The sequence below is a fragment of the Streptomyces sp. NPDC001927 genome, from assembly GCF_053594455.1.
Map to the genome: position 1 here is coordinate 110,798 of NZ_JBSFEN010000014.1, position 55,421 is coordinate 166,218.

Here is a 55,421-nt window from a genome sequence, read left to right on the forward strand (position 1 = left end):
AGCTGGCGGTCGCGACGTACAACGTCGAGAACCTCGACCCGTCCGACCCGCAGGAGAAGTTCGACGCGCTGGCCGCGGCCGTCGTCGACAACCTGGCCTCGCCCGACATCCTGGCCCTGGAGGAGATCCAGGACAACAACGGCGCGAAGAACGACGGCACGGTCGCCGCCGACCAGACGGTGAAGAAGTTCACCGACGCGATCGTGGCAGCGGGCGGCCCGGCGTACGAGTGGCGCTCGATCGACCCGGAGAACAACAAGGACGGCGGCGAGCCCGGCGGCAACATCCGCCAGGTCTTCCTCTTCAACCCCGAGCGGGTCTCCTTCACCGACCGCGCGGGCGCGAACGCCGCCGCCGCGACGGACGTGGTGCGCGGCAAGGGCGGGCGCCCCGAGCTGACGCTCTCCCCCGGCCGCATCGACCCGGCGAACACGGCCTGGGAGAACAGCCGCAAGCCGCTGGCCGGCGAGTTCACCTTCCGCGGCCGGACGGTCTTCGTGATCGCCAACCACTTCGGTTCCAAGGGCGGCGACGAGTCCCTCGTCTCGCACCACCAGCCGCCGGTCCGCTCCTCCGAGGCGAAGCGCCTGCTCCAGGCGCAGTCCGTGAACGCCTTCGTCAAGGACGTCCTCGCGATCCGCAAGGACGCCGACGTCCTCGTCGTCGGTGACATCAACGACTTCGAGTTCTCCGGGACGACGAAGGCGCTGACGGACGGCGGGGCGCTCTACCCGGCGGTGAAGTCACTGCCGCGCAGCGAGCGGTACTCGTACGTCTACCAGGGCAACAGCCAGGTCCTCGACCAGATCCTGACCAGCCCGGGCGTCGGCCGCTTCGAGTACGACAGCGTCCACATCAACGCGGAGTTCGCGGACCAGAACAGCGACCACGACCCGCAGGTCCTGCGCTTCCGCCCGTAGGCGCCCGCAGGACGGCGTCACGCGCCCGCGTGCAGACTCAGCGCGGGCGCGTAGCGCCGCACACCGCCGCCGACCACTCCCGGGTACGCCTGCACCCTCGCCCACTGCGGGGTCGCCGAGCCGATGCCGTCTCCGGGCCGGGCGAGCGCCTCGACGTGGGCCCGCTCGCTCTCCCACTCCGCGTAGTTGAGGATCCGGGTCCCGTCGGTCGAGAGGTGGAAGTGGCCCGAGATCCCGCCGGACGCGGCGCCCGCCGGGTCGGTCTCCATCGCCTCGAAGACCCCGTCCACCCAGTCCCGCTGGCGGGCGGCGTCCGGGGCGTCGAACTCCACGTCCACGATCACGACGCAGCCGGGGACGCGGGCGTCGGCCGCCGCGAGGGAGCGGTACGGCGGCGCGTACCGGTGGAGGGCGACGCGCTCGATGCCGGGCACGGCCGCATCGATCTCGGCGTTCCGGTCGTCGCGGAAGGTACGGACGAACCGCTGGTACGCCTCCTCCTCCGTCCACTGCGAGTAGTGGAGCAGCGTGTCGCCGTCGGCGCCGGTGTACACCGAGTACGAGAGCAGATCGTGGTCCGGCCACTCCCGGCTCTGCCAGGTCTTGGCGATGGCGTCGACGGCGGCCCGCTGCCGCTCGGGCGTACCGACCCGCCACGTGGTGACGAGGACGAACCCGACACCGGGACGGTGCAGGTCGGGGCGGGCGTCGGGGCGGGCAACGGCGTTCATGGGGTGGCCTCCTGTCGTCGATGACCCGAGCCTCCTCCCTCAACCTTGGTTGAGGTCAAGTCCGGTCCCCGTGCGAGACTCGGCCCATGCTCCTGCGCCCCGCCATCCGTGCCGACCTGCCCGCCGTCCTCGCCCTCCTCGCCGACGAGGAGCGGGTCGTGGACCCCGCGTCGATCGTCGTCACGGAGGCGTACGAGCGGGCCTTCGCGGCCATCGAGAGCGATCCGCGCAACGAGATCCTGCTGCTCGTGGACGACGACCAGGTCGTCGGCTGCCTCCAGGCGACGTACATCCCCGGCCTCGGCAAGGGCGGCGCCGAGCGGGCGCTGATCGAGGCGGTCCGGGTCAGGGCCGACCGGCGGGGCGGCGGACTCGGCCGGGAGCTGATGCGCCGCGCGGTCGAGCGGGCGCGCGGGCGTGGCTGCGGGCTCGTCCAGTTGACCAGCGACAAGCGGCGGACGGAGGCCCACCGCTTCTACGCCTCCCTGGGCTTCGCCCGCAGCCACGACGGCTTCAAACTGACGCTGTGAAGGACCGCTAACCCAGCAGGTGCCCGCCGCCGTCGACGAGAAGCACCTCGCCGGTGATGTACGAGGCGTTGGCGAGGTCGAAGACGGCGCCGGCGATGTCCTCGGGCCGCCCGACCCTGCGCATCGGAACCGCCCCCGCCACATGGGCCTTCGCCTCGTCGGCGCCCGCCACGCCGTCGAACCAGGGGGTGTCGATGAACCCCGGCGCGACCGCGTTGACCCGGACGTCCGGGCCGAGGGTCTTCGCGAGCAGCTTCGTCATGTGGTTGACGGCCGCCTTGGAGACGGCGTACGGGATGGAGCTGCCGCCGGGGCGGACTCCGGCCTGCGAGGAGATGTTCACGACGCAGCCCGCGCCATGGGCCTTCAGATGCGGGACGGCCGCGGTGATGGTCTGCCAGACCCCGATGACGTTGACGTCGTACAGATGGCGCCAGACCTCCGGCGAGGCCGCCGCCAGGTCGTCGTGCGGAATGAACCGGGTGGTGCCGGCGCAGTTGACGAGGATGTCGAGACGGCCGTACGCCTCGACCGCCGCGGCGACGAGGGCCGCGGCCTGCGCCTCGTCGGAGACGTCGGCCTGGACGTAGACGGCGTCCGGCAGTTCGGCGGCGAGGGCCTTGCCCGCCTCCACCGAACGCGCCGAGTTGACGACGACCCGGATCCCGGCGTCGGCCAGGCGGCGGGCGACGGCGGCCCCTATGCCCGAGGACGAACCGGTGACGAGTGCGACGCGCTGTTCGCTCATGATGTGTGCTCCTGGTCCCCCTGTCGCGTCCCGCCCCGATCATGCCAGACCCCACACTTCAGCCCTGCTTACCCCTCACCCCAAGCAGAACTAAGTGGACCTTCACCGTCAAGGCCCGCAGACTTCTCGAATGAGTACTGAACGCCCCTTCGGCCGGGCCCTCTGCGCGATGATCACGCCCTTCACCGCCTCGGGGGAGCTAGATCTCGACGCCGCCCGCGTGCACGCCGCGCACCTGGTCGCCGAGGGCTGCGACGGCCTGGTCCTCAACGGCACCACCGGCGAGTCCCCGACCACCACGGACACCGAGAAGGCCGCCCTCATCGAGGCGGTCCGCGAGGCCGTAGGCCCCGGCGCCTCGGTCCTCGCGGGCGTCGGCACCTCCGACACCCGCCACACCGCCGAGCTGGCGCGCCAGGCCGAGAAGGCGGGCGCGGACGGTCTCCTGGTCGTCACCCCGTATTACAGCCGGCCCCCGCAGGCCGCCGTCGAGGCGCACTTCCTCAAGGTCGCGGAGACGACGGACCTGCCGGTGATGCTGTACGACATCCCCGGCCGCACGGGCACCCGGATCGAGCCCGCGACGATGCTGCGGCTGGCCGCGCACCCGAACATCGTGGCGGTCAAGGACTGCGCCTACGACCTGCTCGGCTCGTCGAAGGTGATCGCCCGCACCTCGCTCGCGTACTACTCGGGCTGCGAGGAGCTGAACCTGCCGCTGTACGCGGTGGGCGGCGCCGGATACGTCAGTACGGTGGCCAATGTGGCGCCGCGTCAGCTGCGGGCCGTGCTCGACGCGTTCGACCGGGGCGACACGGCGGAGGCGACCCGGCTGAACGCGCTCACGCTGCCGCTGGCCGAGCTGATGATGGCCGCCGGCCTTCCGGGCACGGTGACGGCGAAGGCGCTCCTCGGCGACTACGTCCGGGAACCGCTGCAGCCCGCCGACCGGGAGGCGGTCGACGGGCTGCGGGCGGCGTACGAGGATCTGGTTCAGTCGAACACGTAGGTGGTGCCGAAGAGCGCCGCGTGTTCGAGGACGTCCTCCAGCGGGTCGTCGATCTGACCGGTGTGGAGGGTGAGGCTCGGGCCGTTCTGGATCGTCGGCCCGTTGTGCGTGCGGGTGTGCGTCTCGTCCGCCGACGCCGCCCCTACGGGCAGCAGTACGGCGGCCGCCACCGCCAGGGCCCCGACAACGGTGGGCCTCGTCCTCATGTCGACTCCTCGCCTTGTCTGTTCGTGTGACTCCGCGTCGTTCCGTTAACGCAGAGTCACACGTCCAGGTCACGTGCGGGGCATCGTCAGTTGTGGCTGTGCAGGATCTCGTTGAGCCCGCCCCACACCGCGTTGTTCGGGCGGGCCTCGACGGCGCCGGTCACCGAGTTGCGGCGGAAGAGGATGTTGTCGCCGCCCGAGAGGTCGCGGGCCTTGACGACCTGACCGTCGGGCATCGTGACGCGCGTACCGGCGGTGACGTACAGACCGGCCTCGACGACGCACTCGTCGCCGAGCGCGATGCCGACGCCCGCCTCGGCGCCGATGAGGCAGCGCTCGCCGATGGAGATGACGACGTTGCCGCCGCCGGAGAGCGTGCCCATGGTGGACGCGCCGCCGCCGATGTCGGAGCCGTCGCCGACGACGACACCGGCGGAGATCCGGCCCTCGACCATGGAGGTGCCGAGCGTGCCGGCGTTGAAGTTGACGAAGCCCTCGTGCATGACGGTGGTGCCGGCGGCGAGGTGCGCGCCGAGGCGGACCCGGTCGGCGTCGGCGATCCGGACGCCCGCGGGGGCGACGTAGTCGGTCATCCGCGGGAACTTGTCGACGCTCGTCACGGCGAGGTGCAGGCCCTCGGCGCGGGCGTTGAGGCGGACCTTCGCGATGTCGTCGACGGCGACCGGGCCGAGCGAGGTCCAGGCGACGTTGGCGAGCAGGCCGAAGACGCCGTCCAGGTTCTGGCCGTGCGGCCGGACCAGGCGGTGGCTGAGCAGGTGCAGGCGCAGGTACGCGTCGTGCGCGTCGAGCGGCTTGTCGTCGAGCGAGGAGATGACGGTGCGGACGGCGACCACCTCGACGCCACGGCGGGCGTCCACGCCGAGGGCCTTGGCGGCGCCCTCACCGAGGGCGTTGACGGCAGCGTCGGGCGTGAGCCGCTCGGTTCCGGGGGGCCCGGGGCTGTCGGTCAGCTCGGGGGCGGGGAACCAGGTGTCGAGAACGGTGCCGTCACCGGCGATGGTGGCGAGGCCGGCGGCGACGGCGCCGGTGGTGCGAGGAGCAGTGGTCATGCGGAAAACCTAACGGTCCGGGCGGCGCCCGGGCCAACCGGTCTCAGGTGTCGGTCGACGGCCCCGGCGTTTCCGACGACACCGGCGCCTCCCCGCTCGTGGGATCCCCCGGAGCCCGGGCGGGCCGTCAGGAGCCGGGTGTCAGGAGGCCGGGTTTCAGGAGCCCGGCGTCAGGAGGTCGGTGTCAGGAGCCGGGCGAGCATGGAGCGGGCGTAGGCCTCGTCGTACTCCACGCCGGTCAGCAGCACCTGCAGACAGATGCCGTCCATCAGCGCGACGAGCGCGCGGGCGGTGACGAGGTCGGTGTGGCGGGAGAGGGCCTCGGTGACGGCTTCGGTCCACTCCGCCGCCACCGGTCGCAGGGCGGGCCGGCGCAGGGCGGCGAGATAGAGCTCGTACTCCAGCTCCACCGCGGTCCGCTCGCCGCCGACCCACTCCCCCATCAGCCGGGCGAGGGCGCCGGCGAGGTCGGTCTCCATGTCGGCGCGCGCGGCGCGCCTGCGCAGCTCGCCGCCGAAGCCCTCGTTGGCCTGGCGCAGGGCCGCGACGAGGAGTTCGTCGAGCGAGGCGAAGTGGTACGTCGTGGAGCCGAGCGGCACGTCCGCCTCGGCGGCGACCGTACGGTGGCTCAGGCCGGCGATGCCCCGGGCGCCGACCACGCGCAGCGCGGCGTCGACGATCCGCTGCCGCCGCTCGGGGTCGTGGCGGCGGGCGCGCGCGGCGGCCATCAGTGGGCTCCCCCCAGGTTGAGCACGAGGACGCCCGCGATGATGAGGACCACCCCGGCGATCTTGGCGGCGTTGAGGGTCTCGTTCATGAAGAGGATTCCGATCACGGCGACCGCGGCGGTGCCGACGCCGGACCATATCGCGTACGCGGTCCCCACCTGGAGGGTCTTCAGCGCCTGGGCGAGCAGCGCGAAGGCGATCACGTACCCCAGGCCCGTGACGATCGAGGGCCAGAGCTTGGAGAAGCCCTCGCTGTACTTCATGGAGACCGTCGCGACGATCTCGGCCGTGATGGCGCCTGCCAGCAGTCCGTATCCCATGTGTACCAGCGTACACATGGATGTGTACGACCGTACACAACGCCGCCCGATACGGTAAGGCTCATGACAATCCCCACGGGGCCCTACGGTTACGGCTACCCGCCTCCGCCCCCACCGCCGAAGCCCGGCGTGATACCCCTGGCGCCGCTGGGTCTGAGCCAGATCCTGACCGGCGCCTTCGCCACCCTCGGCCGGTACTGGAAGCAGCTGCTCGGCGTCGCCACGGCCGCCTACGGCGCGGCCCTGCTGCTGGTCGCGGGGGCCGTCGGCATCGCGTACGCCGTGGTCGCCGACCATGTCCCCCGGGTCTTCGACCTGCCGCGCGGGCAGGAGCCCAGCTGGGACGACGGCCGCCCGCTGCTGTTCGCCTTCGGCGCCGTGTGGGTGGTGGCCCTGGTCGGGATGCTGCTCGCGAGCGCCGTGGTGTACGCGGCGTGCCCTGCCGTCCTCCAGGAGGCGGTGGTCGGCCGGCGGACGTCCTTCGGGGCGATCTGGCGCCGTTCCTGGTCGCGGATGCCCTCGGTCCTGGGCACCGCCCTCCTGACGATGCTGCTGACCGTGCCGGTCCCGCTCATCGTCTTCGTGGCGACGTTCGCCGGCCTGTTCGTGGCCCTCGAGGGGTCGGGACCGGTGGCTTGGGTGTTCCTGTCGTTCGGTGGCGCCATGCTGGCCACGCTGCTGACCGCCCCGCTCGCGGCCTGGCTCTGGGTGAAGTTCAGCCTGGCCGCGCCGGCGGCGGTGTTCGAGGGCCAGGGGGCCGTGGCCTCGATGCGCCGCTCCAGCCGACTGGTCCAGGGCTCGTGGTGGCGGGTCTTCGGTGCGCTGCTCGTCGCGGGCCTCATGGCCGCGACGGCGAACTGGATGATCCAGCAGGTCCTCAGCCTGCTGCTCTCGTTCCCCGCCTCGTTCACGGACCCGGCCGGCGCGGACACCGCGGGCGAGGTGCTGATCGCCTTCGTACCGCTCCTGGTGATCGCCGTCATCGGCTCGATGGTGGCGCAGGCCCTCTGCTCGGTCTTCCCACCCCTGGTCGCCGCCCTGCTCTACGTCGACCAGCGCATCCGCAAGGAGAACCTGGCCCCGGCCCTCGCCCAGGCGGCCGGGACGCCGTACCCGATCACCGGGTGAGCGATCCGCTCAGTCCGTGAGCGACCGCTTCGGCCGCAGGACGCAGAACTCGTTCCCCTCGGGGTCGGCGAGGACGACCCAGGTCGCGTCCTCGCCCTGACCGACGTCGATCCGGCGGGCGCCGAGGGCGACGATCCGCTCGACCTCGGCGTCCCGGTCGTCGGGCGTCAGGTCGATGTGGAGCCGGTTCTTGACGGTCTTGGTCTCGGACACCGGCAGGAAGCACATCCCGGGCAGGGCGTGCTCGTCGGCTCCGATGACGACCTCGTGCTCGTCCTCGTAGACGATCTTCCAGTCCAGGACCTGGGCCCAGAAGCGGGCCTGGGCCTGGAGGTCGTGGGAGTCGACGACGATGTGGTACATGCGAACGGCCATGATCGCCAGTATGCCTGGCGATCATGGCCGTTCGGGGGAAAGCCTGTGATCAGACGTTGAAGCCGAGCGCGCGCAGCTGCTCGCGGCCGTCGTCCGTGATCTTGTCCGGGCCCCACGGCGGCATCCAGACCCAGTTGATCTTCAGCTCGCTGGCGATGCCGTCGGTCGCGGCCTTCGCCTGGTCCTCGATCACATCGGTCAGCGGACAGGCCGCCGACGTCAGGGTCATGTCCAGCGTGACGACATTGGAGTCGTCGATGTGGATGCCGTAGATCAGGCCGAGGTTGACGACGTCGATACCCAGCTCGGGGTCGACGACGTCGTACAGCGCCTCGCGGATCTCTTCCTCGGAGGCCGGCTTCATGGTGGCCTCGACGTTCTCGGTCATGCCGACTTCCCTTCCGCGTCGCCCAGCGCCTGGGCCGTCGCGTCTTTCCACGCCATCCAGCTGAGCAGCGCGCACTTCACCCGGGCCGGGTACTTCGAGACACCGGCGAACGCGACCGCGTCCTCCAGGATCTCCTCCATCGCGTCATCGGGCTCGATCTGGCCCTTGGACTGCATGAGCTCCAGGAACGTGCCCTGGATCTTCTGCGCCTCGGCCAGCTCCTTGCCGACGAGCAGCTCGTTCAGGACCGAGGCCGAGGCCTGGCTGATCGAGCAGCCCTGACCCTCGTACGAGACGTCCTCGATCCGCGAGCCGTCGTACTTCACACGGAGCGTGATCTCGTCGCCGCACGTCGGGTTGACGTGGTGCACCTCGGCGTCGCCGTCCCGAAGACCGCGCCCGTGCGGGTGCTTGTAGTGGTCCAGGATGACGTCCTGGTACATCGAATCCAGCTTCACGAGGTTCCCCTAGCCGAAGAAGTTCCGTACGTGCTCCAGACCCTCGACCAGCGCGTCGACCTCGCCGGGGGTGGAGTACAGATAGAACGACGCTCGCGTGGTCGCGGGAATTCCGTACCGCAGGCAGACGGGCCGCGCGCAGTGGTGACCGACGCGGACGGCGATGCCCTGCTCGTCCAGGACCTGGCCCACGTCGTGCGGGTGGATGTCGCCCAGCGTGAAGGAGATCGCCGCGCCGCGGTCCTCGGCCGTGGTCGGGCCGATGATCCGCAGGTCCGGCACCTCCTGGAGGCGGCGGACGGCGTACTCGGTGATCGCGTGCTCGTGGCGCGCGATGTTCTCCATGCCGATCGCCGACAGGTAGTCCACGGCCGCGCCGAGGCCGACGGCCTGGGCGATCGGGGGCGTACCCGCCTCGAACTTGTGCGGGGCCGGCGCGTAGGTGGAGGAGTGCATCGAGACGGTCTCGATCATCTCGCCGCCACCGAGGAACGGAGGCAGGTCCTCCAGGAGCTCCTGCCGTCCCCACAGCACGCCGATGCCGGTCGGGCCGACCATCTTGTGACCGGTGAAGGCCACGAAGTCGGCCTGCAGCGCCTGCACGTCGAGCACCATGTGCGGGGCCGCCTGCGAGGCGTCGATGCAGACCAGCGCACCGACCTCCTGCGCACGCCGGACGATCGTCTCCACCGGGTTGATCGTGCCCAGCAGGTTCGAGACCAGCGTGAACGAGACGATCTTGGTCTTCTCGGTGATGACCTCTTCGATGTTCGAGAGGTCGAGACGGCCGTCGTCGGTGAGGCCGAACCACTTCAGCTTCGCGCCGGTGCGCTGCGAGAGCAGCTGCCACGGCACGATGTTGGAGTGGTGCTCCATCTCCGTGATGGCGATCTCGGTCTCGTGGTCCACGCGGTAGGGCTCGTCGGCCCAGCCCAGCATGTTGGCCACGAGGTTGAGCGACTCCGAGGCGTTCTTGGTGAAGATCACCTCGTCGCGGCTCGGCGCGTTGATGAACGCCGCGACCTTGTCACGGGCGCCCTCGTACAGCGCCGTCGCCTCCTCGGCGACCGTGTAGACGCCGCGGTGGACATTGGCGTTGTGGCGCTCGTAGTAGGTGTTGAGCGCGTCGAGCACCTGGCGCGGCTTCTGCGAGGTCGCCGCGGAGTCCAGGTACACGATCTTCTTGCCGTCGTGGACCACGCGATCCAGGAGCGGGAAGTCCTTGCGGATCGCCTCGGTGTCGAGGAGGCCGGAGAGCCCCTGATGGGCAGATGTCACGCGGATGCGCCACCCTTCACGTACTTGTCGTAGCCCTCGTTCTCGAGCTGGTCGGCGAGCTCGGCGCCGCCGGACTCGGCGATGCGGCCGTTCGCGAAGACGTGCACGAAGTCGGGCTTGATGTAGCGGAGGATCCGCGTGTAGTGCGTGATCAGCAGGGTGCCGACCTCGCCGGTCTCGCGGACGCGGTTGACGCCCTCGGAGACGATGCGCAGGGCGTCGACGTCGAGGCCGGAGTCGGTCTCGTCGAGGATCGCGATCTTCGGCTTGAGCAGCTCGAGCTGGAGGATCTCGTGGCGCTTCTTCTCACCGCCGGAGAAGCCCTCGTTGACGTTGCGCTCGGCGAAGGCCGGGTCCATCTGGAGCTTCTCCATGGCCTCCTTGACCTCCTTCACCCAGGTACGCAGCTTGGGCGCCTCACCGCGGATGGCGGTGGCGGAGGTACGGAGGAAGTTGGAGACCGAGACACCGGGGACCTCGACCGGGTACTGCATGGCCAGGAAGACGCCGGCGCGGGCGCGCTCGTCCACCGACATCTCCAGGACGTCCTCGCCGTCCAGGGTCACGGTGCCACCGGTGATCGTGTACTTCGGGTGGCCCGCGAGGGAGTACGCCAGGGTCGACTTGCCGGAGCCGTTGGGGCCCATGATGGCGTGGGTCTCGCCCTGCTTCACGGTCAGGTCGACGCCCTTGAGGATCTCACGGGGGCCGTTCTCGGCCTCGACGGAGACGTGCAGGTCGCGGATTTCAAGCGTTGCCATGGGTGACTCAGGACTCCTGGGTGACGGAGACGAGCACATCGTCCCCTTCGATCTTTACGGGGTATACGGGGACGGGGCGCGTCGCGGGAAGGCCGGACGGCTTGCCGGTGCGGAGGTCGAACGCGGAGCCGTGCAGCCAGCACTCGATCTGGCAGTCCTCCACCTCGCCCTCGGACAGGGAGACGTTCGCGTGCGAGCAGATGTCGTGGATCGCGAACACCTCGCCGTCCGTGTGGACGAGGGACACCGGCGTGCCGTCGAGTTCCACCCGCTTCGGGGTGTCCTCCTCCAGCTCGCTCAGCGCACAGGCGCGTACGAAGGCCATCAGACGGACGCCTCCAGCTCGGCCTCGATCTTGGCGATGAGGCGGGCCTCGACGTCCGGCAGACCGATCTGCTGGACCAGCTCGGCGAAGAAGCCGCGGACGACGAGGCGGCGGGCCTCGGACTCCGGGATGCCGCGGGCCATCAGGTAGAAGAGCTGCTCGTCGTCGAAGCGACCGGTGGCCGAGGCGTGACCGGCGCCGGCGATCTCGCCGGTCTCGATCTCCAGGTTCGGCACGGAGTCGACCCGGGCGCCGTCCGTCAGGACCAGGTTCCGGTTGAGCTCGTAGGTGTCGGTGCCCTCGGCGGCGGCCTGGATGAGGACGTCACCGATCCAGACGGCGTGCGCGTCCTGGCCCTGCAGCGCGCCCTTGTAGGCCACGTTCGACTTGCAGTGCGGGGTGTTGTGGTCGACCAGGAGGCGGTGCTCCTGGTGCTGACCGGCGTCGGTGAAGTACAGGCCGAAGAGCTCGGCCTCGCCGCCGGTCGCCGCGTACTGGACGCGGGGGTGGATCCGGACGACGTCGCCGCCGAAGGTCACCACGACCGACTTGAAGGAGGCGTCGCGGCCCACGAGCGCGTTGTGCTGCGCGACGTGGACGGCCTTCTCGTCCCAGTCCTGGACGGAGACGACGGTCAGCTTGGCACCGTCGCCGAGCACGTACTCGACGTTGGCCGCGAGCACCGCGTCACCGGTGTGGTCGATGACCACGACGGCCTCGGCGAAGGCGCCGAGCTCGATGACCTGGTGGCCGTAGGCGACACCGCCCTCGCCGTGCACGGCGATCCGGATCGGCTCGTCGAGGACGGCCTCCTTGGCGACGGTCACGACCGAGGCCTTCTCGAAGGAGGAGTACGCCTGGGCGGCGACGCGGTCGACGGGCGTGCCGGCCTTGCCGAGCCGCTCGTCGTCACGGCCGACGGTCTCCACCGTGACGCCCTCGGGCGCCTCGATCACGACCTTCACGCCCTCGCCGGCCGCGACGGCGGTGCCGTCGTGCAGGCCGCGCAGGCGCTCCAGCGGGGTGAACCGCCACTCCTCCTCGCGACCGTGCGGGACCGGGAAGTCCGCGACGTCGAAGGACGGGGGGGCGCTCATGCGCGTGGCGACGGTGGACTCTGCGGCCACCGCGATCGAGCCGGCGGTGGTGGAGCCCGCCGGGATGTTCTGAGCCTCAGCCATGGCTGTCGTGTTGCTCTCTTCCTCGTTACTACGCAAAGACGGTACGGACGGAGGCGGGGTCTTAACCGACCGAGCCTTCCATCTGCAGCTCGATCAGCCGGTTGAGCTCAAGGGCGTACTCCATGGGGAGCTCCTTGGCGATCGGCTCGACGAAGCCGCGCACGATCATCGCCATGGCCTCGAACTCGGTCATGCCGCGGCTCATCAGGTAGAAGAGCTGGTCCTCGGAGACCTTGGAGACCGTGGCCTCGTGACCCATGGAGACGTCGTCCTCGCGGACGTCGACGTACGGGTAGGTGTCCGAGCGGGAGATCGTGTCGACGAGCAGCGCGTCGCAGAGCACGTTCGACTTGGCGCCCGGGGCACCCTCGCCGATCTCGATGAGACCGCGGTAGGAGGTGCGGCCGCCGCCTCGCGCCACCGACTTGGAGACGATGTTGGAGGAGGTGTTCGGGGCCATGTGGACCATCTTGGCGCCGGCGTCCTGGTGCTGGCCCTCGCCCGCGAAGGCGATGGACAGGGTCTCGCCCTTGGCGTGCTCGCCCATCAGGTAGACGGCCGGGTACTTCATGGTGACCTTGGAGCCGATGTTGCCGTCGACCCACTCCATGGTCGCGCCCTCGTAGGCCACGGCGCGCTTGGTGACCAGGTTGTAGACGTTGTTCGACCAGTTCTGGATCGTCGTGTAGCGGCAGCGGCCGCCCTTCTTCACGATGATCTCGACGACCGCGGAGTGCAGCGAGTCGGAGGAGTAGATCGGGGCGGTGCAGCCCTCGACGTAGTGGACGTAGGCGTCCTCGTCGACGATGATCAGCGTCCGCTCGAACTGGCCCATGTTCTCCGTGTTGATACGGAAGTAGGCCTGCAGCGGGATCTCGACGTGCACGCCCTTCGGCACGTAGATGAACGATCCGCCGGACCAGACGGCCGTGTTCAGCGAGGCGAACTTGTTGTCGCCGACCGGGATGACCGTGCCGAAGTACTCGCGGAAGAGCTCCTCGTGCTCCTTCAGCGCGGTGTCGGTGTCGACGAAGATGACGCCCTGCTCCTCCAGGTCCTCACGGATCTGGTGGTAGACGACCTCGGACTCGTACTGGGCGGCGACACCGGCGACGAGGCGCTGCTTCTCCGCCTCCGGGATGCCGAGCTTGTCGTACGTGTTCTTGATGTCCTCGGGCAGGTCCTCCCAGGACTCGGCCTGCTTCTCGGTGGACCGCACGAAGTACTTGATGTTGTCGAAGTCGATGCCCGACAGGTCGGAGCCCCAGCTCGGCATGGGCTTCTTGTCGAAGAGGCGCAGACCCTTGAGCCGCAGCTTCAGCATCCACTCGGGCTCGTTCTTCTTCGAGGAGATGTCGCGGACGACGTCCTCGTTGAGACCGCGCTTCGCGGTGGCACCGGCGGCGTCGGAGTCGGCCCAGCCGTACTCGTACCGACCCAGGCCCTCGAGCTCGGGGTGGCTGATCTCGGTGGTCATGCGGGGTTCCTCCCGGCCGTGCTTGCGGATGCTTCTGATTCGGTGGTCTGTGGGGCGCTGTGCGGGATGAACGTCGTACAGACGCCGTCACCGTGGGCGATGGTGGCGAGACGCTGGACGTGCGTTCCCAGGAGGCGGGAGAAGATCTCCGTCTCCGCCTCGCACAGCTGGGGGTACTGCTCGGCGACATGGGCGACCGGGCAGTGGTGCTGGCAGAGCTGCTCGCCGACCGGCGCGTTCCGCGCAGTGGCAGCGTACCCGTCCTTGCTGAGCGCCCTCGCGAGCGCCTCCGTGCGCCGGTCCGGCTCCGCCGACTCGACGGCTTCCCGGTAGGCCTCGGCCTGGTGCTCGAGCCGGTCGCGGGCGAAGGCCGCGACGGCGGCTTCTCCTCCCGCGTTCCGTTCGATCCAGCGCAGGGCGTCCACGGCGAGCGAGTCGTACGACTGGTCGAAGGCGTCCCGGCCGCAGTCGGTCAGTGCGAAGACCTTGGCGGGGCGTCCGCGCGTACGAGCCCCGTACACGCGCTTCTCGCGGGCTTCGACGACATTGTCGGCGACGAGCGAGTCCAGGTGCCGGCGGACGGCGGCCTGGGTGAGGCCGAGCCGCGTCGCCAGATCGGCGACCGTCGACGGGCCGTGGTCCAGGATGGAGCGCGCGACGCGGTTGCGCGTGGAGCGCTCACCGGTCGCGAGTTCCTCCACGGGAGCCTCGCCAACGTTTTTCACAACGCCATTGTTGCGTAATTCCTCGGGGAGTGACAAGCGACGTCCGAACGAGGGCACGGTGCCGTGCATCACTCAGGTAAGGCTTACCTGACCTGCGAAGATGATCATTCATAGGACGAATTCCAGCGGGATCGGGGCCCCGCGCCGGAGGCCCCCCGAAACCCTCTCTAGACTTCCCGGCATGCGAAAAGAGTCCGGCGACAGTGCCGCCGTCCGGGTACGAGGCCTGGTCAAGCGGTACGGAACCAAGACCGCCGTCGACGGCCTCGACCTCGACGTCCGGGCGGGCACCGTGACCGCCGTGCTCGGTCCTAACGGGGCCGGGAAGACCACCACGATCGAGACCTGCGAGGGGTACCGGAGGGCCGACGCCGGCACCGTCCGCGTCCTCGGCCTCGACCCGGTCGCCGACGCGGCCCGGCTGCGCCCGCGGATCGGCGTGATGCTCCAGTCCGGCGGCGTCTACTCCGGCGCCCGCGCCGACGAGATGCTCCGCCACATGGCGAAGCTCCACGCCCACCCGCTGGACGTGGACGCCCTGATCGAGCGCCTCGGCCTCGGCTCCTGCGGCCGGACCACCTACCGCAGGCTCTCCGGCGGCCAGCAGCAGCGCCTCGCGCTCGCGATGGCCGTCGTCGGCCGCCCCGAGCTGGTCTTCCTCGACGAGCCGACCGCCGGACTCGACCCGCAGGCCCGCCACGCCACCTGGGACCTCGTCCGTGAACTGCGGACCGACGGCGCCACCGTCGTCCTCACCACGCACTTCATGCACGAGGCCGAGGAGCTGGCCGACGACGTCGCCATCGTCGACGCCGGCCGGGTCGCCGCCCAGGGCAGCCCCGAGGCGCTCTGCCGCGGCGGCGCCGAGAACACCCTCCGCTTCACCGGCCGCCCCGGGCTCGACCTCGGCTCGCTGCTCAAGGCGCTGCCCGACGGCACCCAGGCCGCCGAGCCGACCCCGGGGACGTACCGCATCACCGGCGAGGTGGGCCCCCAGCTGCTCGCCACCGTCACCACCTGGTGCGCCCAGCACGGCGTGATGCCGGACGGCATCTCGGTCGAACGGCACACCCTCGAAGACGTTTTTCTGGAGCTGACCGGCAAGGAGCTGCGCTCATGAGCGGCGGTACGACCACCACGGGCACGTACTCCCCGAAGCCCGGGGCGGCGCCCGTCGGGCGCATGATCGCGGCGCAGACGGTCCTGGAGACGAAGATGCTGCTGCGCAACGGCGAGCAGCTGCTCCTCACGGTGATCATCCCGTCCCTGCTGCTCGTGCTCTTCTCGACCGTCGACATCGTCGACACCGGCAGCGACAAGGCCGTCGACTTCCTCGCCCCGGGCGTCCTCGCGCTCGCCGTGATGTCCACCGCCTTCACCGGCCAGGCCATCGCCACCGGCTTCGAGCGCCGTTACGGGGTCCTCAAGCGGCTGGGCGCCTCCCCGCTCCCCCGCTGGGCGCTGATGACCGCCAAGACGCTCTCCGTCCTCGTCACCGAGATCCTCCAGGTGGCGCTCCTGACGGCGATCGCGCTCGGGCTCGGCTGGTCGCCGCAGGGCGACCCGTTCTCGGTCCTGGTCCTGCTCGTCCTCGGCACCGCCGCCTTCTCCGGCCTCGGTCTGCTGATGGCCGGCACGCTGCGCGCCGAGGCGACGCTGGCCGCCGCGAACCTGGTCTTCCTGCTGCTCCTGGTGGGCGGCGGGGTGATCGTGCCGCTGGACAGGTTCCCCGACGCCGCGCGCTCGGTCCTGGAGCTGCTGCCGATCTCGGCGCTCTCGGAAGGCCTGCGGGACGTGCTCCAGGGCGGCGCCGCGCTCCCCTGGGGGCAGGCGCTGATCCTGGCCGTCTGGGCGGTCCTCGGCCTCGGCGCGGCGGCGAGGTTCTTCCGCTGGGAGTAGCGGTGGGGTGACGTTCCGGGGTGACTTCACCCGTAACGCACCCCTCGTGAACGCATGCACAAGCCCCGTCCTACGATAGGGCCCGTGCTGACCCCCCTCGCCTACATCGCCAAGCGCTGGACCCCGTCCCCCACGACGCTCCGGCGCGCCGCGCTCTCCGCCGTCGTGATGAGCGTCCTCATCATCGTCACGGGAGGCGCGGTCCGGCTGACCGGCTCCGGTCTCGGCTGCGACACCTGGCCCAAGTGCACGGACGACAGCCTGATCGTCACGCCCGAGCAGGGCTACCGCGGCATGATCGAGTTCGGCAACCGGATGCTGACGTACGTCCTGTCCGCCGCCGTCGGCTGGACGATCATCGCCGCGCGCTCCACCAAGCCGTGGCGGCGCGGGCTCTCCCGGCTCGGCTGGGCGCAGTTCTGGATCGTCGCGAGCAACGCGGTCCTGGGCGGCATCACGGTCTGGATGGGCCTCAACCCGTGGACCGTCGCCGGTCACTTCCTCGCCGCGAACACGCTCCTGACCGTCGCCGTGATCACCTGGCACCGCACCGGCGAGGGCGACACGACCCCCCGGCGCCGGGTGCCGGGACCGGTCCGCAAGCTCTCCTGGGCGATCGTCGCGGCCTCGGTCCTGCTGATCGTCCTCGGTACCGGCGTCACCGGCTCGGGCAAGCACGCGGGCGACAGCAGCGACGTCCCGCGCATGCCGTGGGACTGGACCGCCGCCGCCCATCTGCACGCCATCGCCGCCTGGGTCGTGTGCGCGCTCGCGCTCGCGATGTGGCTGGTCCTTCGCGTGGTCGACGCCCCGGACGACACCCGGGCGCGCGCCCGTGACCTGCTGATCGTGCTCCTCGCCCAGGGCGGGATCGGGTACGTGCAGTACTTCACCGGCGTCCCCGAGGTCCTGGTCGGCGCCCACATGCTCGGCTCCGCGCTGATGTGGATCGCGGTCGTGCGCCTGGCCCTGAGCATGCGCGAGCGCCCGCTGTCCGCCCCGGAGATCCCGACCCAGCCGGACGCGGTCCTGACCAAGGCGTAGGCCCCAAAAATCCGGGCCCGTCAGCCCAGGCCGTAGATCCTGCGCGCGTTGCCCGAGGCGATCATCGTGGCCACCCGCTGCGCGTCGATGAGGGACCAGGAGCCGTCGGCGACCCATTCGCCGAGGACCCGGCCGAGCGCGCCCCGGAAGACGCTCGCGGCGACCACGTGCAGCTCCGGCAGCGCGTGGGCGCCGCTGGAGAAGAGCAGCTTGCCGAAGGGGGCCAGCTCCAGGAGTTCGGCGAGGACGGCCGCCGCCCGCGCCCCCGTCCGGGCAAGGACGGAGCCCAGGTCCGCGTAGACGTGCGGGAAGAGGGCGGTCAGTTGGGCCGCCTGGCGGTGGTACGGGTAGCCGTGCAGCAGCACGAGGTCCGCGCCCAGGCCACTGGTGGCGGCGGCGAACTGGGCGAGCCCGGCCGGGTCCTCGTTCCCCACGTGCAGTTGGAGCGGCCGCCCGGAGCCGACCGCGACCCAGAGCAGATGGCGCAGCAGCACCGGGTCGTCGATCCGGCCGCCGACCGCGCGTCCGGCCAGCCAGCGCCCCGCGGCCCCTCGTACCTCGCCGGGCCCCGGAGGCTCTGCGGCCTGGGCGAGCCCCCGGCTCACGCCCGCCACGGAGGTGAAGGCGACGGCGGTCGTCGCGGCGCCGTGGACGGCCTCCGCGAGGTTGGCCAGGAGCGACTCGACGGATCCCGAAGTGTCGGCGACCTGTTCGGCGAGGAGTTCGAGCCGGACGATCTCGTGCGCGTCGGCGGCCCCGGCGGAGGCGATCTCGGCGGGCCCGGTCAGATCGCCGGGCAGCCCTGTGTCCACGAGATAGGTGGAGATCCCGGAGGCGCGCAGCAGCCTGCGTCCGGACTCCAGGACGCCCAGCTCGCGGCGGCGGGCGAGATAGCGGGCCGGCGGGCAGTGCGGCTCCAGGCCGAGCAGCGGCGGGCACCAGCGGCGTACGGCGAAACCGGTCTGGGTGTCGAAGAAGGTGGTGCCGGGCGCGGCGGGACCGCCGGTCCTGCCCAGGTGGGTCTCGAAGGTGCCGAGGCCGAGCTCCGTACGGAGCACCCCGTGGCAGTACTGGTCCACCAGGCTCGGGGTCTCGATCATTCGGGGGGCTCCCTGTGTGGACCGTGGGCGTTCTTCCACACGTCCTAACGGGTGAGCCCCACCCGAGGTTGTCGCCTCCCGCGTCGAACGGTTACGCGGGGAGGCGGATCAGGCGGTCGGCGGGTCAGGCGTTCGACGGGCCGCCCAGCTGGATCCCGGCCATCCGGGACCACTCGTACGGGCCGGTGACGACCTTCGCGGCGAACTCGCCGTCGAACTCGTCGTGGAGGGTGAGCCCGGCCTTCTCGGCCGCCTGCTCGGCGATCGCGTACGTCGGGGCCACCAGGTCGCCCCAGCCGCCGTCCTCGCCGACGAGAACGATCCGGGTGCCGGCCTGGCCGATGTGGGCGAGCTGGCCCTCGGCGCCGCCGTGCTCCTTGGAGAACGTCCGGATCTGCTTGGCGAGCCGGGCCGCCCTGCGCTCAGCCTGCTTGGTGTCTGCCATGGCACAGATGCTACCGACGGGTAGATCAATTGGCGACGGCCGGTGCACGTGGTCTTGCCCACGTGCACCGGCCGTTGATGAGGGCCTGAGGCGCTACCTCAGGAAGGGGTCGACCGCGACCGCCACGAAGAGCAGCGAGACATAGGTGATCGACCAGTGGAAGAGGCGCATCTCCTTGAGCTTCGCCCCGGTCGCGCCGTTCTTCGCGCGGTTCAGCAGCGCGTGCGCCTCCCAGAGCCACCAGCCGCCGGTGAGCAGCGCCACGGCCGTGTAGAACCAGCCGGTGTAGCCCAGCGGGGTGAGCAGCAGCGAGACCGCGACCATGACCCAGCTGTACGCGACGATCTGCCGGGCCACGACCTTGTTGGAGGCGAGGACCGGAAGCATCGGCACGCCGGCCCGCGCGTAGTCGTCCTTCACCTTCATCGACAGCGGCCAGTAGTGCGGCGGCGTCCAGAAGAAGATGACGAGGAAGAGGATGATCGCGGCCCACGACATCGAGTTGGTCACGGCCGACCAGCCGATGAGCACCGGCAGACAGCCGGCGATGCCGCCCCAGACGATGTTCTGGGCGGTGCGCCGCTTGAGGATCATCGTGTAGACCACGACGTAGAAGAGGAGCGCGCCGAGCGAGAGGGCGGCGGAGAGCCAGTTGACCAGGAGGCCGAACCAGAGCGTGGAGACCACGGCGAGGGTCAGGCCGAAGACGAGGCCTTCACGCGGGGTGAGGACGCCGGTGACCAGCGGTCGCTGGGAGGTGCGGTCCATCAGCGCGTCGATGTCGCGGTCGATGTACATGTTCAGCGCGTTGGCGCCGCCCGCCGACAGGTAGCCGCCGAAGCAGGTGGCGAGCACCAGCCACAGGTTCGGCACGCCCTGTTCGGCGAGGAACATGACCGGAACGGTCGTGATGAGCAGCAGCTCGATGATCCGCGGCTTGGTCAGCGCCACGAATGCCTTGACGCGGGCCCCGAACGGCCGATGGCCCCCCGGGCTGGGAGTCAAGACGACCCCTGCGGGTCGGGACTCGACGGCCGTCACGCACACCCCTGACAGAGAATTCCCAGCAAGCTCCCCGGATGAAGACGGGGTGAAGACTTGCGCGTACCACGCCACTCTAGACGTTGCCCATACGCCGATCTTCGCGGGGGTGGGGTCGTGTTGAGGGCGCTTGTCCCAAGGCGTGGACAGCGCTCCGTCGGGCGCTCGGGAGGCGAAGTGACGGAGTCGCCCCCAGTCTTGACGTGTCCGCTCATGTGAGGGCCCCTGAGCCGAAATGATGGCCTGATGTCGGGGGTAGGCTCGACAGCGCCGGTACACCCTCAGTCACCGGCTTCCCGTACATGTGGAGAGGAGCCCTGACGCAGGGTGAGCACTCAGCCGACCACCGCAGAGCTCGACTGGACCGAACTGGATCAGCGGGCCGTGGACACCGCCCGCATCCTGGCCGCGGACGCCGTACAGAAGGTCGGCAACGGCCATCCCGGTACGGCCATGAGCCTGGCTCCCGCCGCGTACACCCTCTTCCAGAAGGTGATGCGGCACGACCCGGCCGACCCCGAGTGGGTCGGGCGCGACCGCTTCGTGCTCTCGGCCGGCCACTCGTCCCTGACCCTCTACACCCAGCTGTACCTGGGGGGCTTCGGGCTCGAGCTGGACGACCTGAAGGCGTTCCGCACCTGGGGTTCGAAGACCCCGGGCCACCCGGAGTACGGGCACACCGCGGGCGTCGAGACGACGACGGGCCCGCTGGGCCAGGGTGTCGCCAACGCCGTGGGCATGGCGATGGCCGCCCGCTACGAGCGCGGTCTGTTCGACCCGGAGGCGGCCCCCGGCACCTCCCCGTTCGACCACCGGATCTACGCGATCGCCGGTGACGGCTGCCTCCAGGAGGGCATCTCCGCCGAGGCGTCCTCGATGGCCGGTCACCAGAAGCTCGGCAACCTGATCCTGCTGTGGGACGACAACCACATCTCGATCGAGGGCGACACCGAGACGGCCGTGTCCGAGGACACGATGAAGCGGTACGAGGCGTACGGCTGGCACGTCCAGCGTGTCGAGGCGAAGGCCAACGGCGACCTCGACCCGGCCGCGCTCTTCGCGGCGATCAAGGCCGCCGAGGCCGAGACCGAGCGTCCGTCGTTCATCGCGATGCGCTCGATCATCGCCTGGCCCGCCCCGAACGCCCAGAACACCGAGGCCGCGCACGGCTCGGCGCTCGGCGACGAGGAGATCGCGGCCACCAAGCGGATCCTCGGCTTCGACCCGGAGCAGACCTTCGAGGTCGCCGACGAGGTCATCGGCCACACCCGCTCGCTCGGCGACCGCGGCCGTGAGGCCCGCGCCGCGTGGGAGAAGTCGCTCGCCGAGTGGCGTACGGCCAACCCGGAGCAGGCGGCCCTGTTCGACCGCGTCCAGGCCAACGAGCTGCCCGAGGGCTGGGAGTCCAAGCTGCCCGTGTTCGAGGCGGGCAAGGGCATCGCGACCCGTGCCGCGTCCGGCAAGGTCCTGCAGTCGCTCGGCGCGGTCATCCCGGAGCTGTGGGGCGGCTCGGCCGACCTGGCCGGCTCGAACAACACGACGATCGACAAGACCTCGTCGTTCCTGCCCGAGGGCAACCCGCTCCCCGAGGCGGACCCGTACGGCCGCACGATCCACTTCGGCATCCGCGAGCACTCCATGGCCGCGGAGATGAACGGCATCGCGCTGCACGGCAACACCCGCGTCTACGGCGGCACCTTCCTGGTGTTCTCCGACTACATGCGCAACGCGGTGCGGCTCTCCGCGCTGATGCACCTGCCGGTGACGTACGTCTGGACCCACGACTCGATCGGTCTGGGCGAGGACGGCCCGACCCACCAGCCGGTGGAGCACCTGGCCTCGCTGCGCGCGATCCCCGGTCTGAACGTCGTCCGCCCGGCGGACGCCAACGAGACCTCCATCGCCTGGCGCGAGATCGTCAAGCGGCACACCCGCGTGTTCGGCAAGGGCGCCCCGCACGGCCTCGCGCTGACCCGCCAGGGCGTTCCGACGTACGACTGGAACGAGGACGCGGCCAAGGGCGGCTACGTGCTGTTCGACGCCGAGGGTGGCGAGGCCCAGGTCGTGCTGATCGGCACCGGCTCCGAGGTCCACGTGGCCGTCGAGGCCCGCGAGCAGCTCCAGGCCGCCGGCGTCCCGACCCGCGTGGTCTCGATGCCGTCCGTCGAGTGGTTCGAGGAGCAGGACCAGGCGTACAAGGACTCCGTCCTGCCGCCGTCGGTGAAGGCGCGCGTGGCCGTCGAGGCCGGTATCGGTCTCACCTGGCACAAGTACGTCGGCGACGCCGGCCGGATCGTCTCGCTCGAGCACTTCGGTGCCTCGGCCGACGCGAAGGTCCTCTTCCGCGAGTTCGGCTTCACGCCGGAGGCCGTCGCGGCCGCCGCCCGGGAATCTCTCGCCGCCGCGGCGCGCTGACGCCACTAGACACGAGTTTTGGAGAACCTCTCATGACAGACGCTCTCAAGCGCCTCTCCGACGAAGGCGTCGCGATCTGGCTGGACGACCTCTCGCGCCAGCGGATCACGTCCGGAAACCTGGCCGAGCTCATCGACCAGCAGCACGTGGTGGGTGTCACCACCAACCCGTCCATCTTCCAGAAGGCGATCTCGGAGGGCCACGGTTACGACCAGCAGCTCGCCGACCTCGCCGCGCGCAAGGTGACCGTGGACGAGGCCATCCGCATGATCACGACGGCTGACGTGAGGGACGCCGCCGACATCCTGCGCCCGGTCTTCGACGCCACGGACGGCCAGGACGGCCGGGTCTCCATCGAGGTCGACCCGCGCCTGGCGCACAACACGGCGGCGACCATCGCCGAGGCCAAGCAACTGGCCTGGCTGGTCGACCGTCCCAACACGCTCATCAAGATCCCGGCCACCAAGGCGGGCCTGCCGGCGATCACCGAGGTCATCGGCCTCGGCATCAGCGTCAACGTGACGCTGATCTTCTCGCTGGAGCGCTACCGCGCGGTCATGGACGCCTACCTGGCCGGCCTGGAGAAGGCCCGCGAGCGCGGCCTCGACATCTCCAAGATCCACTCGGTGGCGTCCTTCTTCGTCTCCCGCGTGGACTCGGAGATCGACAAGCGCCTGACCGCGATCGGCACGGACGAGGCCCTCGCCCTCAAGGGCAAGGCGGCGCTCGCCAACGCCCGTCTGGCCTACGAGGCGTACGAAGAGGTGTTCTCCTCGGAGCGCTGGGCCGCCCTGGACAAGGCGCAGGGCAACAAGCAGCGTCCGCTGTGGGCCTCGACGGGCGTCAAGGACCCGGCGTACAAGGACACGCTGTACGTCGTGGACCTGGTCGCGCCCGGCACGGTGAACACCATGCCGGAGGCGACCCTGGAGGCCACCGCCGACCACGGCGAGGTCACCGGCGACACCGTGCGCGGCACCTACGCGCAGGCGCGCGCGGAGCTGGATGCCGTCGAGAAGCTCGGCATCAGCTACGACGACGTGGTACAGCTGCTTGAGGACGAGGGCGTGGAGAAGTTCGACGCGTCCTGGAACGACCTTCTCAAGTCGACCGAGGCGGAGCTTGAGCGCCTCGCACCTTCGGAGGCGTAAGCACTTTGAGCGCAGTCCACGGAGCCAACCCGCTCCGTGACGCCGCAGACCGACGGCTCCCGCGTATCGCGGGGCCGTCGGGTCTGGTGATCTTCGGTGTCACGGGCGATTTGTCCCGTAAGAAGCTGATGCCTGCCGTCTACGACCTCGCCAACCGCGGCCTGCTGCCGCCGGGCTTCTCGCTGATCGGCTTCGCCCGTCGCGAGTGGCAGGACGAGGACTTCGCGCAGGAGGTGTACGAGGCCGTCAAGCAGCACGCCCGCACGCCCTTCCGCGAGGAGGTGTGGCAGCAGCTGATCCAGGGGATGCGGTTCGTCCAGGGCGACTTCGACGACGACAACGCCTTCGAGCAGCTGAAGACCACCATCGACGAGCTGGACAAGGCCCAGGGCACGGGCGGCAACTTCGCCTTCTACCTCTCCGTGCCGCCGAAGTTCTTCGAGCTGGTCGTCCAGCAGCTGAAGAAGCACGGCCTGGCCGACCAGACGGACGGCTCCTGGCGCCGCGCCGTCATCGAGAAGCCCTTCGGCCACAACCTGGTCTCCGCCAAGGAGCTCAACGAGGTCGTCCACGAGGTCTTCCCGCCCGAGGCGGTCTTCCGGATCGACCACTACCTCGGCAAGGAGACCGTCCAGAACATCCTGGCGCTCCGCTTCGCCAACACCCTCTTCGAGCCGATCTGGAACCGGTCGTACGTCGACCACGTGCAGATCACCATGGCCGAGGACATCGGCATCGGCGGCCGCGCCGGCTACTACGACGGCATCGGCGCCGCCCGTGACGTCATCCAGAACCACCTCCTCCAGCTGCTCGCGCTCACCGCGATGGAGGAGCCCGCCTCCTTCGACGCGGACGCGCTCGCGGCCGAGAAGACCAAGGTGCTCGGCGCGGTGAAGCTGCCGAAGGACCTGGGCGCCTCGACCGTGCGCGGCCAGTACGCGCCGGGCTGGCAGGGCGGCGCGAAGGCCGTCGGCTATCTGCAGGAGGACGGCATCGACCCCAAGTCGAAGACCGACACCTTCGCGGCCATCAAGGTGGAGATCGACAACCGCCGCTGGGCGGGCGTCCCGTTCTACCTCCGTACCGGCAAGCGGCTCGGCCGCCGCGTCACCGAGATCGCGGTCGTCTTCCAGCGCGCGCCGCACTCCCCGTTCGACAAGACGGCGACGGAGGAGCTGGGCCAGAACGCCCTGGTCATCCGCGTCCAGCCGGACGAGGGCGTGACGATGCGGTTCGGCTCCAAGGTGCCGGGCACCTCGATGGAGGTCCGGGACGTGTCGATGGACTTCGCGTACGGCGAGTCCTTCACGGAGTCCAGCCCCGAGGCGTACGAGCGGCTCATCCTCGATGTGCTCCTCGGCGACTCGAACCTCTTCCCGCGCGTCGAGGAGGTCGAGCTCTCCTGGAAGATCCTCGACCCGATCGAGCAGTACTGGGACGCGCACGGCAAGCCGGCGCAGTACCCGTCCGGGACCTGGGGTCCGGTCGAGGCGGACGAAATGCTCGCACGAGACGGACGGAGCTGGCGCCGGCCATGAAGACCGACCTCACGGACACCACGTCCAGCAAGATCAACAAGGCGCTGGTGCTCGGGCGGCGTGCCATCGGCACGCCCGCCGTCGGCATGGTGCTCACCCTCGTCATCGTCACCGACGAGGAGAACGCCTACGACGCGCTGAAGGCGGCCAACGACGCGTCCCGTGAACACCCCTCGCGCACCCTGGTGGTCATCAAGCGGGCCTCGCGCTCGCCGCGGGACCGCGCGAAGGCCCGGCTCGACGCCGAGGTCCGCCTCGGCGCCGACGCCAGCACCGGCGAAACGGTTGTCCTCCGGCTGTACGGCGAGGTCGCCGAGCACGCCCAGTCGGTGGTCCTTCCGCTCCTCCTGCCGGACGCGCCCGTCGTCGTCTGGTGGCCGGTCAACGCCCCGGCCGACCCGGCGAACGACCCGCTGGGCGCGCTCGCCCAGCGCCGGGTGACCGACACGTACTCGGCCGAGCAGCCGATACACGAGCTGACCGGCCGGGCGGACAACTACACCCCGGGCGACACGGATCTGGCCTGGACCCGGATCACTCCGTGGCGTTCGATGCTGGCCGCCGCGCTCGACCAGGTCGTGTGCGAGGTCACCTCGGCCGAGGTGGAGGGCGAGGAGTTCAACCCCAGCGTCGAGCTGCTCGCCATGTGGCTGGCGGACCGGCTGAAGGTGCCGGTGCGCCGGTCCGTGTCGGCCGGTCCCGGACTCACCTCCGTGCGGATGGAGTCCTCCAGCGGGCCGATCGTCCTCGACCGGCCCGACGGCTCGCTGGCGACGCTCTCCATCCAGGGGCAGCCGGACCGTGGCGTGGCGCTCAAGCGCCGTGAAACGGCCGAGCTGATCGCGGAGGAGCTGCGGCGGCTCGACCCGGACGACACGTACGCCTCGGCGCTGCGGTACGGGCTCGACCGGCTGGACGAGGAGGCGAAGGTGACGGCCCCCAAGGAGCCGGCCCCCACCGCTTCCGAGGAGAAGGCGGCACCCGCTCCCGCTCCGAAGAAGGCCCCGGCCAAGAAGGCGGCGGCCAAGTGAGCACTCCGCAGCTCGTCGTCCACCGCGACAAGGAGCTGATGGCGCAGGCCGCGGCGGCCCGGCTGATCACCCGGATCGTGGACGCCCAGGCCGCCCGCGGCTCGGCGTCCGTGGTCCTCACGGGCGGCCGGAACGGCAACGGGCTCCTCGCGGCGCTCAGTTCGGCCCCCGCGCGGGACGCGATCGACTGGTCGCGGCTCGATCTGTGGTGGGGCGACGAGCGGTTCCTGCCCGAGGGCGACCCGGAGCGGAACGTCACCCAGGCCCGCGCGGCGCTGCTCGACAGCGTCCCGCTGGACCCGGCGCGCGTGCACGCGATGCCGGCCTCGGACGGCCCGTACGGCAACGACGTCGAGGCCGCGGCCGAGGCGTACGCGGCCGAACTGGCCGCGGCCGCCGGTCCGGAGGACCACGGCTCGGTGCCGTCGTTCGACGTGCTGATGCTGGGCGTCGGCCCGGACACGCACGTGGCCTCGCTCTTCCCGGAGCTTCCGGCGGTCCGCGAGACGGAGCGCACGGTGGTGGGCGTGCACGGCGCGCCCAAGCCGCCGCCGGTCCGGATCTCGCTGACGCTGCCGGCGATCCGGGCAGCCCGTGAGGTCTGGCTGCTTGCGGCGGGCGAGGACAAGGCGAAGGCTGCGGCCATCGCACTGTCCGGCGCGGGCGAGATCCAGGCCCCGGCCGCGGGCGCCTACGGCCGCTCGCGGACGCTCTGGCTGCTCGACGCGGCGGCCGCGTCGGAGCTCCCGCGCGACCTGTACCCGCCGGCCTCGGCCTGACGTCCGGCTTCGGCCTGACGGACGCTCACGGAGGCCCGGTTCACCGCACGGTGGACCGGGCCTCCGGCGTTTCCCGTACGGGCTCCAGGAAGGGCGCGAGGAGGTCGGGCACCGCCTCGGCGGCGAAGGCCAGGCCCTCGTCCTGCCCGGCGTCGTACACGTCGTACCCGCCCGTGCCGGCCGCCGTCGTCGCGGTCAGGGTCAGCAGCCCCGCACGGCGCTGGAAGTACGACTGCTTGACCGTCCAGCCGATGACCCCGCCGCGCTCCAGGGCGACCGTGGACCGGCGGATCGTGCCGGAACGGGTCACCAGGTAGTCGCCGCTGATGGTGTGTCCGAGGTTGCGGTACGCGTCGAGGGCGGCGACCACGGCGAGGACGCCCAGGACGAGGCCGCAGCCCGCGGCCACGTACAGCAGGACGGGGGTGAGGAGCAGCCCGAGGACGACGAGGACCGCGACCGGGGCGAGCACGCTCCACAGGGCCCAGCGCAGCCGCCGGGTGCGGGCGGCGCGGGGGTGGGCGGTGAGCGGCGCGCCCGTCGGGGGCTCGGACTCGCGCAGGACCTGCGCGGCGACCCGGTCGGCGACCGCGCGGGGCGCCGCGGGCAGCAGGGTCCTGTTCTCGGTGTGCTCGTCCTCGTCGCGTTCGGTGAGTCCGGTGGCGACGGCGTCGACGCGGGCGGCCCGGCACATCCGGACGCCCAGCGGCTCGACCAGTTCGACGCCCCGGAGGCGGCGTTCCTCGATGGAGATCGAGCGGGCGGTGAAGAGGCCGCGTCGGACCCGCAGGGTGCCGCCGGGCTCGCGGTCCAGGCGGTAGTTCCACCACATCTCGACCCAGAGGCCGAGCGCGCCGACCGTACCTGCGAGGACGGCGAGGAGGATCAGGACGAGGATCATCGAGACGATCGAGGTGTCCTGGAAGCGGTCCCCTATCCAGTCGATGACCTCCTCCTGGGCGCCGAACCACTCGCTGACCTGCATCACGGCACCGGCCGCCGCGCCGCCGAGGAGCACGGCGACGAAGGAGACCGGGGCGTAGCGGATCCAGCGCGGGTCGAGTTCGGCGAGGGCGCCGTCGTGGCGGGTGTCCACGGTGGCGGGGACCGTGCGGTCGAGCAGTTCGCGGCGGAGGCGTTCGCCCTCGGCCCGGGCCACGGGGTCGAGTTCGAGGGTGGACTCGCCGCCGCCGTGGTGCTCGCCGGTCCCGATGCGGACCTCGACCAGGCCGAGGACGCGCTGCAGCGGGTTGGCGGTCAGGTCGACGCTGCGGATCCGCTCGAGGGCCAGCGAGCGGCGCTTGACCAGCAGGAGCCCGGTGTGGAGTTCGGCCCGCTCGACGCCGATGCGGTAGCGGGTGCGTCGCCAGCGGACGTAGTCGCCGACCGAGCCGAGGCCGATGAGGAGGGCGGCCCCGGCGAGGATCCAGGCGATGGCCCGCCCGGCGGACATGCCGTTGGTCAGGCCGAAGTACGTGGGCAGGGCGGCGCCGCCGGCGACGCCCGCGAGGACGACCGCGGTGACCAGGACCGTACGGCGGTCGAGGCGGAGCCAGCCGTCAGGGGCGTCGCCCTGCTCGCTGCCCTCCACGCCGGTCATGTGGCGTCCCCGGGGGTCGCCTGGGTGATGCGGGTGAGCTTCTCGGCGAGCTCCGCGGCCAGTTCGTGGTCGAGGCCCTCGATCCGGAGCGCGCCCTTGGAGGAGGCCGTGGTCACGGTGACCGTGGCGAGCCGGTACAGCTGCTCCAGCGGACCGCGGACGGTGTCGACGGTCTGGATCCGGGACATGGGCGCGATCCGCCACTCCTGCCAGAAGACCCCGGTACGGACGTAGACGGCGTCCTCGGTGACCTCCCAGCGGTGGACCCGGAACCACCAGGAGGGGAAGAACGCGGCGCAGGCGAGGCCCGCGACCCCGAGGACGACGGCGGGCAGCCACAGCCAGAACCGGGCCGGCTCGATCAGCGCCCCCAGGACGGCCAAGGGCACCACCGGGACGGCGGTGGTGACCAGCCACTGGGTGCGCCACCAGCCGACGGCCCGTTCGTTCAGCGTGTTGCTCGGCGGCCGCAGCCGCACCTCGCCCCGCACCGCGTTCTCCCCCCTCACAGCTTCTACCTCCCGCGCAGCGACCGGTAGTGGGCGACAAGCCCGGCGGTGGACGGGTCGAGATGCTCCCCGCTCTCGACCACGCCCTCGGTGAGCACGGGCTCGATCCTCTTGGCGAGGACCTTGCCCAGCTCGACGCCCCACTGGTCGAAGGAGTCGATGTTCCAGATCGCGCCCTGGACGAACACCTTGTGCTCGTAGAGCGCGACGAGCTGGCCGAGGACGAACGGCGTCAGTTCCTTGGAGAGGATCGTCGTCGTGGGGTGGTTGCCCTGGAAGGTCTTGTGCGGGACGAGCTCCTCGGCGACGCCCTCGGCCCGTACCTCCTCGCCGGTCTTGCCGAAGGCGAGGGCCTGGGTCTGGGCGAAGAAGTTGGCCATCAGCAGGTCGTGCTGGGCGACCAGGCCGGGGAGCAGGTCGGCGACGGGCTCGGCGAAGCCGATGAAGTCGGCCGGGATGAGCTTGGTGCCCTGGTGGATCAACTGGTAGTACGCGTGCTGGCCGTTGGTGCCGGGCGTGCCCCAGACGACCGGTCCGGTCTGCCAGTCGACGGGGTTGCCGTCGCGGTCGACGGACTTGCCGTTGGACTCCATGTCGAGCTGCTGGAGGTAGGCCGTGAACTTCGACAGGTAGTGCGAGTACGGCAGGACGGCGTGCGACTGGGCGTCGAAGAAGCCGCCGTACCAGACGCCGAGCAGGCCGAGGAGCAGCGGAGCGTTCTCGGCGGGCGGGGCGGTACGGAAGTGCTCGTCGACGAGGTGGAAGCCGTCGAGCATCTCGCGGAAGCGCTCCGGGCCGATGGCGATCATCAGGGAGAGCCCGATGGCGGAGTCGTACGAGTACCGTCCGCCGACCCAGTCCCAGAACTCGAACATGTTGCCGGTGTCGATGCCGAAGTCCTGGACCTTCTCGGCGTTGGTCGACAGGGCGACGAAGTGCTTGGCGACGGCGTCCTGACCGGCGTTCAGCCCGGTGAGGAGCCAGTCGCGGGCAGAAGTGGCGTTGGTGACCGTCTCGATGGTGGTGAAGGTCTTGGAGGCGACGATGAAGAGCGTCTCGGCCGGGTCGAGGTCGCGGACGGCCTCGTGGAGGTCGGCGCCGTCGACGTTGGAGACGAAACGGAATGTCAGGTCGCGCTGGGTGTAGGAGCGCAGGACCTCGTAGGCCATGGCGGGTCCGAGGTCGGAGCCGCCGATGCCGATGTTCACGATGTTCTTGATGGGCTTGCCGGTGTGACCGACCCATTCGCCGGCGCGGACCTTCTCGGCGAAGGCCCCCATCTTGTCGAGGACGGCGTGGACGGCCGGGACGACGTTCTCGCCGTCGACCTCGACGACGGCGTCGCGCGGCGCGCGCAGCGCGGTGTGCAGGACCGCGCGGTCCTCGGTGGTGTTGATCTTCTCGCCGCGGAACATGGCGTCGCGCAGCTCGGCGACGCCGGTCGCGACGGCCAGCTCGCGCAGGAGCGCCAGGGTCTCGTCGGTGACGAGGTTCTTGGAGTAGTCCAGATACAGATCGCCGACGCGCAGCGTGTACGCGGTGCCGCGGTCCGGGTCGGCGGCGAACAGCTCGCGCAGATGGGTGTCGCCCAACTGCTCGCGGTGCTTGCCGAGGGCGGCCCACTCCGGCGTCCGGTTGAGCCTCGTACGTCCTTCTGCGTTCATCTCGGACATCGCCTACTTCTTCTCTTCCTGCCTGCTTGCCCCGCTGCGACTCCAACCTAGTTGATCGTGAGGGCGGAAGGCGCGCGGCGACTCAGTGACCGCCGCGATGCAGCCGGCCCGCGTAGCGGGCCTCCAGAACCGCGTTGCGCTCGTGCCCGCCGGGAATGTTGGCGGAAACGTACACGGGCGGTTCGTACCCCTCGGCGAGGAGCAGAGCGACGGCCTCGGCAACAACCATCTGCACAAGAAGAGAAGACGTGAGGGTCGACACCCCGCAGAGCGCACCGCCGTCCGGGAGGGGGAGCACGGCGTCGCCGGTGGGGGCGCCGTTGTCGAGCACGACGTCCGCGAGATCGGCGAGCCGCTTGCCGCTCGCGTGGAGGGCGGGGACGGCGTGGGTGTGCTCGAGCGAGGTGAGCGCGACGAGCGGATGCCCGGCGCCGGTCACTGTGAGTCCCAGCTCGACGACGGCATTGTTGACACCGGAGTTGGAGATGATGACGAACAGATCCTGCGGACGGGGCGTGGCAAGGGCGTAGAGCCGCTCGGCGAGTCCGGGCGAACGCTCCAGCAGAGGATCGGCGAGCACGCCCGGCTCCTCACCACCCCGCAGCACAAGATCGGCGAGCGAGATCCGACTGGTAGGCACAAACCCCCCGGCCCGCCCGGCGACCTCAAGGGCCGCGGCCTGCGAGTGCCCGGTCCCGAAGGCATGAATCACCCCGTCCCCGGCCACACACTCGGCAAACAGCCGCGCGGCCGCACGAACGGCGTCCTTGTTGCCCTCGACGACCTGCTCGAAGGCGTGACGGGCATGCTCCACGAACAGGTCGGCACCGAGGGCGGGTTGGGACATGACGAGACCTCCATTGGCTCGATGAGCCGACGAATGGACGACAGAGTCGGTTCAATGAACCAGCCCGAAGCACCCCGGTCAAGGCCCCGCGGCCCGGGACCCGAGGCGACGCGTCCCGGCAGGGACCCTGCCGTCCCGGACAGGGGGTTCCCCGCCACCCCACCGCGCCGCGAAGCGGCCGCGGAGCGGGAACCGAGGGCGCACCCCCGCAGCAGCCGCCCCCAGCCCCCGGCAGGGCCGCCCTCAGCCCCCACCCAATACCTCCGCGCACGGCGGAGCCGCCAAGCGGAGGCCAGACGCGTAACCCACAACAACCAGCGGCCCTGCGGCAAGGCTTGCCCACGACCCACCGCGGTCACGAAGCCGGAACCCGGGCGCACCCCCGCAGCTCCACCCTCAGCCCCCGGCAGGGCTTCCCCCCGCCTCCACCCACCACATCCGCGCACGGAGGAGCCGCCAAGCGGGGGCCGGGGACGTAACCCCACAACAGCCAGCCGCCCTGCGGCAGGGCTTACCCCTACCCCCACCGCCACCGCGCCTCGGAGCGGCAGCCGGGGCACAGCCCCGCAGCAACCGCCCTCAGCCCCCGGCAGGGGTTCCCTGCCCCGCCCACCACACCGCGCCGCGAAGCGACCGCGGAGCGGGAGCCGGGGCACAGCCCCGCAGCACCACCCCCGCCCCCGGCAGGGTCCTCTGCCCCGCCCACCACACTGCGCCGCGAAGCGGCCGCGGAGCGGGAGCCGGGGGGGCAGCCCCGCAGCACCACCCCCGCCCCCGGCAGGGGTCCTCTGCCCCGCCCACCACACCGCGCCGCGAAGCGGCCGCGGAGCGGGAGCCGGGGCACAGCCCCGCAGCACCACCCCCGCCCCCGGCAGGGGTCCTCTGCCCCACCCACCACCACCGCGCCGCGAAGCGGCCGCGGAGTGGGGGCCGGGGTACAGCCCCGCAGCAACCAACCCCCAGCCCCCGGCAGGGTTTCGGGAAGGGGTGGGGTGGGGGAAGCTTCGTCGTTACGCCGGCAGCCGTGCCAGGGCTACCGCGCCCGTCACCCCGTCCGGGACCGGTGCCGGGGTCACGCCCCAGGGGGCGACCCGGGTCGCGAGGCGGGGTAGGAGGGGGCCCGTGGGGCCCAGGAGGCCGCCGGTGACGATCAACGGCTCGGCCGGGCGGGGCGCCAGGGCTCGTACCGTCGCGGCCAGTTCGTCCGCCGCGCGGTCCAGGAGTGTGCCGGCCACCTCGTCCCCGGCCCGCGCCGCGTCCACCACCAGGGGGCTGAGCGCCGCCAGGCGGACCGGGTGGGCGCCGAAGCCGTACCCCACGACGGCCTCCTTGGTCAGGCCCCCGCACACCTCCCCCACCGGCCCCGCGAGCGCCGTCGCCGCGCCGCGGCCGTCCAGGGCGCGCAGCACCGCCCGCAGCGCCTCGCGCCCCAGCCAGAAGCCGCTGCCGGCGTCGCCCAGCAGCCAGCCGTCGCCGTCCACGGCACGGACCGTCCTGCGCCGCTCCACGCGCGCGGCGGTCGCCCCCGTGCCCGCGATCAGCACGAGCCCGTCCGCCGGCACCCCCGGCCCGGCCGCGAACGCGATGTCCGCGTCCCCCAGGACCTCGACCCGCGCACCCGAAGAAACGCCCGCCCCGCCCAGCGACAACAGCAGCGCGGCGCGCGCGTTCTCCAGGCCGCCGCCCTGGCCGCCGCCCGCGAAGCCCGCCACCACGGAGACGACCGCCCCCGCCCGCTCCGGCGGCACGGCGTCCCGCAGGGCGCGCGCCAGGTTCCGTACGAGAGCGTCGGGCGGGACGCTCAACGCGTTCCCCGGGCCGCCCGCCCCCTCCGCCACCACCCCGCCCGTCGCCGCGTCCGCGAGCCGCGCCCTGATCCGCGTACCCCCGGCGTCGATCCCGAGCACGCACTCCTGAATCCCTGATTCGTTCATCAGCCCGCATGGTGGTTGATAGATTCACGGCTCGACAAGCCCCCGTGCCCGAGAGGGCGGCCAGGAGGGAACACCCGCCGTGATCACCGCTCTCATCCGCGCCGAACTACCGCGCATGTCCGGTTCCCTGCGCAGAGTCGGCACCTGGGTCCTCGACGACCCGGGCCGGGTGACCGGCGTCTCCGCGGCCGAGCTGGGCCGCCGTACCGGTACGTCCCAGGCCACCGTGACCCGCTTCTGCCGCGCTCTCGGCCTCGGCTCGTACCAGGAACTCCTGCTGGCCCTCGCCGAGGAGCGGGGCGAGAGCGAACGCACCGGCGAGGCCCGCCCCCTCGGCCCCGACATCGGCCCCGACGACCCGCTCGACCAGGTCGTCGCCGCCGTCGCCCAGGCCGATCTGCTCGCCCTGCGCCGGACGGCCGAGCAGCTGGACCTCGACGCCCTGGAGCGGGCAGCCCGGATCCTGGCCAAGGCCCGCCGGATCGACGTCTACGGCGTCGGCGCCTCCGGCATGGTCGCCCAGGAGACCCAGGCCCGGCTCTTCAGCATCGGCTGCGACGCCCGCGGCTGGACGGAGGTGCACGCGGCGGAGACCTCGGCGGCGCTGCTCACGCCCGCCGACGCGGTCGTGGCCCTCTCCCACTCCGGCGCCACCCGCGAGGTCCTCTCCCCGCTGCGCCTCGCCGCCGAACGGGGCGCGCGCACGGTCGCGGTGACCGGCGACCCCCGCTCCCCCGTCGCCCGCGCTGCCTCGCTCCATCTGACGTCGACCTCGGCCGAGACCAGCTTCCGGCGCGGCGGGTTCGGGACGCGCCACTCGGTGCTGCTGATCCTGGACTGCCTCTACGCGCGCGTAGCGCAGCTGACGTACGAGCGGGCGACCGCCGCGATGGCGCTCACCGCGCACATTCCCGGCAACCACCGGTAGGGCAAGCACCGATAGGAAAACAACCGGTAGGACAATCGCCGGTAGGAAATCGCCGATAGGACAACCACCCACAAAAGCGGACCCACACACGCGAAACGGGCCCCGCTCGCGAACCTAGTCCGCGAGCAGAGCCCGTCTCGTCACACTGTCACACCACGCTCAGATGCTCAGATCTCGCCGCGCAGCTTCGCGAGCGCCTCCGCGAGGATCGCCTCGCCGTCCGCGTCGCTGCGCCGCTCCCGTACGTACGCGAGGTGCGTCTTGTACGGCTCGGTGCGCGGCGGGTCCGGGGGGTTGTCCCGGTCCTGACCGGCCGGGAAGCCGCAACGCGGGCAGTCCCACGTCTCCGGAACCTGTGCGTCACTGGCGAAGCTCGGCTGCGTCTCGTGCCCGTTCGAGCACCAGAAGGAGATGCGGAGGCGCGGTGCCGACTCGCCCCGCTCGGCCTCCCCCATCGGCCCCGCTCCGACCCGGCTTCCCCGGATCGCGTTGCCACTTGCCACGGTCGTAACTCCCTGCGTGATGGTGCTCGAAGATGCCCCAGTCTACGTAAGGCCCAACGCGCGTCCAGTGATTGGAGTTACACGTCCAACTTCATCAGAAGCGCAAGCACGACAATGCAGGCGAACCACATCAGGCCGACAACGACCGTGATCCGGTCCAGGTTGCGCTCGGCGACCGAGGAGCCACCCACGGACGACTGCATGCCACCGCCGAACATGTCGGAGAGGCCGCCGCCCTTCCCCTTGTGCATCAGCACGAGCAGCATCAGCAGCGCGCTGAAGACGATCAGGGCGATCGAGAACCCCATAACCACGGCTGGACCAACTTCCTCGGACTTATACGGACGGGGGTCGGGCAGGTCCTGCCCGACCCCCGCAAGGGTACGACGGATCGTCGCTACCGCCTACTCACCGTTCGCTTCACTGGTCGCGGAAGCGGACGATCTTGACGAACTCCTCGGAGTCCAGCGCCGCGCCGCCCACCAGGGCGCCGTCGACATCGGGCTGCGCCATGATCGCGGCCACGTTGCCGGCCTTGACCGAGCCGCCGTACTGGATGCGGACCTTGTCGGCCAGCTCCTGCGAGTACAGCTCCGCGAGACGGCCGCGGATCGCCCCGCAGACCTCCTGCGCGTCCTCGGGGGTGGCGACCTCGCCGGTGCCGATGGCCCACACCGGCTCGTACGCGATCACGATCGACTCGGCCTGCTCGGCCGGCAGGTCCTTCAGACCGCCGTCGAGCTGGGCGAGGGTGTACGCGACCTGGTTGCCCGCCTTGCGGATGTCCAGGCCCTCGCCGACGCAGAGGATCGGGGTGATCCCGTGCTTGTACGCGGCCTTGACCTTGGCGTTGCAGATCTCGTCCGTCTCGGCGTGGTACTGCCGGCGCTCGGAGTGGCCCACGGCGACGTAGGCGCACTTCAGCTTGGACAGCATCACGCCCGAGATCTCACCGGTGTACGCACCGGAGTCGTGCGCCGAGATGTCCTGGGCGCCGTACTTGATCTTGAGCTTGTCGCCGTCGACCAGGGTCTGGACGGACCGCAGGTCCGTGAAGGGCGGCAGGACCGCGACCTCGACGGCGTCGTAGTCCTTGTCGGTCAGCGCGAAGGCGAGCTTCTGGACGTGGGCGATGGCCTCCAGGTGGTTGAGGTTCATCTTCCAGTTGCCCGCCATCAGCGGGGTACGCGTGCTCAAGGTGTTCAGTCCTCCAGTGCGGCGAGGCCGGGGAGCGTCTTGCCCTCGAGGTATTCGAGGGAGGCGCCGCCACCGGTCGAGATGTGGCCGAAGGCATTCTCGTCGAAGCCCAGGGTGCGGACGGCGGCGGCCGAGTCGCCACCGCCGACGACGGTGAAGGCGTTGCTGTCGACGAGGGCCTGCGCGACGGCGCGGGTGCCTTCGGCATAGTCGGGGTGCTCGAAGACACCCACGGGGCCGTTCCAGAAGACGGTCTCGGCGTCGGCGATCTTCGAGGCGTACAGCTCACGGGTCTTCGGGCCGATGTCGAGGCCCTCCTTGTCGGAGGGGATCGCGTCGGCGGCGACGGTCTCGAAGACGGCCGGGGCCTTCGTCTTCAGGTCCGGGAAGTCCGTGGAGACGAGCACGTCGACGGGGAGCACGAGCTCCACGCCGTTCTTCTCGGCGCGCGCCATGTACTCGGTCACGGTCGGGATCTGGTCCTCCTGGAGGAGGGAGATGCCGACCTCGTGGCCCTGGGCCTTGAGGAAGGTGTAGGCCATGCCGCCGCCGATGAGGAGGCGGTCGGCCTTGCCGAGCAGCTCGTCGATGACGGCGAGCTTGTCGGAGACCTTGGCGCCGCCGAGCACGACCACGTAGGGGCGCTTGACGTCGGCGGTCAGCTTCTTCAGCACGCCGACCTCGGTGGCGATGAGGTAGCCGGCGGCGTGCGGCAGCAGGGCCGGGAGGTCGAAGACCGAGGCGTGCTTGCGGTGGACGGCGCCGAAGCCGTCGCCGACGTAGAGGTCGGCGAGCCCGGCGAGCTGCTGGGCGAACGCCTTGCGCTCGGCGTCGTCCTTGGCCGTCTCGCCCGCGTTGAAGCGCAGGTTCTCGATCACGGCCACCTGGCCGTCGGCGAGGCCCGCGACGGTCGCCCGGGCGGACTCGCCGACGGTGTCGGTCGCGAAGGCCACGTCGGCGGCGAGGAGTTCACCGAGGCGCGCGGCGGCCGGGGCGAGGGAGAACGCCGGGTCCGGGGCGCCCTTGGGGCGGCCCAGGTGCGAGGCGACCACGACGCGGGCGCCGGCCTCGGCGAGCGCCTTGACCGTGGGGAGGACGGCGCGGATCCGGCCGTCGTCGGTGATGGCCGTGCCGGCCAGCGGCACGTTGAGGTCGGCGCGGACGAATACCCGCTTGCCGGCGACGCCTTCGGCGAGAAGCTCGTCGATCGTCTTCATCTTCTACTGGACTCCTTGGAACGCGGTGAAGCACACGGCACAGGGCTCGGACAGCGCATCCTTGCGCTGTCCGAGCCCTGTGCTCACATCGAGGTGCCTACGTCTGGAATATCAGAGCTGGTTTCCGACGAAGACGGTGAGGTCGACGAGACGGTTGGAGTAGCCCCACTCGTTGTCGTACCAGCCGAGGATCTTGACCGACTTGCCCTCCTGGACCATGGTCAGGGAGGAGTCGAAGGTGCAGGACGCCGGGTCGCTGACGATGTCCGAGGACACGATCGGGTCCTCGGTGTAGTACAGGATGCCCTTGAGGTCGCCGTCCTCGGAGGCCTTCTTGAACGCGGCGTTGACCTCGTCCTTGGTGACCTCGCGCTGCAGCTCCACGACCAGGTCGGTGGCCGAACCGGTGGGGACCGGGACGCGCATGGCGATGCCGTCCAGCTTGCCCTTGAGCTGCGGCAGGACCAGCGCGGTGGCCTTCGCGGCACCGGTCGTGGTCGGGATGATGTTCTCCGCGGCGGCGCGGGCGCGGCGCAGGTCGGAGTGCGGGAAGTCCAGGATGCGCTGGTCGTTGGTGTACGCGTGGACCGTCGTCATGAGGCCCTTGACGATGCCGAAGTTCTCGTCGAGGACCTTGGCCATCGGCGCCACACAGTTGGTGGTGCAGGAGGCGTTGGAGATGACGTGGTGCTGCGCCGGGTCGTACTTCTCCTGGTTGACACCCATGACGATGGTGATGTCCTCGTCCTTGGCCGGAGCCGAGATGAGGACCTTCTTCGCGCCACCGGCGATGTGCTTCTCGGCGTCGGCCTTCTTCGTGAAGATGCCGGTCGACTCGATGACGATGTCGACGCCCAGCTCGCCCCAGGGGATGTCGGCCGGGTTGCGCTCGGAGAGCACCTTGATGGTGTGCCCGTCGACGGTGATGGTGTCCGCCGTGTGGGTGACCTCGGCCTTGAGGCGTCCCAGGATCGTGTCGTACTTCAGCAGATGAGCGGTGGTCGCGGTGTCACCCAGGTCGTTGACAGCCACGATCTCGATGTCGGCACCCTGCTCGAGCAGCGCGCGGAAGTAGTTGCGACCGATGCGGCCAAAGCCGTTGATGCCTACGCGGATCGTCACGAACCGATCTCCTCGTGAGAGTACGCCGGGTTTCGACGCCGGCGAGATTCTTTTTTAGGGATGTCCCCGACCGCTTACGACCCTACCTCTCCCATCGGCTCAGAGTGACATCGTGTGCGGCAGGAAAGGCCCGGGATCGCACCGTGGCCCGTTATTACCGACGGGTTCGGGCCACGATGCGGTTTTCGTCCCGATCACTGACTGTGATCAAAGGTGCGGGCGGCCGCTCAGCCGTGCACGGCTGCGAGCGCCTTGCGGATCACCCTGCTGCGGTCGGTCGCGCTCGGCACGTGTTCGAGCCCGAAACCGAGCAGTGCGGTGTCACGGGTGGTGACGGCGGCCTGGGAGTGGAAGAGCCCCGCGGAGCGGGTCCAGTCGGCCGCGTTCCCGGCGCTGCCGGCCGGCGGACCCGGTACGGACCACGCGCCGAGCGCGGTCTCGAAGCCCTCGCTCTGGCCCGGGGTGCCACGGACGACGAGCGCGGTGTCGTCGACGAAGGCGCCCATCTCCCCGGTGCCGGGGTCGGAGATGTACGAGATCGACAGCTCGACATGCTTGCCCGCGTAGGCGCTCAGGTCGACCGAGGCCTGCCGCCAGCCGTTGGAGGGGCCGGTGAAGGCGTTCCAGGAGCCGGTGGTGCCGGTGGTGGCGCAGCCGTCCTCGCCGACGGTCAGGTAGCGGGCGAGGAAGGGGTGGCCCTGGACGTAGTAGCCCTCGCCGCAGTCGGCCGGGGCGGCGGTGGAGGTGCCGCCGTTGGCGTCGGGCAGCGTGGTCCAGTCGTCCTGGCCCACCGTGTGGGCCTCGACGACGAGGTTGTCGTAGCCGGGCTCGGTGTCGTAACTGACCTGGAAGCGCAGGCTGGGGCTGTCCGCCGCGGTGACGCCGGTGAGGTCGACGGTGCGGCTGAGCCGGGCCCAGGTGTCGTCGGCGTGCCGGACGGCGGCGAACTGCGTGCCCTCGTACGGCTCGAAGGGGGTGCGGACGCCCGGGTAGTCGCCGGCGGACCGGGCGCTGCCGAACTGCGGGAACTGGCGCGGCGCCAGGGTGTCCGAGGTGACGGTGAACGCGCCGGCGTTGTCCAGCGGGTTGCCGGCCGCGCCGCCGAGACCGGCGGTGACGCCGGCGAAGCCGCCGGACCCGCCGAAGGAGGTCGGGCCGTTGAGCCCGGCCCGGTGGTAGGCGCCGAGGTAGTACTGGGCGAAGTCGTTGGAGGTGGCCCGGCCGATGTCGACGAGCCCGCCTGACTTCTCACCGGCGTTGACCAGCTTGCCGCCCTCGTTGAGGTACTCGCGGACGGCCAGCATGACGGGCCCGGAGGGGGCTTCGGCGCCGGTGTACCAGACGACGGTACGGAAGTGGCTGAGGACGCCCAGCGGGTCGGGGACGCCCTGGGTGGCGACGTCCCAGACGGCGGCCTTGCGGCCGTTGTCGGCGAGCGCCTTCACATAGGCGGCGGTGTGCTGCGCGGCGGCCGTGCCGCCCTCCTCGGCGAGCACGAGCACGTCCCCGCGGGGCCGCTCGGCCACGGTGTACGTGAATGGGGTGGAGGCGGTCGCCCGGCCCTCGCGGGTGCGGGCGGTGAACCAGACCTGGACGGTGTCGCCCGGTTCGGCGTCCTCGACCTCGGCGCGGTACTGGTCGAAGTAGAGGTTGTCCTCGCCGCCGTAGGTCTCGCCGCCGCGCCAGGCGTCCAGGCGTTCGGTGTGCGTACGGCCGCCGTTGATCTGGTACTTCAGCTCCTTGCCGCGCAGCGACTTGCGGGCGGTCACGGAGACCTCCTGGTCGCCGCCGCGGGCGTAGGAGGTGGTGAAGGCGGCCGGGGTGAAGTCGGGGGCGTCGAGGCCGGTGACGGAGACGGGCCGGTCCGGGTGGGCGGCGGTCTCGGCGACGGCGAGCGCGAACGGCACGTTCTTGGCGAACTCGGCCTGGATCAGCTTCTCGTCGTCCGGGAAGGTGAAGACGGAGGCGCAGTCGGCGGGCTCCCAGGCGTCGTTCGGGTCGATGCGGGAGACGGTGGCGCAGGTGGACATCTCCGGGGTGAACATCTGCATGCCGTTGACGTTCGCCGCGTGTCCGTCGGCCTCGCCGTTGGTGGTGTACAGCTCGGAGGAGACCTGCGGCCGGTAGCCGGGGACCGCGGACTTCTCCGGGGTGCCGGCGAGGGACTTGAGGGCCACGTCGTCGGGGGTGTCGGTGGCGACCTGCCAGCCGACGCCGTAGAGCAGCAGCTGGGCGGCGGAGTGGTAGTTGATGCCGTACTGGAAGCCGATGCGCTTCTGGAAGGCGTCGAGCGCCTTGGTCTCGGGCTCGGACATCGGGCCGGTGCCGCGGAAGGTCTCGTCGGCCGGGTCGGGGGACGAACCCTCGTTGTCGTAGCCCCACTTGTAGGAGAAGTTACGGTTGAGGTCGACGCCGTCGCCGGGGCCGACGCGGCCGTCGCCGTTGTTGTCGCGGAGGTTCTTGCGCCACTGGCGGTTGGCGGGGTCGGCGTGGGTGAAGTCGTAGCCGTCCGGGTTGGCGGAGAGCACGAACCACAGCTCGGTGGAGTCGACGATCTTGGTGATCCGCGCGTCCGTGCCGTAGCCGTCGAGGTAGTGGTGCATCAGCCGCCGGGTCATCTCCGGGGTGATCCACTCGCGGGCGTGCTGGTTGGACAGGTACAGGGTCGCGGGCTTCGAGCCGTCCCTGACCTTCTTGGCGCCCTTGGTGACCTTCAGGGCGAGGATGTCCTGGCCGTTCACGGACTTGCCGATGGAGACGAGCTTGGTGACGTCCGGATGGGCCTGGGCGGTGGCGAGGATCTCCTCCTTGAGTCCGCCCTTCCCGCTGTACGGGCGGAAGACGCCGTCCCCGGCGCCCGCGACCCGCTTCTCGGCCTGGGCGGAGAGGGTGTGCTCGGCGAGTTCGACACCCTGGCCGCGCAGCTGCCCGGCCTGCTTGTCCGTCAGGTGGAGCTCGACGGTGGCGGAGCCCTTCTCCGGCACCTGCTCGGTCAGCTCGTGACCGTCGGTGCCCGCTTCGAGGAGGAGCGGCACCTGTTCTTTGGTGACCTTCGCCCGCCATACGGAGAGGGCGTCACCGCCGCCCGCGTCCTGAGGTTCCGCTCCGGCGACGGGTGCCGCCACGAGCCCCGCGATCAGCAGCGAACCCGCCGCGAGGACCGCTCTCGCTCTGCGCCTCATAAGCCCCCCTTGCTGTTGTCTGCCACGAAAGAGAACAGACGCCAGGCTGATCACCATTCATGATCATGTCAAGGGTGCCATGCGCGCCGAACGAGTGCTGCCGGTGCCTCAGAAAGGCACCGGCAGCGACGAGTTGATGAGTTGAGACGGCGTCAGCCGACGAGGCTGTCGTCCAGCTCCTCCGTCAGGCTCGACTCCGTCCCGGGGATGCCGAGGTCCTGCGCCCGCTTGTCGGCCATCGCGAGCAGACGGCGGATCCGGCCGGCGACCGCGTCCTTGGTCAGCGGCGGCTCGGCGAGCGCGCCCAGCTCCTCCAGGGAGGCCTGCTTGTGCTCCATGCGCAGCCGGCCCGCGGCCGCGAGGTGCTCGGGCACCTCCTCGCCGAGGATCTCCAGGGCGCGCTGCACCCGGGCGCCCGCGGCGACCGCCGCGCGCGCCGAGCGGCGCAGGTTGGCGTCGTCGAAGTTGGCCAGCCGGTTCGCGGTGGCCCGGACCTCGCGGCGCATCCGCCGCTCCTCCCAGGCCAGCACCGACTCGTGCGCACCGAGGCGGGTCAGCAGGGCACCGATCGCGTCGCCGTCACGGACGACCACCCGGTCCACGCCCCGTACCTCACGGGCCTTCGCGGCGATGCTCAGCCGGCGCGCCGCGCCCACCAGGGCGAGCGCGGCCTCCGGGCCGGGGCAGGTCACCTCCAGGGAGGAGGAGCGCCCGGGCTCGGTGAGCGAGCCGTGCGCCAGGAAGGCGCCGCGCCAGGCCGCCTCCGCGTCACAGGTGGCACCCGAGACGACCTGCGGGGGCAGCCCGCGGATCGGGCGGCCCCGGCCGTCGACCAGGCCGGTCTGCCGGGCCAGCTGGTCGCCGCCCGCCACCACCCGTACGACGAAGCGGGAGCCGCGCCGCAGCCCGCCGGGGGCCATCACGATCAGCTCCGAGCTGTGCCCGAAGATCTCCAGGATGTCCCGCTTGAGGCGCCGTGCCGCCATCGCGGTGTCCAGCTCCGCCTCGATCACGATCCGCCCGCTCACCAGGTGCAGACCGCCCGCGAACCGCAGGATCGACGAGACCTCTGCCTTCCTGCAGCAGGTCCGGGTGACGGGAAGCCGGGAGATCTCGTCCTTCACCGCTGCCGTCATCGCCATGGGCCGATCCTTCCATGCATCCGAAAAATACGGTCGTACGCGGCGGCCAACAGCTCCGGATCATGCTTCGGGAGACCGTCGGCACGGGCCACCGGCGCCAGCTCGACCGCGGCGCCGAGCCGCTTGGCGGCATCGGCGAGGGACTCGCGATCGGGCACGGCGGCCTCGTCGGCCAGCACCACGTCCAGGGCGAGTTTAGGGGCGTGTCGTCCCAAAACCTCCAAATGACGCTGCGGAGAGAACCCCTCGGTTTCTCCCGGTTGCGGCGCGAGGTTCAGCGAGAGGACCTTGCGGGCCTTGGTCTCGGTCAGCGCGTCCAGCAGCTCGGGCACGAGCAGGTGCGGGATCACCGAGGAGAACCAGGAGCCCGGGCCGAGCACCACCCAGTCCGCGTCCCGGACGGCGGCGACGGCCTCCGGCACGGCCGGCGGGTCGTTCGGGACGAGGTGCACCGACTGCACGTCCCCGGGCGTGAGCGCCACCGTGGCCTGGCCGCGGACCGTGTCCACGTCGTCCGGGCGCGCCGGGTCGTGCCCCCTGACCAGGGCCTGGAGCTCCAGCGGGACGGCGGACATCGGCAGCACCCGGCCCTGCGCCCCGAGCAGCTTGCCGACCAGGTCGAGGGCGAGCACATGGTCGCCGAGCTGCTCCCAGAGCGCGACGATCAGCAGATTGCCGACCGCGTGCTCGTGCAGGTCGCCCTTGGACTGGAAGCGGTGCTGGATGACCCGGGACCAGGTCTGGCCCCAGTCGTCGTCCCCGCAGAGTGCGGCGAGCGCCTTGCGCAGGTCGCCGGGGGGCAGCACGCCCAGCTCCTCCCGGAGCCGGCCGCTGGAGCCGCCGTCGTCGGCGACCGTGACCACGGCGGTCAGGTCACCGGTGATGCGGCGCAGCGAGGCGAGGGAGGCCGACAGGCCCATGCCCCCGCCCAGCGCGACGACCTTGGGCTGGGCGCCGCGCCTGCGGAGCGTACGGACCGGAAGGGTGGACGTACGCCGGCGGTACGGCTTCACTCGCGCCCCATGTCCCGGTGGACGACGACGGTCTCGACCCCTTCCGAAGCGAGGCGGGCGGCGAGCTTCTCGGACGTGGCGACGGAGCGGTGCTTGCCACCCGTGCAGCCGACGGCGATGGTCACGTACCGCTTGCCCTCGCGGCGGTAGCCCGCGGCGATCAGCTGGAGCAGCTCGGTGTAGCGGTCGAGGAACTCCTTGGCCCCGGGCTGGTTGAAGACGTACGCCGAGACCTCCTCGTTGAGCCCGGTGAAGGGGCGCAGCTCGGGGACCCAGTGCGGGTTCGGCAGGAAGCGCATGTCGACGACGAGGTCGGCGTCGACGGGCAGCCCGTACTTGAACCCGAAGGACATGACGGTGGCCCGCAGCTCCGGCTCCTCCTCGCCGGCGAACTGGGCGTCCATCTTGGCGCGCAGCTCGTGGACGTTGAGGCTGGAGGTGTCGATCACCAGGTCGGCGTCGCCGCGCAGCTCGCGCAGCAGGTCCCGCTCGGCGGCGATGCCGTCGGTGATACGGCCGTCGCCCTGGAGCGGGTGCGGCCTGCGGACCGACTCGAACCGCCTGACCAGGGCCTCGTCGGAGGACTCCAGGAAGACGATCCGCCGGGTCACCTGCTGGGCGTCGAGGGCGGCGAGGGATTCCCGCAGGGCGTCGAAGAACTGCCGGCCGCGGACGTCGACGACGACGGCGATCCGGGCCACATTGCCCTGGGAACGGGCGCCGAGCTCCACCATGGTGGGGATCAGCGCGGGCGGCAGATTGTCGACGACGAACCAGCCGAGGTCCTCCAGGCACTTCGCCGCGGTGGACCGGCCGGCGCCGGACATGCCGGAGATGATCACCAGCTCGGGGATGGCCGCCGCGTCGGCGGTCTCACCGGCCTCCTTCGTGCCCGTACTCACGTGTCCTGCTCCGTCTTCTCGCTGCTCTTCTTGCTCTGCTTGCTGTTCGTGTCGCTGATCGTGCTCGGTCATGCGGTGGTGCCCCCGTCGTCTTCCATGATCTCTCCTGTGGCCGTGTTCACGGCGGGTGCGGCCGGAGCCGCCTGGGCGAGAGCCACGGCCACGGCTTCGGCCGTCTTCCTGCCCATGCCGGGCACCTCGCAGATCTGCTCGATTGTCGCCTGCCGGAGCCGCTTCACCGAGCCGAAATGCTTGATCAACGCCTGTTTGCGGGTATCGCCGAGGCCCGGCACCGCGTCCAGGGGGCTGCTCCTGACCCGCTTGTTCCGCTTCGAGCGCTGGTAGCGGATGGCGAAGTCGTGAGCCGTGTCACGTACCCGCTGGAGGAGGTAGAGACCCTCGCTGGAGCGCGGCAGGACGACCGGGTCGTCGTCGCCGGGCAGCCAGACCTCCTCCAGGCGCTTGGCGAGGCCGCAGACGGCGATGTCGTCGATGCCCAGCTCGTCCAGGGCCCGCCGGGCGGCGGCGACCTGCGGCTGCCCGCCGTCGACGACGACGAGCTGGGGCGGGTACGCGAAGCGCTTGGGACGGCCGTCGTCGACGGGGACCTCGCCGGAGGGGGCTCCGGAGCCGTTCAGGGCGGCCTGGTCAGCGGCGTCGGTGGCGTCCGCCGCGTCCACCGCGTCGCCGTCGGCGTCGACGGCCACGCCCTCCTGGCCCCACTCCCCCGTCTTCTCCTTCTCGGCGAGGTAGCGCTTGAAGCGGCGGCTGATCACCTCGTGCATCGAGCGGACGTCGTCCTGGCCCTCGAAGCCCTTGATCTGGAAGCGGCGGTACTCGCTCTTGCGCGGCAGCCCGTCCTCGAAGACGACCATGGACGCCACGACGTCCTGCCCCTGGAGGTGCGAGATGTCGAAGCACTCGATCCGCAGCGGCGCCGAGTCCAGGTCCAGGGCCTCGGCGATCTCCTCCAGGGCCCGGGAGCGGGTGGTCAGATCGCTGGCGCGCTTGGTCTTGTGCAGCACGAGCGCCTGCTGGGCGTTGCGCGCGACCGTCTCCATCAGGTCCTTCTTGTCCCCGCGCTGCGGGACGCGGAGGGAGACCTGGGAGCCGCGGCGGCCGCTCAGCCACTGGGCGACGGCCTCGGCGTCCTCGGGCACGGCCGGGACGAGGACCTCCTTGGGGACCGCGTCGCCGCTCTCCTCGCCGTACAGCTGCTGGAGCGCGTGCTCGACGAGGCCGGCCGTCGAGACGGCCTCGACCTTGTCCGTGACCCAGCCGCGCTGGCCGCGCACCCGGCCGCCCCGGACGTGGAAGATCTGGACGGCGGCCTCCAGCTCGTCCTCGGCGAGGGCGATCAGGTCGGCGTCGGTGGCGTCGGCGAGGACGACCGCGTTCTTCTCCATGGCGCGCCGCAGCGCCCCTATGTCGTCGCGGAGCCTGGCGGCCTTCTCGTACTCCATCTCCTCGGCCGCGGCCATCATCTGCTGTTCCAGGCGGCGGATGTACGTGCCGGTGCGGCCGGCCATGAAGTCGCAGAACTCCTCGGCCAGTTCGCGGTGCTCGTCGGGGGTGACCCGGCCGACGCAGGGGGCGGAGCACTTGCCGATGTAGCCGAGGAGGCAGGGGCGTCCGGCGGAGGCGGCGTTACGGAACACCCCGGCGGAGCAGGTCCGTACGGGGAAGACGCGGAGCATCAGGTCGACGGTCTCGCGGATGGCCCACGCGTGGGCGTACGGACCGAAGTAGCGCACGCCCTTCTTCTTGTGGCCGCGCATGACCTGGACGCGCGGGAACTCCTCGTTCAGGGTCACCGCGAGGTAGGGGTAGCTCTTGTCGTCCCGGTACTTGACGTTGAACCGGGGGTCGAACTCCTTGATCCAGGAGTACTCCAGCTGGAGCGCCTCGACCTCGGTCGAGACGACGGTCCACTCGACGGAGGCGGCGGTGGTGACCATCGTGGCCGTGCGCGGGTGCAGGCTCGCGAGCGGCTGGAAGTAGTTCGCCAGCCGCTGGCGCAGGGACTTCGCCTTCCCGACGTAGATCACCCGGTGGTGCTCGTCGCGGAATTTGTAGACCCCCGGCGAGTCGGGGATCTGCCCCGGCTTGGGGCGGTAGCTGGAGGGGTCGGCCATGTTCCCCACCCTACTGGCGGGGGCCGACACTCCGACCGCGCGCACTCGTTGGCCGGGCATGACGACGGAAGCGCGGGGACAGGCGACGGGGCGGGCGACGGGCACGGCGGGGCGGCTCGCGGGCCGGGTGTGCGTGATCACGGGGGCGGCCAGCGGGATCGGGCGGGCGACGGCGCTGCTCTTCGCCCGCGAGGGGGCGCGCGTGGTGGCCGCCGACCTGGACGAGGAGCGGCTCGCGACGCTGGTCGAGGCCGAGGTGCGGGTGGTCGGCGACGTCTCCCGGGAGGAGGACGCCCGGCGGATGATCGCGACGGCAGTGGAACGGTTCGGCCGCCTCGACGTCCTGGTGGCGAACGCCGGCCTCATCCCGCTCTCCGACGTCCTGGAGGCGACCGGGGAGGAGTGGGACCGGGTCATGGCCGTGGACGGCAAGGGCACGTTCCTGACCTGCAAGTACGCGATCGAGGCGATGGCCGGGCAGGAGGGCGGCGGGGCGATCGTGTGCACCTCGTCGATCTCCGGCGTGGCCGGCCAGGCCCGCCAGGCGGTCTACGGCCCGGCCAAGTTCGTGGCCTCGGGCCTGACGAAGCACCTGGCGGTCGAGTGGGCGGACCGCGGGATCCGGGTCAACGCGGTGGCCCCGGGCACGATCGACACGGAACGCGTCGCGGCGGGGTGGAAGGAGCCGGGCGGCCCGGAGTATCTGACGGAGATCCGGGACCTCCACCCGATGCGGCGCTTCGGCACCCCGGAGGAGGTGGCGGCGGCCATCCTCTTCCTCTCCTCGGACGAGGCGTCCTTCATCACGGGGGTGGTGCTGCCGGTGGACGGTGGGTATCTGGCGCGGTGAGCGGGCCGGGACCCAGCGGGGTGCGGGCCGGTACCCGGGTGGGGACCGGGTACCGGCCTGCGGGCGGTGTCAGGCGGGGTGTCAGGGGTGCGCCCGGCCATCCCGCCCGCGGTGGCGGGTCAGGCCGTCGGCCTGTGGCGGCGCCACGCGCGCGTGGCGATGAGGGCGAGGGCCAGGGCCGCGCCCGCGCCCGCCGTGCCGGAGGCGACCGTGACGAGGGGCTCGTCGTGGGGCGCGGGCGGGGTGTCGTAGCCGCCGGCCGTGCCCTTGCGGGCGTACGCGGAGCCGGGCAGCTTGTCCGCGTAGGCCCGGGAGACCCGGTCCCGGTACGCGGTCAGGCTGGTCCCGTTCTTCCCGATCGCCCGCACCGCGTCCTCGTCCAGCGGGAGCACCTTCGCGCCCTTCTGGACGTACCACGCGTCGATCTGCGGCTCGCGGAAGACGATCCCGCCGGGCAGCGCCTTCGCGCCCTGCGCCGCGTAGCGGATCTCGTCGTCGCCGGTGGCGATGTTCACCACCTGCCAGCCCCCGCCCGCCTGCCGCACGGTCCACAGGGACGCCGTCTGCCCGTCCGAGGCGACCGCCTTGCTGGCGTGGAACTCGACCCGGGCGACCGGCGCGCCCGCCTTCCCGGCCACGAAGTCCGGGGAGAGCACCCGCACCGGGACGGACGCGCCCTCGACGCGGGGCTGCGCCGCGGAGCGGGCGACGGCTCCGTCGCGGGCGAAGAACCGGGAGAGCGTCTCCAGGGTCTCGGGCGCGGAGGCCGCCTTCTCGGGGGTCGCCGCGGGCGGTGGCGCGTCGGCCGCGGCGGCCGGCGCCGCGCCGCCCAGGACGACGAGGGCGACGAGAGCGGCGGCGGACAGGGACCCGGCGCCGATGGCACGTACGTTCATCGTCGTCACGCCCCTATCCGGTAGAGCGAGTGCGTCCACGAGAAGGAGCTGTTGTCCACGTACCAGGCGTGCGAGGCCCAGTTGTAGCGGTCGCTGGAGGGCCAGGGGTCGCCCCAGTAGACCCAGCTGTCGGCGTCGTCGTAGCCGTAGATCACGTGCATGTGCCCGCCGCCGCTGGACCACTGGATCCGCGTCTCGATCGGGCGGTCCGCGTTGATCTCGGTCTGCACGGTCGGGTAGCGCAGCCAGCCCGTCACGTACGAGCCGGGGTTGACGCCCGCCCAGCGCAGGCCGGTCTGCACATTGCCGAGCGTGGCCTGATTGTTGGGGCAGTCGTAGCCCTGCTGGCGGTTGAAGGCGGCGTTGCAGAACTGGTTCTGGCTGTAGTTCCGGCCGAACCAGGTCGCGATCGTGTTGCCGGCGGCGGCCCAGCACCAGTTGGTCTTCTGCTGCGCCTGCATGGTGATGTTCAGCCGCTTGTACCCGAGGGCGGTGACGTCTTCGGTGGTCGGCGCGGCGGTCGCCGACGACATGGGGAGCAGGAAGAGGGCGGCAGCGGCGAGTGCCGCCAGGGACAGCTTTCTACTGCGCATCGCGTTCCTCCCGAGGCGGGGGGGGTGGGGATGTGGGGAGTCGGAGGAGCGCGTCCGGACGCTGCTGAGGAGCATCGAACGTTGTCCGGATCCGGTCAACACGCTTCAATGCGGGGTGACGGCGGGCTGTGAACGGTGTGACCCGGGTGTGAACGCACCCCCTCGCGCCATCTGCGGGCCCGCCCCCGGCGCCGTGAGGGTGCACCGGCGTGGTCGTGAACGTTCACTGAGGAGTCCCGTGGGGCACACCGAGGCCGATCTGGTGCAGTTGCTGCACACCGGACCGTTCCATCTGGCGCTGCGCACGGCCCTCGCGGTGCGCGGCCTTCCGCTCCAGCGGGTGCAGCACCATCTCGCGCACCGGGGCGTCAAGGTCGGGGTGACCAGCCTCAGTTACTGGCAGCAGGGCGCCCGCCGCCCGCAGCGGCCGGAGTCGATGAAGGCCGTCCGCGCGCTGGAGGAGGTGCTCCAGCTGCCGGACAACTCGCTGATACGGCTGCTGGCGGAGGACACGGCGGCGCGCGGTGACGTGGAGCGGCCGGCGGCCCGTTCGTACCGCTCGCTGGTGGAGGCCTCGGGGGCGGTGGAGGCGCTGCTCGCCGAGCTGGAGTCGCCGGTGGACGGCGGGCTGCACACGGTCGGCCACCACGAGCGGGTCCGGATCGGGGCGGGGCGGGAGCTGGTGGGGCGGGAGTCGCAGCACGTGGTGCGGGCGCACCGGGACGGCATCGACCGCTATCTGGCCATCCACCACGGCGACCCGGGCTGCGACCCTGAGCGGGTGGAGGTCCGGGCGACGGAGAACTGCCGTACGGGGCGGGTGCGGTGGCACGCGGAGACCGGAGTGGTCGTCGCGGAGCTGCTGTTCGACGCGCGGCTGCGGGCCGGGGAGACGTACCTCTTCGGCTACGGCTTCGAGGACGGGACCGGCGGGCCGAGCGGCGAGTACGTCCGGGGGTTCAGCTTCGCGGGCGGACAGTACGTGCTGCAGGTGCGGTTCGACGAGGCGGCGCTGCCGGTACGGTGCCGGCGCTTCGCCCAGGCGTCGGCGGGGGCGCCGCGCGGCGGCCGCGCGGACCTCACGCTGAGCGGCCGGCACCGCACGGTGCACGTGGTGGAGCAGGGGGTACGGCCGGGGATCCTGGGGGTCGACTGGGACTGGTCGTAACCCTGGGCCCTTCGGGCCTTACGCCTCCGGTCCCGCGACGAGCTTCCCGCCCTCGACCCGGACGGGGACCTCGGGGAGCGGGACGGTCGCCGGTCCCTGGAGGGCCTTGCCGGTGGTGACGTCGAAGCGGCTGCCGTGGCAGGGGCAGTTGCCCTCGTTGTTCTCGATCTTGTCGAGGACGCAGCCGGCGTGGGTGCACTGGGCGCTGAAGGCCTTGTACTGGCCCTCGGCCGGGCAGCTCACCAGGACCCGCTGCTCGCGGTAGAGCCGCGCCCCGCCGACGGGGACGTCCTCGGGGGCGCCGAGGGTCACCGGGGCGGTCGGGGTCGGGACCTGGGCGTGCCCGAGCTTGGACTCCGTGGAGCAGGCGGCGACACCCAGCCCGGCGGCACCGGCGAGGGCGGCGCCTTTCAGTACGGTGCGGCGGGCGGACTGGCCGGACATGGGCGCTCCACGGTGGGATCGGGGCAAGGGGTGACCGAACCGACGATACCGGCGCCTTCTCGGGGGCCTGCGCGGGGGCTGTCGTGGCAGGTGGGGCATGGGTTACGTTCACGGCGTGATCGTCGTCGCCGGTGAGTCCTTGATCGATCTGGTCCCGGACGGGGCCGCCGGGCCGCTGCCCGCGCTGGTGCCCCGGCGGGGCGGGGGGCCGTACAACACGGCCGTGGCCCTCGGCCGGCTCGGCGCCCCGGTCGTCTTCTGCTCACGGGTGTCGACGGACGCGTTCGGCGAGGCGCTGATGGAGGGGCTGCGGGCGGCGGGGGTGGGGACCGGGCTCGTCCAGCGCGGCGCGGAGCCGACGACGCTCGCGGTCGCCTCGGTGGGCGCGGACGGCTCCGCGGAGTACGGCTTCTACGTCGAGGGCACGGCCGACCGTCTCTTCGCCCTGCCGGAGCGGCTGCCGGACGGGGTGCGGGCGATCGCGTTCGGCACGTGTTCGCTGGCGCTCGAACCGGGGGCGAGCGCGTACGAGGCGCTGCTGCGGCGGGAGTCGGAGCGGGGCGTCCTGACGCTCCTGGACCCCAACATCCGGTCGGGCCTGATCCCGGACGCGGCCGCCTACCGCGAGCGCTTCGTCTCCTGGCTGCCGTACGTCTCGCTCCTGAAGCTCTCGGAGGAGGACGCGGCGTGGCTGGGCGGCACTCCGGCGCAGTGGCTGGAGCGGGGGCCGTCGGCGGTCGTGGTGACGCGCGGCGGGGCGGGCATGTCGGTGCACACCCCGACCGCCGAGGTGTCGGTACCGGCGGTTCAGGTCGAGATCAAGGACACGATCGGCGCGGGCGACACGGTGAACGCCGCCCTCCTCCATGGCCTCTCCGCCCGCCCCCTGAGGACCCTGACCCCGGAGTCCTGGTCCACCCTCCTGACGTACGCGGCCAAGGCCGCGGCCCTCACCTGCACCCGCCCGGGCGCGGAACCTCCGTACGCGAGCGAGCTGAAGTAGGGCCCGGGGGTCCGGGGGCTTGCCCCCGGTTTCGGGGAGGGGCGGGGTGGGGGAAGGCCCGCCGAAGGCGCCGCCAACCCCCACCCGGCCCGTCACGCCTTGCGGGCCCGCGCCGCCGTCTTCTTGGCGGGCGCCGCCTTCTGCGCGGCGACCTTCTTCGCGGCCACCTTCTTCGCCGGCGCCTTCTTCGCGGCCTTGGACGCACCCCGCGCCGCCGGCACGCTCGCGTCGCTGATGCGGTCCGCGCCCAGGATCTCGCGGAGGAACTTGCCGGTATGGCTCGCCGGGACCGACGCGACCTCCTCCGGCGTGCCCTCGGCGATCACCAGACCGCCGCCGCTGCCGCCCTCCGGGCCCATGTCGACGACCCAGTCCGCGGTCTTGATGACATCGAGGTTGTGCTCGATGACGATCACCGAGTTCCCCTTGTCGACAAGCCCCGACAGGACCTTGATCAGCTTCGAGATGTCCTCGAAGTGCAGACCCGTCGTCGGCTCGTCCAGGACGTAGACCGTGCGCCCCGTCGACCGCTTCTGGAGCTCGGACGCGAGCTTCACGCGCTGCGCCTCGCCACCCGAGAGTGTCGGCGCGGACTGGCCGAGCCGGACGTATCCGAGGCCGACCTCGTTGAGCGTGCGCAGGTGGCGCGCGATCGTCGGGACCGCCTCGAAGAAGTCCAGGGCCTCCTCGATCGGCATGTCCAGGACCTCGGCGATGGACTTGCCCTTGTAGTGGACCTCCAGGGTCTCCCGGTTGTACCGGGCGCCGTGGCAGACCTCGCACGGGACGTAGACGTCCGGCAGGAAGTTCATCTCGATCTTGATCGTGCCGTCGCCGGAGCAGTTCTCGCAGCGGCCGCCCTTGACGTTGAAGGAGAACCGGCCCGGCAGATAGCCGCGCACCTTCGCCTCCATCGTCTCGGCGAACAGCTTGCGGACGTGGTCGAAGACGCCGGTGTACGTCGCCGGGTTCGACCGTGGGGTGCGGCCGATCGGCGACTGGTCGACGTGCACGACCTTGTCCACGAGGTCGTCGCCGTCCACGCGCGTGTGCCGCCCGGGCACCGACTTGGCGCCGTTCAGCTCGCGCGCCAGGTGGGTGTAGAGGATGTCGTTGACCAGCGTCGACTTGCCGGAGCCGGAGACGCCGGTGACGGCCGTGAGGACGCCCAGCGGGAAGGACACGTCGATGTCCCGGAGGTTGTTCTCCCGGGCGCCATGCACGGTGAGCCGGCGCGTGGGGTCCACGGGGCGGCGGATGTCCGGCGTCCCGATGGCCTTGCGCCCGGACAGGTACTGCCCGGTCATCGACTCCTTGTTGGCGAGCAGCTCCTTCAAGGGGCCGGAGTGGACGACCTTGCCGCCGTGCTCGCCGGCGCCGGGGCCGATGTCGACGACCCAGTCGGCGACCTTGATGGTGTCCTCGTCGTGCTCGACCACGATGAGCGTGTTGCCCATGTCCCGGAGCCGGACCAGGGTCTCGATGAGCCGGTGGTTGTCGCGCTGGTGGAGGCCGATGGACGGCTCGTCCAGGACGTAGAGCACGCCGACGAGACCGGAGCCGATCTGCGTGGCGAGCCGGATGCGCTGGGCCTCGCCGCCGGAGAGGGTGCCGGCCGCGCGGTTGAGGGAGAGGTAGTCGAGGCCGACGTCGACCAGGAACCGCAGCCGCTCGTTGACCTCCTTCAGGACCCGCTCGGCGATCTTCTTGTCCCGGGCGTTCAGCTTCAGGCGGCCGAGGAAGTCGGCGCATTCGCTGATCGACATCGCGGCGACCTCGGCGATCGACCGCTCCATGACCGTGACGGCCAGGACGATCGGCTTGAGGCGCGTGCCCTCACAGGTCGGGCAGGGCACCTCGCGCATGTAGCCCTCGAAGCGCTCGCGGCTGGAGTCGCTCTCGGCCTCGCTGTGCCGCCGCTTGACGAAGGAGACGGCGCCCTCGAAGGCCGGGGTGGTGTACGCCCGCTCGCGTCCGTACCGGTTGCGGTAGCGGACCTCGACCTGGGTCTTGTGGCCGTGCATCAGGGCCTTCTTGGCCCGGGCCGGGAGCGCGGCGTACGGCAGGTCCGTGCGGAAGCCGAGCGCCTGGGAGAGGCCGCCGATGAGCCGGCCGAAGTACTCCTTGGTGTGGCCGTGGGACCAGGGGTGGATGGCGCCCTCGTCCAGGGACCGGTCCTCGTCCGGCACGATCAGCTCGGGGTCGACCTCCATGCGGGTGCCGATGCCGGTGCAGTCCGGGCAGGCGCCGAAGGGCGAGTTGAAGGAGAAGGAGCGCGGCTCCAGCTCCTCGAAGGAGAGGTCGTCGTACGGGCAGTAGAGGTGCTCCGAGTACATCCGCTCGCGCTCGGGGTCGTCCTCGGCGAGGTCGACGAAGTCCAGGACGACCATGCCGCCGGAGAGGCCGAGGGCCGTCTCGACGGAGTCGGTGAGCCGGCGCTTGGCGCTGTCCTTCACGGTGAGGCGGTCGACGACCACCTCGATCGTGTGCTTCTCCTGCTTCTTCAGCGTCGGCGGCTCGGTGAGCTGGATGGTCTGCCCGTCCACCCGGGCGCGGCTGTAGCCCTTGGTCTGGAGGTCGGCGAAGAGGTCGACGAACTCGCCCTTGCGCTCGCGCACGAGCGGCGAGAGGACCTGGAAGCGGCTGCCCTCGGGCAGCTCCAGGACCTTGTCCACGATGGCCTGCGGCGACTGGCGGGAGATCGGGCGGCGGCACTCGGGACAGTGCGGCTTGCCGATGCGCGCGAAGAGCAGCCGGAGGTAGTCGTAGACCTCGGTGATGGTGCCGACCGTCGAGCGCGGGTTGCGCGAGGTCGACTTCTGGTCGATGGAGACGGCGGGCGAGAGACCCTCGATGAAGTCGACGTCCGGCTTGTCCATCTGGCCGAGGAACTGCCGGGCGTACGACGAGAGCGACTCGACGTACCGGCGCTGCCCCTCGGCGAAGATCGTGTCGAACGCGAGGGAGGACTTGCCCGACCCCGACAGCCCGGTGAAGACGATGAGGGAGTCGCGGGGGAGGTCGAGCGAGACGTTCTTGAGGTTGTGCTCGCGAGCGCCACGAACGATGAGACGGTCGGCCACGCCGGTCCGCACCTTTCTTGAGAGAGCGGAGGCACAGAAGTGCGGGTCGCAGATATGCCTGGAAGTACCTGGATGTGCCTGAGTACCCAACAACCAAGGATGCCGGATGCTTCCACCGAGCCTATAGCACGCACATTCGATTTCCGGCCGCACGGCGACCGCTTCACCCGAACGAGTGGCGGCGCTAGGGTCGGCCTCATGATCGACCACGTGCGTGACCTGGCCTCTGTACGCGAAGCGACCGAACGACTCCTCGACGCGGCCGCCTCCCTGGACAACGCGGCGCTCGCCGAGCCGTCACGGCTTCCCGGCTGGACCCGCGGCCATGTCCTGGCCCACATCGCCCGCAACGCCGACGCCCTGGTGAACGTTCTCCAGGGCCGGCCCATGTACGCGGACGGCGCCACCCGCGACGCCGACATCGAGCGGGACGCCCCGCGCCCGCTGGCCGCGCAGCTCGCCGACGTCCGCGAGAGCGCCGAGCGCTTCCAGGCCGTGGGCGCGGAGCCCGCCGACTGGGAGCGGACCGTGGAGCTCCGCAACGGTGTCACCGACCGCGCCGCCCGCATCCCGTTCCGCCGCTGGGTGGAGGTGGACCTGCACCACGTCGACCTCGGCATCGGCTACGAGCTGGCGGACCTGCCGGAGGAGTTCGTCCTGCGGGAGATCGACTTCCTCG

At 71.2% G+C, this 55,421-nt stretch carries 54 protein-coding genes (2 of these 54 running past the window's edge); 17 read left to right on the plus strand and 37 right to left on the minus strand.

The features are described from left to right. A protein-coding gene (locus ACWCO8_RS32855) for an endonuclease/exonuclease/phosphatase family protein (protein WP_451035274.1) crosses the window boundary here: on the plus strand, positions 1–920 show its 3' portion. Its footprint begins 919 nt before the window's first position; only the last 920 of its 1,839 coding nucleotides appear in the window; the start codon falls outside the window, past its left edge; it ends in the stop codon at positions 918–920. Between the two features lie 17 nt (positions 921–937). On the opposite strand, the gene ACWCO8_RS32860 is transcribed toward ACWCO8_RS32855, so the two are convergent. Continuing rightward, positions 938–1,651 carry an antibiotic biosynthesis monooxygenase gene (locus ACWCO8_RS32860; RefSeq protein ID WP_451035275.1) on the minus strand — a complete coding sequence of 238 codons (714 nt, stop codon included), beginning with the start codon at positions 1,649–1,651 and terminating at the stop codon, positions 938–940. A gap of 86 nt (positions 1,652–1,737) precedes the next feature. Here ACWCO8_RS32860 and ACWCO8_RS32865 point away from each other — a divergent pair, with 86 nt between their 5' ends. Continuing rightward, positions 1,738–2,181, plus strand: coding sequence for an N-acetyltransferase family protein (locus tag ACWCO8_RS32865; RefSeq protein ID WP_451035276.1), 444 nt, complete (start codon positions 1,738–1,740; stop codon positions 2,179–2,181). A gap of 7 nt (positions 2,182–2,188) precedes the next feature. Here the strand turns inward: ACWCO8_RS32865 and ACWCO8_RS32870 are convergent, their stop codons facing one another. Continuing rightward, complete coding sequence (locus ACWCO8_RS32870) at positions 2,189–2,929, minus strand: SDR family NAD(P)-dependent oxidoreductase (protein WP_451035277.1); 741 nt, start codon at positions 2,927–2,929, stop codon at positions 2,189–2,191. Between the two features lie 130 nt (positions 2,930–3,059). On the opposite strand from ACWCO8_RS32870, the gene dapA reads away from it, so the two are divergent. Beyond that, positions 3,060–3,938 (plus strand): 4-hydroxy-tetrahydrodipicolinate synthase, encoded by an 879-nt coding sequence (dapA, locus tag ACWCO8_RS32875; protein WP_451035278.1) that lies wholly within the window; start codon positions 3,060–3,062, stop codon positions 3,936–3,938. On the opposite strand, the gene ACWCO8_RS32880 is transcribed toward dapA, so the two are convergent. From ACWCO8_RS32880 to ACWCO8_RS32895, 4 genes are all read right to left on the minus strand, one after another. Next, positions 3,923–4,144 (minus strand): hypothetical protein, encoded by a 222-nt coding sequence (locus ACWCO8_RS32880; protein WP_362014115.1) that lies wholly within the window; start codon positions 4,142–4,144, stop codon positions 3,923–3,925. The two genes, dapA and ACWCO8_RS32880, sit on opposite strands and share 16 nt — an antisense overlap. An 86-nt stretch (positions 4,145–4,230) precedes the next feature. After that, positions 4,231–5,214, minus strand: a complete 984-nt coding sequence (gene dapD, locus ACWCO8_RS32885; protein ID WP_451035279.1) for a 2,3,4,5-tetrahydropyridine-2,6-dicarboxylate N-succinyltransferase — start codon at positions 5,212–5,214, stop codon at positions 4,231–4,233. A 170-nt stretch (positions 5,215–5,384) separates the two neighbouring features. Continuing rightward, a complete protein-coding gene (locus tag ACWCO8_RS32890) occupies positions 5,385–5,942 on the minus strand; it encodes a TetR/AcrR family transcriptional regulator (RefSeq protein ID WP_451035280.1) in 558 nt (185 codons plus the stop codon). Continuing rightward, a complete protein-coding gene (locus ACWCO8_RS32895; protein ID WP_362014111.1) occupies positions 5,942–6,262 on the minus strand; it encodes a DMT family transporter in 321 nt (106 codons plus the stop codon). The genes ACWCO8_RS32890 and ACWCO8_RS32895 overlap by 1 nt, the downstream gene beginning before the upstream one ends. Before the next feature lie 63 nt (positions 6,263–6,325). Between ACWCO8_RS32895 and ACWCO8_RS32900 the strand changes: the two genes are divergently transcribed. Then, entirely contained in the window at positions 6,326–7,390 is a 1,065-nt protein-coding gene (locus tag ACWCO8_RS32900; protein WP_451035281.1) for an oxidoreductase, read from the plus strand. A gap of 9 nt (positions 7,391–7,399) precedes the next feature. Here ACWCO8_RS32900 and ACWCO8_RS32905 read toward each other — a convergent pair whose 3' ends face one another. The 9 genes from ACWCO8_RS32905 to ACWCO8_RS32945 form a co-directional block, all read right to left on the minus strand. Continuing rightward, on the minus strand, positions 7,400–7,765 hold the full coding sequence (locus tag ACWCO8_RS32905) for a VOC family protein (protein WP_451035282.1): 366 nt from the start codon (positions 7,763–7,765) through the stop codon (positions 7,400–7,402). 49 nt (positions 7,766–7,814) lie between these two features. Further along, a complete protein-coding gene (locus ACWCO8_RS32910; protein WP_362014105.1) occupies positions 7,815–8,153 on the minus strand; it encodes a metal-sulfur cluster assembly factor in 339 nt (112 codons plus the stop codon). Continuing rightward, positions 8,150–8,611, minus strand: a complete 462-nt coding sequence (sufU, locus tag ACWCO8_RS32915) for a Fe-S cluster assembly sulfur transfer protein SufU (protein ID WP_362014103.1) — start codon at positions 8,609–8,611, stop codon at positions 8,150–8,152. Before sufU ends, ACWCO8_RS32910 begins: the two co-directional genes overlap by 4 nt. A gap of 9 nt (positions 8,612–8,620) precedes the next feature. Further along, positions 8,621–9,889 (minus strand): cysteine desulfurase, encoded by a 1,269-nt coding sequence (locus ACWCO8_RS32920; protein WP_362014102.1) that lies wholly within the window; start codon positions 9,887–9,889, stop codon positions 8,621–8,623. Further along, on the minus strand, positions 9,886–10,650 hold the full coding sequence (sufC, locus tag ACWCO8_RS32925; protein WP_362014101.1) for a Fe-S cluster assembly ATPase SufC: 765 nt from the start codon (positions 10,648–10,650) through the stop codon (positions 9,886–9,888). Before sufC ends, ACWCO8_RS32920 begins: the two co-directional genes overlap by 4 nt. A 7-nt stretch (positions 10,651–10,657) precedes the next feature. After that, on the minus strand, positions 10,658–10,975 hold the full coding sequence (locus ACWCO8_RS32930) for a bifunctional 3-phenylpropionate/cinnamic acid dioxygenase ferredoxin subunit (protein ID WP_362014099.1): 318 nt from the start codon (positions 10,973–10,975) through the stop codon (positions 10,658–10,660). Further along, positions 10,975–12,156 carry a Fe-S cluster assembly protein SufD gene (gene sufD / locus ACWCO8_RS32935; RefSeq protein WP_362014098.1) on the minus strand — a complete coding sequence of 394 codons (1,182 nt, stop codon included), beginning with the start codon at positions 12,154–12,156 and terminating at the stop codon, positions 10,975–10,977. Before sufD ends, ACWCO8_RS32930 begins: the two co-directional genes overlap by 1 nt. Positions 12,157–12,217: 61 nt before the next feature. After that, positions 12,218–13,633, minus strand: coding sequence for a Fe-S cluster assembly protein SufB (gene sufB / locus ACWCO8_RS32940; RefSeq protein ID WP_362420079.1), 1,416 nt, complete (start codon positions 13,631–13,633; stop codon positions 12,218–12,220). After that, a complete protein-coding gene (locus ACWCO8_RS32945) occupies positions 13,630–14,358 on the minus strand; it encodes a helix-turn-helix transcriptional regulator (RefSeq protein ID WP_451035283.1) in 729 nt (242 codons plus the stop codon). The genes sufB and ACWCO8_RS32945 overlap by 4 nt, the downstream gene beginning before the upstream one ends. Before the next feature lie 181 nt (positions 14,359–14,539). On the opposite strand from ACWCO8_RS32945, the gene ACWCO8_RS32950 reads away from it, so the two are divergent. From ACWCO8_RS32950 to ACWCO8_RS32960, 3 genes are read left to right on the plus strand one after another with little or no spacing between them, the layout of a single operon-like run. Beyond that, positions 14,540–15,478 (plus strand): ABC transporter ATP-binding protein, encoded by a 939-nt coding sequence (locus ACWCO8_RS32950; RefSeq protein ID WP_362014093.1) that lies wholly within the window; start codon positions 14,540–14,542, stop codon positions 15,476–15,478. Then, the gene (locus tag ACWCO8_RS32955) at positions 15,475–16,257 is read left to right on the plus strand and encodes an ABC transporter permease (RefSeq protein WP_451035284.1); all 783 of its coding nucleotides are present in this window, start codon (positions 15,475–15,477) and stop codon (positions 16,255–16,257) included. Before ACWCO8_RS32950 ends, ACWCO8_RS32955 begins: the two co-directional genes overlap by 4 nt. Positions 16,258–16,311: 54 nt before the next feature. Next, a complete protein-coding gene (locus ACWCO8_RS32960) occupies positions 16,312–17,301 on the plus strand; it encodes a COX15/CtaA family protein (protein ID WP_451035285.1) in 990 nt (329 codons plus the stop codon). A gap of 20 nt (positions 17,302–17,321) precedes the next feature. Here ACWCO8_RS32960 and ACWCO8_RS32965 read toward each other — a convergent pair whose 3' ends face one another. The 3 genes from ACWCO8_RS32965 to ACWCO8_RS32975 form a co-directional block, all read right to left on the minus strand. Then, complete coding sequence (locus tag ACWCO8_RS32965; RefSeq protein ID WP_451035286.1) at positions 17,322–18,401, minus strand: amidohydrolase family protein; 1,080 nt, start codon at positions 18,399–18,401, stop codon at positions 17,322–17,324. A gap of 124 nt (positions 18,402–18,525) precedes the next feature. Continuing rightward, on the minus strand, positions 18,526–18,846 hold the full coding sequence (locus ACWCO8_RS32970) for a hypothetical protein (protein ID WP_362014086.1): 321 nt from the start codon (positions 18,844–18,846) through the stop codon (positions 18,526–18,528). Positions 18,847–18,939: 93 nt separating this feature from the next. Further along, positions 18,940–19,887, minus strand: coding sequence for a heme o synthase (locus tag ACWCO8_RS32975; RefSeq protein WP_355111365.1), 948 nt, complete (start codon positions 19,885–19,887; stop codon positions 18,940–18,942). 327 nt (positions 19,888–20,214) lie between these two features. Here ACWCO8_RS32975 and tkt point away from each other — a divergent pair, with 327 nt between their 5' ends. The 5 genes from tkt to pgl are packed head-to-tail and all read left to right on the plus strand — an operon-like array spanning position 20,215 to position 26,801. Then, positions 20,215–22,302 (plus strand): transketolase, encoded by a 2,088-nt coding sequence (gene tkt, locus ACWCO8_RS32980; protein WP_451035287.1) that lies wholly within the window; start codon positions 20,215–20,217, stop codon positions 22,300–22,302. A gap of 32 nt (positions 22,303–22,334) precedes the next feature. Further along, positions 22,335–23,453 carry a transaldolase gene (tal, locus tag ACWCO8_RS32985; RefSeq protein WP_451035288.1) on the plus strand — a complete coding sequence of 373 codons (1,119 nt, stop codon included), beginning with the start codon at positions 22,335–22,337 and terminating at the stop codon, positions 23,451–23,453. A 5-nt stretch (positions 23,454–23,458) separates the two neighbouring features. Beyond that, entirely contained in the window at positions 23,459–24,991 is a 1,533-nt protein-coding gene (gene zwf / locus ACWCO8_RS32990; RefSeq protein ID WP_362014081.1) for a glucose-6-phosphate dehydrogenase, read from the plus strand. Continuing rightward, positions 24,988–26,022, plus strand: coding sequence for a glucose-6-phosphate dehydrogenase assembly protein OpcA (opcA, locus tag ACWCO8_RS32995; RefSeq protein ID WP_451035289.1), 1,035 nt, complete (start codon positions 24,988–24,990; stop codon positions 26,020–26,022). Before zwf ends, opcA begins: the two co-directional genes overlap by 4 nt. After that, positions 26,019–26,801: a 6-phosphogluconolactonase gene (gene pgl, locus ACWCO8_RS33000; protein WP_451035290.1), complete on the plus strand. Its 783-nt coding sequence runs from the start codon at positions 26,019–26,021 to the stop codon at positions 26,799–26,801. Before opcA ends, pgl begins: the two co-directional genes overlap by 4 nt. 40 nt (positions 26,802–26,841) lie before the next feature. On the opposite strand, the gene ACWCO8_RS33005 is transcribed toward pgl, so the two are convergent. The 5 genes from ACWCO8_RS33005 to ACWCO8_RS33025 all read right to left on the minus strand — a co-directional run bounded on the left by ACWCO8_RS33005 (position 26,842) and on the right by ACWCO8_RS33025 (position 33,364). Next, on the minus strand, positions 26,842–28,401 hold the full coding sequence (locus ACWCO8_RS33005; protein WP_451035291.1) for a PH domain-containing protein: 1,560 nt from the start codon (positions 28,399–28,401) through the stop codon (positions 26,842–26,844). After that, entirely contained in the window at positions 28,398–28,910 is a 513-nt protein-coding gene (locus ACWCO8_RS33010; protein ID WP_362014074.1) for a PH domain-containing protein, read from the minus strand. The genes ACWCO8_RS33005 and ACWCO8_RS33010 overlap by 4 nt, the downstream gene beginning before the upstream one ends. Positions 28,911–28,915: 5 nt before the next feature. After that, positions 28,916–30,574: a glucose-6-phosphate isomerase gene (gene pgi, locus ACWCO8_RS33015; protein ID WP_451035377.1), complete on the minus strand. Its 1,659-nt coding sequence runs from the start codon at positions 30,572–30,574 to the stop codon at positions 28,916–28,918. Positions 30,575–30,665: 91 nt separating this feature from the next. After that, positions 30,666–31,430 (minus strand): sugar isomerase domain-containing protein, encoded by a 765-nt coding sequence (locus ACWCO8_RS33020; RefSeq protein ID WP_451035292.1) that lies wholly within the window; start codon positions 31,428–31,430, stop codon positions 30,666–30,668. A gap of 1,010 nt (positions 31,431–32,440) precedes the next feature. Beyond that, complete coding sequence (locus ACWCO8_RS33025; RefSeq protein WP_451035293.1) at positions 32,441–33,364, minus strand: N-acetylglucosamine kinase; 924 nt, start codon at positions 33,362–33,364, stop codon at positions 32,441–32,443. Between the two features lie 79 nt (positions 33,365–33,443). On the opposite strand from ACWCO8_RS33025, the gene ACWCO8_RS33030 reads away from it, so the two are divergent. Continuing rightward, a complete protein-coding gene (locus ACWCO8_RS33030) occupies positions 33,444–34,292 on the plus strand; it encodes a MurR/RpiR family transcriptional regulator (protein WP_451035294.1) in 849 nt (282 codons plus the stop codon). Positions 34,293–34,459: 167 nt separating this feature from the next. On the opposite strand, the gene ACWCO8_RS33035 is transcribed toward ACWCO8_RS33030, so the two are convergent. The 10 genes from ACWCO8_RS33035 to uvrC form a co-directional block, all read right to left on the minus strand. Beyond that, positions 34,460–34,795: an RNA polymerase-binding protein RbpA gene (locus ACWCO8_RS33035; RefSeq protein WP_003976875.1), complete on the minus strand. Its 336-nt coding sequence runs from the start codon at positions 34,793–34,795 to the stop codon at positions 34,460–34,462. Between the two features lie 77 nt (positions 34,796–34,872). Next, on the minus strand, positions 34,873–35,103 hold the full coding sequence (gene secG / locus ACWCO8_RS33040; RefSeq protein ID WP_361958470.1) for a preprotein translocase subunit SecG: 231 nt from the start codon (positions 35,101–35,103) through the stop codon (positions 34,873–34,875). Between the two features lie 112 nt (positions 35,104–35,215). Further along, positions 35,216–35,992 (minus strand): triose-phosphate isomerase, encoded by a 777-nt coding sequence (tpiA, locus tag ACWCO8_RS33045; RefSeq protein ID WP_451035295.1) that lies wholly within the window; start codon positions 35,990–35,992, stop codon positions 35,216–35,218. A gap of 5 nt (positions 35,993–35,997) precedes the next feature. Then, on the minus strand, positions 35,998–37,209 hold the full coding sequence (locus ACWCO8_RS33050; protein ID WP_451035296.1) for a phosphoglycerate kinase: 1,212 nt from the start codon (positions 37,207–37,209) through the stop codon (positions 35,998–36,000). 111 nt (positions 37,210–37,320) lie between these two features. Next, a complete protein-coding gene (gap, locus tag ACWCO8_RS33055) occupies positions 37,321–38,331 on the minus strand; it encodes a type I glyceraldehyde-3-phosphate dehydrogenase (RefSeq protein ID WP_362014063.1) in 1,011 nt (336 codons plus the stop codon). A 227-nt stretch (positions 38,332–38,558) separates the two neighbouring features. Further along, the gene (locus ACWCO8_RS33060; RefSeq protein ID WP_451035297.1) at positions 38,559–41,513 is read right to left on the minus strand and encodes a M14 family zinc carboxypeptidase; all 2,955 of its coding nucleotides are present in this window, start codon (positions 41,511–41,513) and stop codon (positions 38,559–38,561) included. A gap of 152 nt (positions 41,514–41,665) precedes the next feature. After that, positions 41,666–42,655, minus strand: a complete 990-nt coding sequence (whiA, locus tag ACWCO8_RS33065; RefSeq protein ID WP_352186290.1) for a DNA-binding protein WhiA — start codon at positions 42,653–42,655, stop codon at positions 41,666–41,668. Next, complete coding sequence (locus ACWCO8_RS33070) at positions 42,646–43,668, minus strand: gluconeogenesis factor YvcK family protein (protein WP_362014060.1); 1,023 nt, start codon at positions 43,666–43,668, stop codon at positions 42,646–42,648. Before ACWCO8_RS33070 ends, whiA begins: the two co-directional genes overlap by 10 nt. Further along, entirely contained in the window at positions 43,665–44,642 is a 978-nt protein-coding gene (gene rapZ, locus ACWCO8_RS33075) for an RNase adapter RapZ (protein ID WP_451035298.1), read from the minus strand. The genes ACWCO8_RS33070 and rapZ overlap by 4 nt, the downstream gene beginning before the upstream one ends. Then, complete coding sequence (uvrC, locus tag ACWCO8_RS33080) at positions 44,639–46,705, minus strand: excinuclease ABC subunit UvrC (protein ID WP_451035299.1); 2,067 nt, start codon at positions 46,703–46,705, stop codon at positions 44,639–44,641. Before uvrC ends, rapZ begins: the two co-directional genes overlap by 4 nt. 58 nt (positions 46,706–46,763) lie before the next feature. Here uvrC and ACWCO8_RS33085 point away from each other — a divergent pair, with 58 nt between their 5' ends. Next, the gene (locus ACWCO8_RS33085; RefSeq protein WP_451035300.1) at positions 46,764–47,555 is read left to right on the plus strand and encodes an SDR family NAD(P)-dependent oxidoreductase; all 792 of its coding nucleotides are present in this window, start codon (positions 46,764–46,766) and stop codon (positions 47,553–47,555) included. Between the two features lie 119 nt (positions 47,556–47,674). On the opposite strand, the gene ACWCO8_RS33090 is transcribed toward ACWCO8_RS33085, so the two are convergent. Both ACWCO8_RS33090 and ACWCO8_RS33095 read right to left on the minus strand, forming a co-directional pair. Then, positions 47,675–48,451, minus strand: coding sequence for a hypothetical protein (locus ACWCO8_RS33090; RefSeq protein WP_451035378.1), 777 nt, complete (start codon positions 48,449–48,451; stop codon positions 47,675–47,677). Positions 48,452–48,456: 5 nt separating this feature from the next. Next, positions 48,457–49,044: a papain-like cysteine protease family protein gene (locus ACWCO8_RS33095; RefSeq protein WP_451035301.1), complete on the minus strand. Its 588-nt coding sequence runs from the start codon at positions 49,042–49,044 to the stop codon at positions 48,457–48,459. Between the two features lie 238 nt (positions 49,045–49,282). Here ACWCO8_RS33095 and ACWCO8_RS33100 point away from each other — a divergent pair, with 238 nt between their 5' ends. Beyond that, the gene (locus tag ACWCO8_RS33100; RefSeq protein WP_451035302.1) at positions 49,283–50,212 is read left to right on the plus strand and encodes a hypothetical protein; all 930 of its coding nucleotides are present in this window, start codon (positions 49,283–49,285) and stop codon (positions 50,210–50,212) included. An 18-nt stretch (positions 50,213–50,230) separates the two neighbouring features. On the opposite strand, the gene ACWCO8_RS33105 is transcribed toward ACWCO8_RS33100, so the two are convergent. Beyond that, positions 50,231–50,656 (minus strand): Rieske (2Fe-2S) protein, encoded by a 426-nt coding sequence (locus ACWCO8_RS33105; protein WP_362014050.1) that lies wholly within the window; start codon positions 50,654–50,656, stop codon positions 50,231–50,233. Between the two features lie 115 nt (positions 50,657–50,771). Here ACWCO8_RS33105 and ACWCO8_RS33110 point away from each other — a divergent pair, with 115 nt between their 5' ends. Then, entirely contained in the window at positions 50,772–51,659 is an 888-nt protein-coding gene (locus tag ACWCO8_RS33110; protein WP_451035379.1) for a carbohydrate kinase family protein, read from the plus strand. Between the two features lie 92 nt (positions 51,660–51,751). Here ACWCO8_RS33110 and uvrA read toward each other — a convergent pair whose 3' ends face one another. After that, a complete protein-coding gene (gene uvrA, locus ACWCO8_RS33115) occupies positions 51,752–54,742 on the minus strand; it encodes an excinuclease ABC subunit UvrA (protein WP_451035303.1) in 2,991 nt (996 codons plus the stop codon). A 198-nt stretch (positions 54,743–54,940) separates the two neighbouring features. Between uvrA and ACWCO8_RS33120 the strand changes: the two genes are divergently transcribed. Continuing rightward, positions 54,941–55,421, plus strand: the 5' portion of a protein-coding gene (locus tag ACWCO8_RS33120; RefSeq protein ID WP_451035304.1) for a maleylpyruvate isomerase family mycothiol-dependent enzyme. Its footprint extends 221 nt past the window's final position; the window shows 481 of its 702 coding nt (coding positions 1–481); the start codon lies at positions 54,941–54,943; its stop codon lies off the right edge, out of view.

What these genes read in the sequence shown, in the direction of transcription:
- ACWCO8_RS32860 (WP_451035275.1), bottom strand. Translation starts at nt 1,651, where the DNA reads ATGAACGCCGTTGCCCGCCCCGACGCCCGCCCCGACCTGCACCGTCCC.
- ACWCO8_RS32865 (WP_451035276.1), top strand. Translation starts at nt 1,738, where the DNA reads ATGCTCCTGCGCCCCGCCATCCGTGCCGACCTGCCCGCCGTCCTCGCC.
- ACWCO8_RS32870 (WP_451035277.1), bottom strand. Translation starts at nt 2,929, where the DNA reads ATGAGCGAACAGCGCGTCGCACTCGTCACCGGTTCGTCCTCGGGCATA.
- dapA (WP_451035278.1), top strand. Translation starts at nt 3,060, where the DNA reads ATGAGTACTGAACGCCCCTTCGGCCGGGCCCTCTGCGCGATGATCACG.
- ACWCO8_RS32880 (WP_362014115.1), bottom strand. Translation starts at nt 4,144, where the DNA reads ATGAGGACGAGGCCCACCGTTGTCGGGGCCCTGGCGGTGGCGGCCGCC.
- dapD (WP_451035279.1), bottom strand. Translation starts at nt 5,214, where the DNA reads ATGACCACTGCTCCTCGCACCACCGGCGCCGTCGCCGCCGGCCTCGCC.
- ACWCO8_RS32890 (WP_451035280.1), bottom strand. Translation starts at nt 5,942, where the DNA reads ATGGCCGCCGCGCGCGCCCGCCGCCACGACCCCGAGCGGCGGCAGCGG.
- ACWCO8_RS32895 (WP_362014111.1), bottom strand. Translation starts at nt 6,262, where the DNA reads ATGGGATACGGACTGCTGGCAGGCGCCATCACGGCCGAGATCGTCGCG.
- ACWCO8_RS32900 (WP_451035281.1), top strand. Translation starts at nt 6,326, where the DNA reads ATGACAATCCCCACGGGGCCCTACGGTTACGGCTACCCGCCTCCGCCC.
- ACWCO8_RS32905 (WP_451035282.1), bottom strand. Translation starts at nt 7,765, where the DNA reads ATGGCCGTTCGCATGTACCACATCGTCGTCGACTCCCACGACCTCCAG.
- ACWCO8_RS32910 (WP_362014105.1), bottom strand. Translation starts at nt 8,153, where the DNA reads ATGACCGAGAACGTCGAGGCCACCATGAAGCCGGCCTCCGAGGAAGAG.
- sufC (WP_362014101.1), bottom strand. Translation starts at nt 10,650, where the DNA reads ATGGCAACGCTTGAAATCCGCGACCTGCACGTCTCCGTCGAGGCCGAG.
- ACWCO8_RS32930 (WP_362014099.1), bottom strand. Translation starts at nt 10,975, where the DNA reads ATGGCCTTCGTACGCGCCTGTGCGCTGAGCGAGCTGGAGGAGGACACC.
- sufD (WP_362014098.1), bottom strand. Translation starts at nt 12,156, where the DNA reads ATGGCTGAGGCTCAGAACATCCCGGCGGGCTCCACCACCGCCGGCTCG.
- sufB (WP_362420079.1), bottom strand. Translation starts at nt 13,633, where the DNA reads ATGACCACCGAGATCAGCCACCCCGAGCTCGAGGGCCTGGGTCGGTAC.
- ACWCO8_RS32950 (WP_362014093.1), top strand. Translation starts at nt 14,540, where the DNA reads ATGCGAAAAGAGTCCGGCGACAGTGCCGCCGTCCGGGTACGAGGCCTG.
- ACWCO8_RS32955 (WP_451035284.1), top strand. Translation starts at nt 15,475, where the DNA reads ATGAGCGGCGGTACGACCACCACGGGCACGTACTCCCCGAAGCCCGGG.
- ACWCO8_RS32960 (WP_451035285.1), top strand. Translation starts at nt 16,312, where the DNA reads ATGCACAAGCCCCGTCCTACGATAGGGCCCGTGCTGACCCCCCTCGCC.
- ACWCO8_RS32965 (WP_451035286.1), bottom strand. Translation starts at nt 18,401, where the DNA reads ATGATCGAGACCCCGAGCCTGGTGGACCAGTACTGCCACGGGGTGCTC.
- ACWCO8_RS32970 (WP_362014086.1), bottom strand. Translation starts at nt 18,846, where the DNA reads ATGGCAGACACCAAGCAGGCTGAGCGCAGGGCGGCCCGGCTCGCCAAG.
- tal (WP_451035288.1), top strand. Translation starts at nt 22,335, where the DNA reads ATGACAGACGCTCTCAAGCGCCTCTCCGACGAAGGCGTCGCGATCTGG.
- opcA (WP_451035289.1), top strand. Translation starts at nt 24,988, where the DNA reads ATGAAGACCGACCTCACGGACACCACGTCCAGCAAGATCAACAAGGCG.
- ACWCO8_RS33005 (WP_451035291.1), bottom strand. Translation starts at nt 28,401, where the DNA reads ATGACCGGCGTGGAGGGCAGCGAGCAGGGCGACGCCCCTGACGGCTGG.
- pgi (WP_451035377.1), bottom strand. Translation starts at nt 30,574, where the DNA reads ATGAACGCAGAAGGACGTACGAGGCTCAACCGGACGCCGGAGTGGGCC.
- ACWCO8_RS33020 (WP_451035292.1), bottom strand. Translation starts at nt 31,430, where the DNA reads ATGTCCCAACCCGCCCTCGGTGCCGACCTGTTCGTGGAGCATGCCCGT.
- ACWCO8_RS33025 (WP_451035293.1), bottom strand. Translation starts at nt 33,364, where the DNA reads ATGAACGAATCAGGGATTCAGGAGTGCGTGCTCGGGATCGACGCCGGG.
- secG (WP_361958470.1), bottom strand. Translation starts at nt 35,103, where the DNA reads ATGGGGTTCTCGATCGCCCTGATCGTCTTCAGCGCGCTGCTGATGCTG.
- ACWCO8_RS33050 (WP_451035296.1), bottom strand. Translation starts at nt 37,209, where the DNA reads ATGAAGACGATCGACGAGCTTCTCGCCGAAGGCGTCGCCGGCAAGCGG.
- ACWCO8_RS33060 (WP_451035297.1), bottom strand. Translation starts at nt 41,513, where the DNA reads ATGAGGCGCAGAGCGAGAGCGGTCCTCGCGGCGGGTTCGCTGCTGATC.
- whiA (WP_352186290.1), bottom strand. Translation starts at nt 42,655, where the DNA reads ATGGCGATGACGGCAGCGGTGAAGGACGAGATCTCCCGGCTTCCCGTC.
- rapZ (WP_451035298.1), bottom strand. Translation starts at nt 44,642, where the DNA reads ATGACCGAGCACGATCAGCGACACGAACAGCAAGCAGAGCAAGAAGAG.
- uvrC (WP_451035299.1), bottom strand. Translation starts at nt 46,705, where the DNA reads ATGGCCGACCCCTCCAGCTACCGCCCCAAGCCGGGGCAGATCCCCGAC.
- ACWCO8_RS33085 (WP_451035300.1), top strand. Translation starts at nt 46,764, where the DNA reads ATGACGACGGAAGCGCGGGGACAGGCGACGGGGCGGGCGACGGGCACG.
- ACWCO8_RS33090 (WP_451035378.1), bottom strand. Translation starts at nt 48,451, where the DNA reads ATGAACGTACGTGCCATCGGCGCCGGGTCCCTGTCCGCCGCCGCTCTC.
- ACWCO8_RS33095 (WP_451035301.1), bottom strand. Translation starts at nt 49,044, where the DNA reads ATGCGCAGTAGAAAGCTGTCCCTGGCGGCACTCGCCGCTGCCGCCCTC.
- ACWCO8_RS33105 (WP_362014050.1), bottom strand. Translation starts at nt 50,656, where the DNA reads ATGTCCGGCCAGTCCGCCCGCCGCACCGTACTGAAAGGCGCCGCCCTC.